48 protein-coding genes and 1 tRNA gene (1 of these 49 running past the window's edge) are annotated in these 57,671 nt (G+C 39.5%); 28 read left to right on the top strand and 21 right to left on the bottom strand.

All coding sequences use genetic code 11. From position 1 onward, the window contains the following. Both tsf and rpsB read right to left on the bottom strand, forming a co-directional pair. Positions 1–197, bottom strand: partial view of a translation elongation factor Ts gene (tsf, locus tag C9I86_RS15240; protein ID WP_080158998.1) — the beginning only. Its footprint begins 649 nt before the window's first position; the window shows 197 of its 846 coding nt (coding positions 1–197); its start codon is at positions 195–197; the stop codon falls past the left edge of the window. Positions 198–314: 117 nt separating this feature from the next. Next, positions 315–1,043, bottom strand: a complete 729-nt coding sequence (rpsB, locus tag C9I86_RS15235; protein ID WP_080158997.1) for a 30S ribosomal protein S2 — start codon at positions 1,041–1,043, stop codon at positions 315–317. Positions 1,044–1,410: 367 nt separating this feature from the next. On the opposite strand from rpsB, the gene map reads away from it, so the two are divergent. Together map and glnD are read left to right on the top strand one after the other, a co-directional pair. Continuing rightward, positions 1,411–2,250 (top strand): type I methionyl aminopeptidase, encoded by an 840-nt coding sequence (map, locus tag C9I86_RS15230; RefSeq protein ID WP_080158996.1) that lies wholly within the window; start codon positions 1,411–1,413, stop codon positions 2,248–2,250. Between the two features lie 136 nt (positions 2,251–2,386). Then, entirely contained in the window at positions 2,387–5,008 is a 2,622-nt protein-coding gene (glnD, locus tag C9I86_RS15225) for a bifunctional uridylyltransferase/uridylyl-removing protein GlnD (protein ID WP_107276843.1), read from the top strand. A 102-nt stretch (positions 5,009–5,110) separates the two neighbouring features. On the opposite strand, the gene C9I86_RS15220 is transcribed toward glnD, so the two are convergent. The 3 genes from C9I86_RS15220 to C9I86_RS15210 form a co-directional block, all read right to left on the bottom strand. Next, positions 5,111–5,572 carry a flavodoxin gene (locus C9I86_RS15220; RefSeq protein ID WP_080158994.1) on the bottom strand — a complete coding sequence of 154 codons (462 nt, stop codon included), beginning with the start codon at positions 5,570–5,572 and terminating at the stop codon, positions 5,111–5,113. Positions 5,573–5,719: 147 nt separating this feature from the next. Next, positions 5,720–6,457, bottom strand: a complete 738-nt coding sequence (truC, locus tag C9I86_RS15215; protein ID WP_107276842.1) for a tRNA pseudouridine(65) synthase TruC — start codon at positions 6,455–6,457, stop codon at positions 5,720–5,722. 9 nt (positions 6,458–6,466) lie between these two features. Next, a complete protein-coding gene (locus C9I86_RS15210; RefSeq protein WP_080158992.1) occupies positions 6,467–6,784 on the bottom strand; it encodes a YqcC family protein in 318 nt (105 codons plus the stop codon). A gap of 157 nt (positions 6,785–6,941) precedes the next feature. Here C9I86_RS15210 and C9I86_RS15205 point away from each other — a divergent pair, with 157 nt between their 5' ends. The 4 genes from C9I86_RS15205 (at position 6,942) to C9I86_RS15180 (ending at position 11,231) form a co-directional block, all read left to right on the top strand. Next, positions 6,942–7,988 carry a DUF3549 family protein gene (locus C9I86_RS15205; protein ID WP_080158991.1) on the top strand — a complete coding sequence of 349 codons (1,047 nt, stop codon included), beginning with the start codon at positions 6,942–6,944 and terminating at the stop codon, positions 7,986–7,988. A 33-nt stretch (positions 7,989–8,021) separates the two neighbouring features. After that, positions 8,022–8,336, top strand: coding sequence for a DUF3301 domain-containing protein (locus C9I86_RS15200; protein WP_080158990.1), 315 nt, complete (start codon positions 8,022–8,024; stop codon positions 8,334–8,336). A gap of 2,366 nt (positions 8,337–10,702) precedes the next feature. Then, on the top strand, positions 10,703–10,933 hold the full coding sequence (locus tag C9I86_RS15185) for a DUF2789 family protein (RefSeq protein WP_080158989.1): 231 nt from the start codon (positions 10,703–10,705) through the stop codon (positions 10,931–10,933). A 22-nt stretch (positions 10,934–10,955) separates the two neighbouring features. Next, complete coding sequence (locus C9I86_RS15180; RefSeq protein WP_369925939.1) at positions 10,956–11,231, top strand: hypothetical protein; 276 nt, start codon at positions 10,956–10,958, stop codon at positions 11,229–11,231. Positions 11,232–11,270: 39 nt separating this feature from the next. Here C9I86_RS15180 and C9I86_RS15175 read toward each other — a convergent pair whose 3' ends face one another. Further along, the gene (locus C9I86_RS15175) at positions 11,271–12,047 is read right to left on the bottom strand and encodes a Zn-ribbon-containing protein (RefSeq protein WP_080158987.1); all 777 of its coding nucleotides are present in this window, start codon (positions 12,045–12,047) and stop codon (positions 11,271–11,273) included. Positions 12,048–12,050: 3 nt separating this feature from the next. Next, complete coding sequence (gene syd / locus C9I86_RS15170) at positions 12,051–12,605, bottom strand: SecY-interacting protein (protein WP_107276840.1); 555 nt, start codon at positions 12,603–12,605, stop codon at positions 12,051–12,053. An 86-nt stretch (positions 12,606–12,691) separates the two neighbouring features. Here syd and queF point away from each other — a divergent pair, with 86 nt between their 5' ends. From queF to xni, 5 genes are all read left to right on the top strand, one after another. After that, positions 12,692–13,543, top strand: a complete 852-nt coding sequence (queF, locus tag C9I86_RS15165) for an NADPH-dependent 7-cyano-7-deazaguanine reductase QueF (RefSeq protein ID WP_080158985.1) — start codon at positions 12,692–12,694, stop codon at positions 13,541–13,543. A gap of 121 nt (positions 13,544–13,664) precedes the next feature. Then, positions 13,665–15,944: a lipopolysaccharide assembly protein LapB gene (locus C9I86_RS15160; RefSeq protein WP_107276839.1), complete on the top strand. Its 2,280-nt coding sequence runs from the start codon at positions 13,665–13,667 to the stop codon at positions 15,942–15,944. Positions 15,945–16,076: 132 nt separating this feature from the next. Next, entirely contained in the window at positions 16,077–17,633 is a 1,557-nt protein-coding gene (locus C9I86_RS15155) for a GGDEF domain-containing protein (protein WP_080158983.1), read from the top strand. Positions 17,634–17,852: 219 nt separating this feature from the next. After that, a complete protein-coding gene (gene ppnN / locus C9I86_RS15150) occupies positions 17,853–19,226 on the top strand; it encodes a nucleotide 5'-monophosphate nucleosidase PpnN (RefSeq protein ID WP_080158982.1) in 1,374 nt (457 codons plus the stop codon). Between the two features lie 77 nt (positions 19,227–19,303). Then, a complete protein-coding gene (gene xni / locus C9I86_RS15145) occupies positions 19,304–20,083 on the top strand; it encodes a flap endonuclease Xni (protein ID WP_107276838.1) in 780 nt (259 codons plus the stop codon). A gap of 81 nt (positions 20,084–20,164) precedes the next feature. Here xni and rlmM read toward each other — a convergent pair whose 3' ends face one another. From rlmM to C9I86_RS15125, 4 genes are read right to left on the bottom strand one after another with little or no spacing between them, the layout of a single operon-like run. Beyond that, the gene (gene rlmM / locus C9I86_RS15140; RefSeq protein WP_080158980.1) at positions 20,165–21,250 is read right to left on the bottom strand and encodes a 23S rRNA (cytidine(2498)-2'-O)-methyltransferase RlmM; all 1,086 of its coding nucleotides are present in this window, start codon (positions 21,248–21,250) and stop codon (positions 20,165–20,167) included. Positions 21,251–21,260: 10 nt separating this feature from the next. Beyond that, on the bottom strand, positions 21,261–21,665 hold the full coding sequence (locus C9I86_RS15135) for a DUF423 domain-containing protein (protein ID WP_080158979.1): 405 nt from the start codon (positions 21,663–21,665) through the stop codon (positions 21,261–21,263). Between the two features lie 14 nt (positions 21,666–21,679). Beyond that, complete coding sequence (locus C9I86_RS15130) at positions 21,680–22,366, bottom strand: alpha/beta family hydrolase (RefSeq protein ID WP_080158978.1); 687 nt, start codon at positions 22,364–22,366, stop codon at positions 21,680–21,682. Beyond that, entirely contained in the window at positions 22,347–23,267 is a 921-nt protein-coding gene (locus C9I86_RS15125; protein ID WP_080158977.1) for a transcriptional regulator GcvA, read from the bottom strand. The genes C9I86_RS15130 and C9I86_RS15125 overlap by 20 nt, the downstream gene beginning before the upstream one ends. 365 nt (positions 23,268–23,632) lie before the next feature. Here C9I86_RS15125 and csdA point away from each other — a divergent pair, with 365 nt between their 5' ends. Next, positions 23,633–24,853 (top strand): cysteine desulfurase CsdA, encoded by a 1,221-nt coding sequence (csdA, locus tag C9I86_RS15120; protein WP_080158976.1) that lies wholly within the window; start codon positions 23,633–23,635, stop codon positions 24,851–24,853. A gap of 20 nt (positions 24,854–24,873) precedes the next feature. Beyond that, a complete protein-coding gene (csdE, locus tag C9I86_RS15115; RefSeq protein WP_235865975.1) occupies positions 24,874–25,311 on the top strand; it encodes a cysteine desulfurase sulfur acceptor subunit CsdE in 438 nt (145 codons plus the stop codon). Between the two features lie 100 nt (positions 25,312–25,411). Here the strand turns inward: csdE and tcdA are convergent, their stop codons facing one another. Together tcdA and mltA are read right to left on the bottom strand one after the other, a co-directional pair. Next, positions 25,412–26,221 carry a tRNA cyclic N6-threonylcarbamoyladenosine(37) synthase TcdA gene (gene tcdA / locus C9I86_RS15110; protein ID WP_080158975.1) on the bottom strand — a complete coding sequence of 270 codons (810 nt, stop codon included), beginning with the start codon at positions 26,219–26,221 and terminating at the stop codon, positions 25,412–25,414. A gap of 117 nt (positions 26,222–26,338) precedes the next feature. Next, positions 26,339–27,532 (bottom strand): murein transglycosylase A, encoded by a 1,194-nt coding sequence (gene mltA, locus C9I86_RS15105; protein ID WP_199190806.1) that lies wholly within the window; start codon positions 27,530–27,532, stop codon positions 26,339–26,341. A gap of 436 nt (positions 27,533–27,968) precedes the next feature. On the opposite strand from mltA, the gene argA reads away from it, so the two are divergent. The 5 genes from argA (at position 27,969) to C9I86_RS15090 (ending at position 31,011) form a co-directional block, all read left to right on the top strand. After that, positions 27,969–29,297, top strand: coding sequence for an amino-acid N-acetyltransferase (gene argA / locus C9I86_RS15100; protein WP_107276836.1), 1,329 nt, complete (start codon positions 27,969–27,971; stop codon positions 29,295–29,297). 131 nt (positions 29,298–29,428) lie between these two features. Further along, a complete protein-coding gene (locus tag C9I86_RS20215) occupies positions 29,429–29,584 on the top strand; it encodes a DUF5993 family protein (protein ID WP_162841611.1) in 156 nt (51 codons plus the stop codon). 9 nt (positions 29,585–29,593) lie between these two features. Next, a complete protein-coding gene (locus C9I86_RS15095; protein WP_080158974.1) occupies positions 29,594–30,133 on the top strand; it encodes a disulfide bond formation protein B in 540 nt (179 codons plus the stop codon). 160 nt (positions 30,134–30,293) lie between these two features. Then, positions 30,294–30,452, top strand: coding sequence for a DUF5993 family protein (locus C9I86_RS20400; protein ID WP_369925927.1), 159 nt, complete (start codon positions 30,294–30,296; stop codon positions 30,450–30,452). Positions 30,453–30,459: 7 nt separating this feature from the next. Further along, positions 30,460–31,011 (top strand): disulfide bond formation protein B, encoded by a 552-nt coding sequence (locus tag C9I86_RS15090; protein WP_080158973.1) that lies wholly within the window; start codon positions 30,460–30,462, stop codon positions 31,009–31,011. A 67-nt stretch (positions 31,012–31,078) separates the two neighbouring features. Here the strand turns inward: C9I86_RS15090 and recD are convergent, their stop codons facing one another. The 4 genes from recD to C9I86_RS15070 all read right to left on the bottom strand — a co-directional run bounded on the left by recD (position 31,079) and on the right by C9I86_RS15070 (position 41,721). After that, a complete protein-coding gene (gene recD / locus C9I86_RS15085; protein WP_107276834.1) occupies positions 31,079–33,154 on the bottom strand; it encodes an exodeoxyribonuclease V subunit alpha in 2,076 nt (691 codons plus the stop codon). Beyond that, entirely contained in the window at positions 33,147–36,767 is a 3,621-nt protein-coding gene (recB, locus tag C9I86_RS15080) for an exodeoxyribonuclease V subunit beta (protein ID WP_241956906.1), read from the bottom strand. Before recB ends, recD begins: the two co-directional genes overlap by 8 nt. A 285-nt stretch (positions 36,768–37,052) precedes the next feature. Further along, the gene (recC, locus tag C9I86_RS15075; protein ID WP_107276833.1) at positions 37,053–40,514 is read right to left on the bottom strand and encodes an exodeoxyribonuclease V subunit gamma; all 3,462 of its coding nucleotides are present in this window, start codon (positions 40,512–40,514) and stop codon (positions 37,053–37,055) included. A 214-nt stretch (positions 40,515–40,728) separates the two neighbouring features. Further along, a complete protein-coding gene (locus tag C9I86_RS15070; RefSeq protein WP_107276831.1) occupies positions 40,729–41,721 on the bottom strand; it encodes a TDT family transporter in 993 nt (330 codons plus the stop codon). A 165-nt stretch (positions 41,722–41,886) separates the two neighbouring features. Between C9I86_RS15070 and C9I86_RS15065 the strand changes: the two genes are divergently transcribed. Next, entirely contained in the window at positions 41,887–42,774 is an 888-nt protein-coding gene (locus C9I86_RS15065; RefSeq protein WP_107276827.1) for a LysR substrate-binding domain-containing protein, read from the top strand. On the opposite strand, the gene C9I86_RS15060 is transcribed toward C9I86_RS15065, so the two are convergent. After that, positions 42,771–43,457: a DNA-3-methyladenine glycosylase I gene (locus tag C9I86_RS15060; RefSeq protein WP_080158967.1), complete on the bottom strand. Its 687-nt coding sequence runs from the start codon at positions 43,455–43,457 to the stop codon at positions 42,771–42,773. The genes C9I86_RS15065 and C9I86_RS15060 overlap by 4 nt on opposite strands. A gap of 82 nt (positions 43,458–43,539) precedes the next feature. On the opposite strand from C9I86_RS15060, the gene C9I86_RS15055 reads away from it, so the two are divergent. Beyond that, positions 43,540–43,842 carry a YebG family protein gene (locus tag C9I86_RS15055; RefSeq protein ID WP_065167310.1) on the top strand — a complete coding sequence of 101 codons (303 nt, stop codon included), beginning with the start codon at positions 43,540–43,542 and terminating at the stop codon, positions 43,840–43,842. Between the two features lie 337 nt (positions 43,843–44,179). Then, a complete protein-coding gene (dapD, locus tag C9I86_RS15050; protein WP_080158966.1) occupies positions 44,180–45,211 on the top strand; it encodes a 2,3,4,5-tetrahydropyridine-2,6-dicarboxylate N-succinyltransferase in 1,032 nt (343 codons plus the stop codon). Between the two features lie 83 nt (positions 45,212–45,294). Here dapD and C9I86_RS15045 read toward each other — a convergent pair whose 3' ends face one another. Next, a complete protein-coding gene (locus C9I86_RS15045) occupies positions 45,295–45,618 on the bottom strand; it encodes a hypothetical protein (protein ID WP_235865974.1) in 324 nt (107 codons plus the stop codon). 320 nt (positions 45,619–45,938) lie between these two features. Here C9I86_RS15045 and C9I86_RS15040 point away from each other — a divergent pair, with 320 nt between their 5' ends. The 7 genes from C9I86_RS15040 (at position 45,939) to C9I86_RS15010 (ending at position 55,569) form a co-directional block, all read left to right on the top strand. Continuing rightward, entirely contained in the window at positions 45,939–47,681 is a 1,743-nt protein-coding gene (locus C9I86_RS15040) for a pyridoxal-dependent decarboxylase (protein WP_107276825.1), read from the top strand. 70 nt (positions 47,682–47,751) lie between these two features. Further along, the gene (gene gadC / locus C9I86_RS15035; protein ID WP_107276824.1) at positions 47,752–49,197 is read left to right on the top strand and encodes a putative glutamine/gamma-aminobutyrate antiporter GadC; all 1,446 of its coding nucleotides are present in this window, start codon (positions 47,752–47,754) and stop codon (positions 49,195–49,197) included. Positions 49,198–49,254: 57 nt separating this feature from the next. Next, a complete protein-coding gene (gene gadC, locus C9I86_RS15030) occupies positions 49,255–50,688 on the top strand; it encodes a putative glutamine/gamma-aminobutyrate antiporter GadC (RefSeq protein WP_107276823.1) in 1,434 nt (477 codons plus the stop codon). 202 nt (positions 50,689–50,890) lie between these two features. After that, positions 50,891–52,411 carry a putative glutamine/gamma-aminobutyrate antiporter GadC gene (gadC, locus tag C9I86_RS15025; protein WP_107276822.1) on the top strand — a complete coding sequence of 507 codons (1,521 nt, stop codon included), beginning with the start codon at positions 50,891–50,893 and terminating at the stop codon, positions 52,409–52,411. A 16-nt stretch (positions 52,412–52,427) separates the two neighbouring features. After that, a complete protein-coding gene (gene glsA / locus C9I86_RS15020; RefSeq protein WP_107276821.1) occupies positions 52,428–53,372 on the top strand; it encodes a glutaminase A in 945 nt (314 codons plus the stop codon). A 15-nt stretch (positions 53,373–53,387) separates the two neighbouring features. Further along, complete coding sequence (locus tag C9I86_RS15015) at positions 53,388–54,788, top strand: glutamate decarboxylase (RefSeq protein ID WP_080158963.1); 1,401 nt, start codon at positions 53,388–53,390, stop codon at positions 54,786–54,788. Positions 54,789–54,954: 166 nt separating this feature from the next. After that, positions 54,955–55,569 carry a trimeric intracellular cation channel family protein gene (locus C9I86_RS15010; RefSeq protein WP_107276820.1) on the top strand — a complete coding sequence of 205 codons (615 nt, stop codon included), beginning with the start codon at positions 54,955–54,957 and terminating at the stop codon, positions 55,567–55,569. A 3-nt stretch (positions 55,570–55,572) separates the two neighbouring features. Here the strand turns inward: C9I86_RS15010 and C9I86_RS15005 are convergent, their stop codons facing one another. After that, entirely contained in the window at positions 55,573–56,811 is a 1,239-nt protein-coding gene (locus C9I86_RS15005; protein ID WP_107276819.1) for an MFS transporter, read from the bottom strand. 780 nt (positions 56,812–57,591) lie between these two features. Beyond that, positions 57,592–57,668, bottom strand: a tRNA-Asp gene (locus C9I86_RS15000). Between the last annotated feature and the right edge of the window lie 3 nt (positions 57,669–57,671).

The following is a 57,671-nucleotide window of genomic DNA, read 5'->3' as shown; positions in this document are numbered from 1 at the left end:
TCTTTGATGATGATAGTACCTTCAGCTGCTACGTTACCTGCTTTTTTAGCAGCTTTAGCAGCACCGCTCTTACGCATGTTTTCGATTGCTAGCTCAATATCAGCGTTAGCTTCTACTAGTGCTTTCTTACAATCCATCATACCTGCGCCAGTACGTTCACGCAGTTCTTTAACTAGGGCAGCTGTAACTGTTGCCATGTGATAATCCTCAGATTTGAATTCGTTGAGTAAAAATCAGGGGCCATTATCGGCCCCTGGTAACCATTCTTAGTTTACGCAAGGTAACTTAAGATGCTTATGTAAAGCAGCAGGCTATTAAGCTTCAGCTACGAAACCGTCTTCTTCTGCTTGAACAGCGATATCTTGGTTACGAGCTTCTTTAACAGTTTGAGCTACAGCACCAGTGTAAAGCTGAATCGCGCGGATTGCGTCATCGTTACCTGGGATAACGAAATCAACGCCGTCTGGATCAGAGTTAGTATCAACAACAGCAAATACTGGGATACCTAGGTTGTTAGCTTCTTTGATTGCGATGTGCTCACAGTCAGCGCCGATTACGAACATTGCGTCTGGTAGGCCGCCCATGTTCTTAATACCACCTAGTGATTTCTCAAGCTTTTCCATTTCACGAGTACGCATAAGCGCTTCTTTCTTGGTTAGCTTTTCGAAAGTACCATCAATAGATTGAGCTTCAAGATCTTTAAGACGCTTGATTGATTGACGAACAGTTTTCCAGTTAGTCAACATACCACCCAACCAACGGTTGTTTACGTAGTACTGGTCACAGCTAATTGCTGCTTCTTTGATTGATTCGCTAGCTGCGCGCTTAGTACCAACGAAAAGAACTTTACCTTTGCGTGCAGCAATTTTTTCAATTTCAGCTAGTGCTGCATTGAACATTGGTACAGTTTTTTCTAGGTTGATGATGTGTACACGGTTACGAGCGCCGAAAATGAATGGCTTCATTTTTGGGTTCCAGTAACGAGTTTGGTGACCAAAGTGTACACCAGCCTGAAGCATGTCGCGCATTGATACAGTTGCCATTGAATAATCCTCTATGGGGTTAGGCGTCCACATATCCCATCTTAAAACCGACCCGATAACAGCGTATTGCTGTTGTTACCTACAATAAGTAACTGAGCACCCCGGCAGATGTGTCGATATGTGTGAATAATAAATAAAGTATGTGTAATCCAATCAAGTTGCACCATCACACGCAATGACCTCACCACTAAGGCTAAATAATTGCTTATAACAGATACAAAATCACTGTTTACGGCGCGCTTTATACCATAGAACGACTAATAAAATCCAGTCAAAATTGGACATGAGAACTAATCTTATCTTCCCTTTAACCCCTTGCGGCTGGTAATATAGTCCTACACAGAAACATACAGATTGAGACGATTTTATGAGCATTAAGATCAAAACGGCTGAAGAAATTGAAAAAATGCGTGTTGCTGGCCGCTTGGCTGCAGACGTATTAGAAATGATCGAACCGCATGTAAAGGCAGGTGTGACGACAGAAGAGCTAGACCAAATCTGTCATGACTACATCACACAAGTTCAACAAGCTATTCCGGCACCGTTGAACTACCACGGCTTTCCTAAATCTGTGTGTACCTCTATTAACCACGTTGTTTGCCACGGCATTCCTGCATCAGCAGATGAAATTGTTGTAGAAGCTAACGGCAAATATAACAAGCCCGCAATATTGAAAGATGGCGACATCATTAATATTGACGTGACAGTGATTAAAGATGGTTACCATGGTGATACTTCAAAGATGTTTGAAGTAGGTGAAGTATCTCTTGAAGACAAACGCCTTTGTCGTGTTGCTCAAGAAAGCCTTTATCTGGCTATCAAAAAAGTAAAACCGGGTGCGAAAATTGGCGATCTAGGTACTGCCATTCAAAAATTCATCAAAGCGGGTAGCAGCCGTTTTTCTATCGTTAAAGATTACTGTGGTCATGGTATTGGTAACGAATTCCATGAAGAGCCACAAGTGGTTCACTACAAAAATAGTGATCGCACAGTAATGAAAGAAGGCATGTGTTTTACTATCGAACCGATGATCAACGCGGGTAAATTCAGCTGTGAATCAGACGAGCAAGATGGTTGGACGGTGTACACAGTTGATGGTAAAAAATCAGCACAGTGGGAACATACCTTATTAGTAACTAAAGATGGTTGTGAAATCTTAACACTACGTAAAGAAGAAACATTGCCACGTTTAATGCATAACGCATAATTCGTTATCTGCATTAGCACCGTTGCTAAAATAAAAAAAACCGACCTTCTGCGTCGGTTTTTTTATATCTAGCGATACAGTTCATGATTCGAAATGGTTATAGTAAATACAAGACATCCTTACCGCACGGACAGCAATGACAGATCTTTTAGCGACGCAACTTTCTGATTACCTCGACGATGCCATTACTCTCGACAGCTTACGTAGTGCACTCACCCATTTTGCTGAAGAGCAAAAATTGCAATTTAAACAACAAAAATCCATTGTTGATTTAGTCACAGAACGCAGTCATTTTATTGATCAATTATTAATTCGATTGTGGCGTTTTTATGGGTTTGAACAACAACCTGACTTAGCATTAATCGCTGTAGGTGGTTATGGTCGTGGAGAATTGCACCCATTATCTGATGTTGACCTATTAATATTAAGTCAACAGCCATTAGCGGAAGACGTCGCGACCAATGTCAGTGCTCTAATAACATTACTATGGGATTTACGTTTAGAAGTCGGCCAAAGTGTACGTACCGTTGAAGAATGTATTGCCGTTGGTAAAGACGATCTGACTGTCGCCACTAATTTAACTGAATCACGGTTTTTATGTGGTAACCAACAAACATTCCACCAATTAACCGTGGCAATTAATTCACCTTCCTTTTGGCCAAGTGAAACTTTTTATCAGGCCAAAGTTGAAGAACAACGCATTCGCCATGCTCGTTATCACGACACCACCTATAATCTTGAACCTGACATCAAATCAAGTCCTGGTGGCTTACGTGATATCCATACCCTTAGCTGGGTTGCACGACGTCATTTTGGAGCCACCAGCTTATTAGAAATGAGTCATCATGGTTTTTTAACCGATGCTGAATACCGAGAGCTAGTTGAATGCCAAAATGCATTGTGGCGAATTCGATTTGCCCTTCATATAGAGCTGCGTCGTTATGATAATCGTCTCACCTTTGATCACCAAACCTCAGTAGCAGAAAACCTCGATTATCATGGTGAAGGTAATCAAGCAGTCGAAATGATGATGAAAGCATTTTATCGCATTTTACGCCGTGTGGCTGAACTCAATAAAATGTTATTACAGCTGTTTGATGAAGCAATCATTAAACCAGACTCTCGCCTTGCGCCCATTGTACTCAATGATGATTTTCAATTACGAGGCAATTTAATCGAAGCCACCAAACCGGCCTTATTTCAAGCGCGACCAGAAACCATTCTCGATATGTTTCTTCATATTGCACAAAATTCTGATATTGAAGGTATTGCCGCGCCTACCCTACGTCAATTACGCACCGCTAGACGCCGACTCAACCGCTTTTTGATTGACATTCCTGCGGCTCGTGAAAAATTTATGGAGTTAGTACGCCAGCCCAATGCGCTTCAAAAAGCATTTCAATTAATGCATCGTCACGGCGTTATTGCGGCCTATTTGCCACAATGGAGTCACATTGTAGGCCAAATGCAATTTGATTTATTTCATGTGTATACCGTTGATGAACACAGCATTCGTGTTATTAAAAATCTGCATAAATTTAACGATCCTAATCAACATTCACAGCACCCGATTTGTTGTGAGGTTTATCCGCGTTTAATTAAAAAAGAAATCTTAATCTTGGCTGCGATCTTTCACGACATAGCTAAAGGACGTGGCGGTGATCACTCCGAATTAGGTGCAGTAGATGCTTATGATTTTTGTATCGAACACGGGCTGTCTCACCCTGATGCTGAAACGGTTTCATGGCTGGTGCAAAAACACTTATTAATGTCAGTCACCGCTCAACGACGTGATATTTATGATCCAGAAGTCGTGGCCGAGTTCGCTAAACAAGTGGGTGATGAAGAGCATTTAGATTACTTGGTATGCTTAACCGTTGCTGATATTTGTGCCACCAACCAAGATCTATGGAATAGTTGGAAACGCACTCTATTGGCAGAATTGTACTACTCAACCCAAAAAACATTACGCCGCGGGCTAGAAAAAACCCCAGACATGCGTGATCGTATTCGTCACAATCAACAACTCGCATCGGCAATATTACGCGGAAAAGGGTTTATGCCACGTGATATTGAAGTGCTATGGCGTCGCTTTAAAGCTGATTACTTTCTACGTCATACACATAAACAATTGGCATGGCATGCACAAGCATTATTAACACACAATGGTGATAAACCAATTATCTTGATGAGTAAAAAAGCCACCCGTGGCGGCACTGAAGTATTTATCTACAGCAAAGATAAAGCCAAACTGTTCGCAATTGTGGTCTCTGAGCTAGATAAGAAAAATTTAAGTATTCATGATGCTCAGATAATGAATAGTAAGGATGGTTATACGCTAGATACTTTTATGGTACTTGATCCTAACGGCAAAGCGATTAATGAAAACCGCCATGTGGGTATTATTCGTAATTTAACCAAAGCCCTTACCGCGATGAAATCTGAGCGTAAAATTCGCCGAGCACCACGCAAATTACTCCATTTTAATGTACCGACCAAAGTTGAATTTTTATCAACCAAAACTGGACGCAAAACTATGATGGAGTTAGTCGCATTAGATATGCCTGGATTATTAGCAAAGATCGGCGCTGTATTTGCAGATCTTAATGTGAGTTTACAAGCCGCTAAAATCACCACTATCGGTGAGCGAGCAGAAGACTTTTTTATTATTGTTAATGAAACGGGTGGACGCTTAACCAAACAACAACAGCAGTTATTACGTGAAACATTAATTACGACTATCAATAAACATGCGTAAATCACACGACCATGTTGAGATATAAGATTAATACCCCGTTAATGACTAACGGGGTAACTCTCGATCGCAATGTCAACAATCATTTTTATTTCAATGATATAGTTACGCCGCAGCTTGATCTGCACTCGCTACAAATTGTGTAAACCATGCATCTGCAACGTCTAACGGCTCAAAATGCACCCCAGCATCAATATCTAATCGAGGTTGAACTGATGTCGAATTGAGCTCAGTTAATAACGTATCAAATTGACGTCCTGCCCCACAAAAACGATCTTCCCCATAACTAGAATCACCTAAAGCAATGACACCATAACGTTGCTTGGGCAGTAGAGGGAATTGATCCTTCAGCGCGACATATAACGGTAATAGATTTTCTGGAATCTCACCTTGACCGGTGGTCGACGTTATCACTAACACAGTATCAGCATCATAGGCCATGAAATCATCGAGTGTTGAGTCAAAGAAAATCTCAACGGGCACCGAGGTTAATTTTGCGGCTAATGCTTCTGCTAACTCTTCTGCTCCGCCATATACAGAGCCTACAAATATGCCTAACTTATTCATTGTCCGCTCTCCTTTGCTGTCAGACGTCCTCAATAAGGGACTATTACCAATCTGGCAATTACACTAAAGAAAAGCAAGTGCTGACGTAAATTTAAGCTGATAAGTTTGCGCTATCGCCCATTCACCACCATTGAACGCTATTTTATATTATGCATTTAACAGTAATGACGGTGACCAATTAAATGTCGTCATAACACGTTGCCAAACATCATCAACATCAGCGCGAATATCTAGTGCAGCACCTGTTAATGGATGAAGAAATTGTAATCGTGATGCGTGCAGCATCAAACGATGACAATCAAGATTTTCACGGAACATACGATTGTGCTTACCATCGCCATAGTTAACATCACCAATCATATGATGGTCTAAGTGATGCATATGACGGCGTAATTGGTGTTTACGTCCGGTTTCTGGTTGCAGTTCAATTAAGCTATAACGACTGGTCGCATAACGCCCTACTGCAATATCAGTTTCGACTGTCGCTAATGGCGCATAAGCGGTAACGGCCGCTTGAGGCTCTTTGTCTTCGGTCGCTTTTTTATCTGCAATTTTATCTAGCATCACTTTAAGCGGATAATCCAGCACTGCCGCTTCTTTTACCCAGCCTCTCACTACCGCATGATAAGTTTTATGCATTTCTCGACCAGCAAAGACTGGCATCATCAATGCTGCAACCTCACTGGATAAGCCAAATAAAAGTACCCCAGATGTTGGCCTATCTAAACGATGCAATGGAAACACATGCTGCCCAATTTGATCGCGCAATGTTTGCACCACAAATACAGTTTCGTGGCTATCTAACCAAGAACGATGTACCAACATACCTGCAGGTTTATTTACTGCAATTAACGCATCATCTTGATATAAAATTTCCAGTTCCATTATGCTCACTTAATGTTTAAATAATTGATCAATTTCACGTGTTGTTGCCACAATATCTAGTACACCGACTTGGTTTTTCATTGCTTCTTCTACATAAGGTGAAATAGCAAATTGGGTCGGCAATGGTAAGCGTTGCACGATTAAATAACGTAATTTAGGAATAAAAATCCATTGAAGCCACTGATGACAATCTAAAGTATCAATCGCAAAAGGTTCTGTACTCGCTAATGCTTGTGGCTCAGGAGCAACCTCTTGCCAATATTGGTGCTGTTGTAGAATATTTTCTAATTGAGTGAGTAATTGCTGACTTTGATGATATTTATCCATCATAACTCCTCTTTTATTGATAATAAAAACGGCGCAGGATAGCATTTTGGCCCAACAGCCCCAACTATATTATGGTGATTAGCGATCTATTCACAGGTATGCTGACTTAATACGATTACTTAAACTAACAAGCTAAATTGAAGGAGCTTTATTTATTATGTCCATGGAAACCTTTCATACTTTAACCCAATTGCTTGATAACGCAGGTTGTCGTTATAATATTTTTGATTTAGGTCGTCGAGTGAATGAAATTGATAACGACCAATTTAAAGCAGTTGAAGAGAATCGTCAGCCTTATCCATGGCCACTTCAGCAGCATGCCCATATTGCCATTTCATTTTGGCAACATCAGCAACCACCTTGGGTGTGGTTTTTACGCTTACCATTGGATGAACGTGGGCTACTAAAACAAGCGGCTGTTGGTGATTTTATTAAATATGTCATTGAAGCTATGGGCGCAAGTTTAAACAGTACCCCTACCGAAGATGAACAACAAAAGCTTGCCAACAACCCTTATACGTTTAAGCCCAATGATGACAAGATGGCGATATTTAATGCGCAATTACGAGTATTACTTAACCTACCGCCTAGCCAATACTATGCCGATGCACAAGCTTACTTATCAGGCCAACAAGATTGGTTACAATGGCAACATGTAGGTCTACAAGGCTTAGCTGATATCTGTGCTCGTATGTCACAACACAATAACGCAACCTCGTTACGTAAAGCGTTAAACCATCTTCCAATGACGCCACTGTATGCATTACTAGGTTGCCTTGAGCATTGCCCTATTCCTGCACCATTAGCACAACGTATAACGGAACGCTTAACGCTAGAATGCCAACAACAGCAACCCGATTTATTTTTGATATCAGCGTTAGTACGTGCCCTTGCAGGTAGTGCACCACAACAATTACAGCAAACCCTAACGACTATTTTGCATCAACCATCGTTATGTCACCGCGAGGTACTTATTGCTATCGCTGGTCGTTGTTGGAGTGGTTTTACTGATATAAATATCGCCTCATTATTTTTATTACGTTTAGCTGAAACCCAAGATCAAACATTGTTTAATCAACTATTTACTGATTTAGTCATGCAACCATTATTACGTGGAATCATGTTGCAGATACTTCATGGTCAAGCGGATCCAGCACTGATCAATGCTATTCAAAAATTACAACAGCATGCTAAAAATCACTAATCGCATTCACCGTTTATAAAGGCTTTTTACTCTATGAATAACCTGTTCGGTATTTTAATTATTGCTATTATCGGCGTCTTATTTTGGCAACAACGACGCCAAACTGAATTAGCGCAGTATTACATTGAGCAGCGTTGTAAAAATATGGGCTTGCAGATGATCAGCTTTGCGAGAGGTGAGCAAAAGCTCAAAGATCATCATGGAGAATGGGGCTGGCGAACAGTATTTGTGTTTGAGTTTTCAACTGATGGTATGGATATCTATCAAGGTTATATTGAAATGAAACGTTTACGTGCGAGTTATTTTTATGTGCCGCCGCACCGTATTCCTGAAGGCTGCGATTATTAACTTTTTCTCGCTCCAAAAAGAATGGGCGCGACAATAAATATTGTCACGCCCTTAGATATTACTTTTGTAGCAATCCAGCTACTGTCGTGCTCCCTGCTATCAATCCTTGATATACAAATCCCCAGGTAAATCTTAACTTCATCCTAGAAGTCATTCTTCGGTAATCCCTGACCCATCAGTATATCCGCTACTGACTCTCTCTCCGTGAAGGAGGTGTCCTTTACTCCACAAGAAGTCATCCTAACTTCATCATGAAATTTGTCCCAATTCCATCCTAGAATATTGTCATCCTGACAAATAGATATCCTATCTATAGCCCTCTATCCCAGAGAAGCCTATGCATCCTCGCTAGATGATAGTCCGCATCATCTATATGCTCATCCTGAGCGGCCAATTCCGTGGCTATTCCTAAATCCTTGTCAGCTCCAGCTGATGACAATATCTTACCTCACCAGAAAAATGACGCAATATTAAATATTCCATTAATTATTTAATACTAATCTTAACAAATAAACATATCAATTTAAGGTAATGATATCATTGGATTTTATAAATAATCAGTCATCATAAGTGAGACTTAATAACGAAGTTATCCCACAAGCTTGTAAGAGATCTCTTACAAAATAAGTAGAAAAACGCTCATTTATTATAATGCGAGGTGCGAGGTGCGAGGTGCGAGGTGCGAGGTGCGAGGTGCGAGGTGCGAGGTGCGAATAAAAGCAAGTCATCCTCAAAGAATCAAATTTAACACGTTGTCATTTGATACATTACTTTGGGAATAGCACAAAAAAGAACGGGCGCGACTTTCGTCGCGCCCTGAGGTCTTACTTGCAGCAATCCAGCTACTATGTTGCTCCCTGCATCCATCCTTTGATTGCTGTATTCCGTCAGCATTGTCCTTTATACTTCTTCCTGAAGTTGTTCCTTTGGCCATCCTAACCCGTCATCACATCCTGTTCTGACTCTCATCTCCTTCCTGGAGGTGTCCTTTACTTCATCCTGAAGTGATCCCTTATGCCTCAATCCTAGAGGTGTTCCTTACTTCGTCCTGAAGTTATCCTAGCCTTCCTGACAGATAAACATCCTGTTTACCTTAATACCGTATCCTACAGTGTTCCTTTCACATTCCATGTTTGATAAACCATCCTAGCTTACCAATATCTCATCCTGAGACTGCCTGTGTCCGTGGCGCTTTCCTGTTCCGTTCCGTCGTATCCTTTCGACACCATTAATACTATGTGAATTACCGACTAAATCCTATATAGAACAAAATATCTTTTTTACCACCTTCTAATCAATCAAATAAAAATGAAAAATAAAATCCATTATAACAACAACTTAAATTAAACCAGTGATTATGTATGCATTAATAGCATGCTTATCTCCCACATATTTGTAAGAGATCTCGCACACAGCCAATAGATAAAAACCATTCATTATTTATCATACTTTTTTACATGAAGTAATATATTGTTATTATACAAATAGATAGAGGTGCGAGGTGCGAGGTGCGAGGTGCGAGGTGCGAGGTGCGAGGTGCGAGGTGCGAGGTGCGAGGTGCGAGGTGCGAGGTGCGAATAAAAACAAGTCGGTCTTAAATAATCAAAACAAATCTATCACGATAACTGATTAGATTATTTTTCTTCCCAAAAAAAAGAGAGGGCACGACTTTCGTCGCGCCCTTAGGTCTTACTTGCAGCAATCCAGCTACTGTGTTGCTCCTTGCATCCATCCCTTGACTGCTGTGTTCCATCAGCATTGTCCTTTATACTTCTTCCTGAAGTTGTTCCTTTGGCCATCCTAACCCGTCAGCACATCCTGTTCTGACTCTCATCTCCTTCCTGGAGGTGTCCTTTACTTCATCCTGAAGTGATCCTTTATGCCTCAATCCTAGAGGTGTTCCTTACTTCGTCCTGAAGTTATCCTAGTCTTCCTGACAGATAAACGTCCTGCTTATCTTGATACCGCATCCTACGGTGTTCCCTTCACATTCCATGTTTGATAAACCATCCTAGTTTACCAATATCTCATCCTGAGACAGCCTGTATCCGTGGCGCTTTCCTGTTCCGTGGTGTCAGTTCCTTTCGACACCATTAAGATTACGCTTTTCTTTATTATTCACAATCAGTGCTTAAAAACTTTTTGATATTTATTTTCATCCAACACTAACTAAAAATAAAATAACAACTAAATATCAATAACATAATTATTAACACACAGTAATATATGCTAATAACACACTCAATATCTCACGGCTTTGTGAGAGATCTCTTACAACAGCGTTAGCTCTTTGACTAAGGTGACTATTTACACAGATATCCACTATACTCACACAGAGAGAATACCTTGCTAAATAAGGAATAGAGATGGAAGCATTCAACCATAATTTGGCTAATTTATTCAGTCAATTAGGCTTAGATAACTCAACCGAATTTATTGAGCATTTTTTATGCACACATTCATTAGCGCCCTCACAAAAATTAGCTGATGCCGCCTTTTTTACTCTCGCTCAACAACAATTTATTAATGAAGCTCAACAACAAGATGCCGATTGGAGTGAAGTGATTGACCAACTAGATACGTTACTTCGAAAATAAGCGCAATATTTATCAAGGAACCATGATGTCAACCATCACTCAAGAAATAGAACAGGTGATAGCAAGCTTAGTCGCTGAAAATAAACAACCATCGACAGCATTAATTAAAGCTCGTCTCACCACACCATTACCAATTCCAATCATCATAAAGGCGTTACAAGCTTGGCAAAAAAATGCCAAAGTGCCGCATATAGAAAAGCAACAGCAGGTATTAACAACCGAGCAACGCCTTGAACAACTTGAACAGCAAGTACTGACACTTTCAACACGTTTAGCGCGCTTAGAAGCTGATCGCTAATAATAAAAAAGCACCTAATTAAAGGTGCTTTTTTAATTATTACTGAAAATTCCACGACATATTAGACACAATTCGGCACCGGTCACATTTAAAGTGGAACAAGCCATGCAATGCTTCTGGAACTCGCCATTCACCACCACAACTTGGACATCGACGTGTTAATTCAGCCGCTTTGCTTTCACCGCCAACACGGTACTGATAATAATACGTTGGTACCTCGGTGGTCGCTTCAATATGACGACATAAATCACGCCCACGCACAAACAATTCACTGTCTACATCACCAATTTCAGCCAATGCCATTGCCACCGCCGTTGGGCTTTTAATGGCCATTTGAATTTCATCAAAAGCTTGCCATTCAGTCTGCCATTTAATGATCGCTTTATAATCATCATCCGTCGTTGCCCCTGTTTGATATAACGGAATCGGCAATAACGTATCGCCACTACGTAGCGGCGAACAACTATGAACATAAGTGGTATAAAGCACTTGCCATGATGGAGAAAAGCTTTCAGCGACTGAATCTGAATTAAGATCAACCCCTAGTATTTTTATTTTAGGCGCGAGCAAACACGCATTTGTTAATTGCTCATAACATTGATTGACTTGCGGGCTATTAAATCGAGAATGAAGACTTTCTTTCTCCGGGCACACAACGCGAACGCGAAAGATGCCATCATCAATAACAACAGGAAATTCACGTCCAAGTACTTGACCGTTATAGCGTAATGCATCCATTAAGCCATTAATAGCGACATCTACTTGCGATAACGTTGTGTTATCAAAACATTCAAATTGTAACTCAACAACAAACACGTGTTACACCTCGACGACTAATGGCTGCAATTGCTGTAAGAACATCACTACATCATTTGCTAACACTTGACGAGTATCTTTACCCAATGTTTCTAACACCACTTGGCCGGTCATATTACAAATAGAAATGACTTGTGATTCATCATCTACAACCGCAATAAATACCGTGGGTTTCAGCTTCATTCGACGTTGAGTCACCAAATGTCCAAGAATATTTTGTTGTAAACGTTCAATATCATCGTCATTAAATGCTTGTAATAAATCTAACGATAAATCACCAAACATTGCGCCCATATCACCACTAAATTGCGATCCATAAAAAGCATTGATATCGCTATGGAGTAATAAATCCATGCCTTTTTCAACACCATCTAAACCAATAATAGGCTGACGTGGAATGGGTTTCCAAGTTACATTTTGGCCATCATCTGCAATAACACAGGGTGAGATAAGACCCACTAAATGTTCACTTTCGGGAAAACCGCGATCTGCATCACACCATGCTTGTAAATAACGAGCAGAAAAATCAGATAAAGCGCAGGTAACAGGATGATTCATTCGCAACCTCATAAAAGATTCAGTAAACTTTAGGTTTAAACCGTTTCGACGGACATCTATTCTAATCCAAGAGTGTCATAGACAGTATGAGTAAATATAAAGACGCTAAAGAATTAGCAGGTTTAACCCTTGGCAAAAAGACTGAGTATAAAGATCAATATGATCCATCATTACTGCAACCTGTGCCAAGAAGCTTAAACCGTACCGATATTAATATCAGCGATGATGCACTGCCATTTACTGGCTATGATATTTGGACATTATACGAATTATCTTGGCTCAATAATAAAGGCTTACCACAAGTTGCGATTGGTGAAGTACGTTTACCTGCATCAAGCCCTAATCTTATCGAATCAAAATCCTTCAAACTATACCTTAACAGTTTTAATCAAACTCGTTTTGATAGCTGGCAAGATATTGCAGATACTCTGCAAATTGATTTATCGCGTTGTGCTGGCGAAGATGTTGATGTCACCATTCAGCCCCTCACTGATTTTAATGAGCAACCTATTGTTAATTTCTTTGGTGAGTGTATTGACGATCAAGACATTGAAATTAACGACTATGCTTTTAAGCCAGAATATCTTGAAGGTGCCGCTAATAACAACGATGTTGTAGAAGAAATTGTTCATAGTCACCTACTAAAATCAAACTGCTTAATCACTAATCAACCTGATTGGGGTAGTGTACGTATTGCTTATAAAGGCAACCGTATCGACCGTGAAAAATTACTGCGTTACATTGTGTCATTCCGTAATCATAATGAATTCCACGAACAATGTGTTGAGCGTATTTTTAACGATATTATGCGTTTCTGTCAGCCTGAATTATTAACTGTTTATGCACGTTATACCCGTCGTGGTGGTTTAGATATTAATCCATACCGTACTAACATGGGCAAAACGCCAAGTGATAATTTCCGTCTCGCACGTCAGTAATTAGATCCTAACGACGAATTCAACATTAAGTCCGGCAAAAACCTTTACTTTGCTGGACTTGATATATTAACCCAGTAAAATCAATACCATCTTGTGTGTTATTCTGCTGCTTTGAGATTATATGAATTTTCGTGGCCTATTTCTTTCTGGGTTAGTATTACTAACATTGTCATTTGATCTTCAAGCAAAACTATACAGCTCACCAATCCTTACTGAAGCACACAATTTATTAGTTAATCAACCTGAGCGAACGCTCACTATCACCCAAAACTATCTTGAGACACGACGTCTTAGCCAACCTCAAGATCCATCACGGGTTCATCTTAACGGTGAAGCGGATCATTCAACACGCACCCCTCTTAACACCATTAATGCACTACAACTCCAGGCGCAGGCGTTATCTCTGCTACAACGACCAGAACAAGCCATTAGCGTTATTAAAAAAGCTGAAAAAAAAGCCCTTAACAATAAATTTATGTTCAGTGTCTTTGAAAGTCGTATTTTATTGGCTCAATTTTACTGGGTTAATTTAAGTAACAGTGCAACAGCACTAAAAATACTGAATACGCTCAGTGTTGAGATCAAGCACTCACCGCCAATAAAACTCACCAGCCAAGTGCACGAGTTAAAGTATCAATCACTGATATTGCGTGCTCGAATTGAATCCAGCTTAGGCAATGATGAAGCGGCAGAAAAACTATTTATCAAAGCAAAAGGATATCTAGCCGCATTTGACGATAAAGACGAAACCATTAATTATCAACTTACATTAGGTCAGCATTACTTACGCCATCATCACTATGATATGGCACTTGATCGCTTATTAAGTGGTTATTGGCTCGCCGTAGAACATGAAGATCAACCCCAAATCGCACGCGCCAATTACGAATTAGCACAACTGTTTGAAGAACGCCACGTGTTTGATAAAGCATTAGAACATGCCACACAAGCGGGTGAGTTTTTTGAACGCTATAAACAAACCCAACAATTGGCTAAAACACTCACCTTAATTGCTTCTATCTATGAGCAACAAGGGCGCTATAACCTTGCTTTAGTACATTATTTTAATGCCCTCGACCAAGAGAATCAGCTTAAACACGATGTCCGTTCTGCCAGTTTACGCTTGAACATTGCGCGGGTTTATTTGCATTTATATAACTACTCTAAAACAGAGCAATATATTGTTCAGGCGCGTAACCTTGCTCTTCAAGGTGGTAATGAAAATATTGTGGCCGAAAGCCAAATTCTACAAGGGCAATTAGAACTCGAAAAAGGCGCCCTCGACGATGCCATTACTTCATTGCAAGCTGGATTAATTTCAGCCAGTCGTATTGGTGCAACAAATTTGCAATTAATGGGTGAATCAATATTGTCAAAAGCGTTTGAAAAACAAAATGACTATTACAACGCTTTACTCAGTCAACGCCGTTACGAACAACTGTATGTAGGCAAACAAAAAAACGCGACCAAAAGTAATACTGAAGTCTTTAAGCAACAACAAAAAATGATGGAGCGTTCACTAAAACTTGAAGAAATGGAACGTGAGCAATTCATTAATAAAAACGCACTCTATAAACAACAGCAGATATCTTTAGCCCTTATGGGAGGGTTAGTGATTATGTTATTGCTACTGTGGCGTCGCCAACATATTAATAAACAATTAAAACAGCAACTCACCAAATTAACCACCGATTACTATACTCACCCTCGTAGTGGTTTACGTAATCTACGCATGCTTAACGCACGACTCGCTAACTCGCTTCAACAAAGTAGTGCTAACTTTGAACAATGGCACCTTGGTGAGATTATTAATGAGCCGTTAAGCGATCGACTACGGTTTGCCTTATTTGAAGTTTCATTTTTAAAACATATTTCGTTAGAGAAAGGCTATCAGCAAGGACTTGCAGCAGAAAAAGAATTTGGTAATTATTTACAACTGCAAGTATTAGAGCCTGCGCGTATTTATCATTTTTCTGACGCGATGTTCTTATATATCGAGCCCAATGCACGCTTGAGCTGTGATCCGAGACAACTTGCCGACTCAATCCAACAGTTAATTGATAATTATACGCAGCCATTAAATATCGAAAATTCGTTACAAATTGGCATGGCAGAATACCCATTTTTACCACGCTCATATACCGCGATTAATGACCAAGAATTAATTGATATTTTACTGATGGCTGTTGATGCCGGCATTAGCCTCAATCATAAACAACCAGGGAGTCACTGGGTTCACTTATCTGCCATTGATGCAGCGCCAGCGGCCAGTTTTGTGAGCGATAATATTCGTCGTTCTTGCGTTGAAGGAATAGAAAAAGGATTAGTAAAAGTCCGCAGTTCAACCAATAGTGACGTAATCTGGAACTACGATCACAATCCTAACAAAGATATCAATTAAATATATAAATGACTCATAACTTTGTAAAATATCACTAACTATTGTATTTTATTTTTGATAGCATATTTTTAAAATGATAGTAACATCATGAATTAAATAACTTTTAAGTGTATTAACACAGATGCATAACCAATGACAGATATCAGTGAAATTGTTGCTGAAGTTAACATTCTAAAACAACAATTAGACCACGCTCAACTTTCTTACCGTGATTCTAACCTAAAATCGCGGCGTGAAATTGTGATATTAAAACGTCTGATTACTCGTTTAACTATTGCTTGTCGAGGTCTTGATAATGAACTCGACCACACATTGCAATCCATAACCCATGATCTTGAACAGCCTTTAGAGATTAGTCGTCTTATCCCTCGATTAGCGATTGTTGAACGACTTGTTATTCAACAAGCCGATATGATCCAACATCAAAATAACCATTTACAACAACAGATTAATCAACGCGGTCATACCCTATTACAACACCCTAATTTACCCGCATCATTACAGCAAGATTTAGATCATCTGTTCAACCAACAACCATCAACATTATTAGATAATCATCAACGTATAGTTCGCTTACTTGAACTCTATGAACGCACTATCAAATTAATAACAGCGAATAATAAGTCTTCGTTATCTAAAGATAATCTGCACCATTTTAGTGTTGAGTTGGTAGCAGAATTACAACAACTTATCACCGAAATAGACTTTACTAATGAGCAAGGACAGCAGCTATTTGCTATTCGTAATCAATTGGTACAAGGCGTCGATCAATCTGCACTCTTGGCTTTATTAGTCCAAGTTTTACGTCTTATTGTTTCAGGTACCCATAACGAGCGTTACGCATCACAACGATTTCTAAACACCCTAAATAGTGATTTAGCCTCACTCCAAAAAAATACCGCCCAAACAGCTAGTTCTTTTTCTGTGCTACATCAACATCGACGTGATTTTAATAGCGGCATATCAACGATTGTCTCAAATATTAATCAAGAGCTTAAGATTAACAACTCACCAGCAATCAACTCTTCATCATGGGCAAATATTACCCATGAATTACAACAATTAGCACTACGTAATAGCCAACTAGAACAGCGAGAACAAGCGTTAATTGAACAGTTAAACCATAACGATAATAAAGTGCAGCAATTACAACAACAAACGTATAGTTATCACCAACGATTAAGCCAACAAGAACAAAATATTTTTCGAGATAAATTAACCTTAACTTACAATCGTAGTGCGTTTAATGATCGTATTGAACATGAATATCAACGTTGGTTGCGCTATCAAAATCCATTACTTTTAGTGCTGATTGATATCGATAACTTTACCCAGTTAAATAATGATTATGGCCATCATGCGGGTGATAAAGCGCTTAAAATTATCGCGCAAACTATTAGCCAACAATTAAATTCGACAGATTTTATTGCGCGCTTTAATGAAGATGCCTTCGTTTTACTAATGACCGATATTGATCAACAACAGTGTCAGCAATTAATGAATGATATTCGAACCGCTATTACTCAATTACCACTGCATTTTAAAAGTCAGAGTATTACGATGTCAGTGTCTATGTGCTCTTCGTTTTTCAACAATCATGACACGCCTAAAAATGTCATTCAGCGTATTGAAACCGCCCTTCGTCACAGCCAAGTTCAGCGCAGCAATAGCATTATTCATCAAGATTAACCCTCCCCAATTATCGTATCCATTTCATTACTGGGTACTTATATTATTACTATCATTTACTGGTCAAAGATAAAATCACTGTGTATGGTAATAATATAAAATAATTTATCTTACTGTTCTTTATTTGATTTTTGCACCAGTCCTGTAGTGAATACACCTTGCCTTCTGCCTTGTCTTAATAAATGAACATGCTGTTTCATCATTACCAGGGAGGTTATTATGATTACGCATATCAGCCCTATCGGCGCTATGAATCTATTATCACAAATAGAAGCCGACAGTCTAAAAGCAACAGCATCCAGTGATTTATATCGCTTATATCGTAACTGCTCACTCGCGGTTTTAAACTCGGGCAGTCATACTGATAATTCCAAAGAATTGCTTGAGAAACACCTCGATTTTGCGATTAATTTATTACGTCGTGAACGTGGGATTAAAATCGAACTTGTGAACCCACCAGAACATGCTTTTGTTGATGGTCGTATTATTCGTGGCATTCAAGAACACATGTTTTCAGTGTTACGCGATATCATTTATGTCGATATGCACATCGCACGTCGAAATGATATTGATCTTGCTAGCGCGCCCCATATTACCGATTTCGTATTTAGTCTGTTACGCAATGCTCGTACCCTACATGCTGGTGAAGATCCCAATATTATCGTGTGCTGGGGCGGCCACTCAATTAACCCAATTGAATACCAATACACTCGTGAAGTCGGCAATGAACTAGGCTTGCGTGAACTTAATGTTTGTACTGGTTGTGGACCGGGCGCAATGGAAGGACCAATGAAAGGTGCTGCTATTGGTCACGCTAAACAACGTTACTCTGGCAGCCGTTTTATTGGTTTAACTGAACCGTCAATTATTGCCGCAGAGCCACCAAACCCAATTGTCAACGAACTGGTTATTTTACCCGACATAGAAAAACGTTTAGAAGCCTTTGTTCGCGTGGGCCATGGCATCATTATTTTCCCAGGAGGAGCTGGTACTGCAGAAGAATTGCTCTATATTTTAGGGATTTTGATGCATCCCGATAATGCAGAACAACCGCTACCATTGATTCTTACAGGTCCCAAAGAAAGTGAAGCTTATTTCCGTACCCTAGATGATTTTATTCGTGACACGTTAGGCGAAGCTGCAACCCGACATTATCAAATTATTATTGGTGATCCTGCTGAAGTTGCACAAGTAATGAAAGCGTCAATGGCACGCGTAAAAGAACACCGTTTAGCCACTGGTGATGCTTATTGCTTTAACTGGTCACTGACGATCCCTGAAGATTTCCAAATGCCATTTGCACCAACACATAAAGCCATGGCTAGTTTAGATTTACACATGGATCAACCGAAAGAAAAACTGGCGGCTAATTTACGTCGAGCATTCTCAGGTATCGTGGCGGGAAATGTCAAAGAAGAAGGCATTCATGAAATCGAACGTTATGGTCGCTTTAAAATTGACGGCGATAAAGTCCTAATGCAACGCATGGATAAACTCCTCAAAAATTTTGTGGAACAACAACGCATGAAATTGCCCGGCAGTAAATATGAGCCGTGTTATGAAATCGTTAATAGCCACGAACAGTCAAAATAATATCGTTATTTGATTACAGTTTTGCGTACAATAAGGAGCCTTAGTGCTCCTTTTATTCATCTACATAGAATTTATTTATGGCTATTCACCTTGTTATTATTGATGCATTAAACCTTATTCGCCGTGTTCATGCCGCGCAACCGGGGCAACCCGATGTCGACAACACCGCAAGAGTATGTTGTCAGGCATTACAGAAAATAATTAATAGCACGGAACCGAGCCATATTGTGGCAGTGTTTGACCATAATAGTGATGACCGAGGTTGGCGAGCAGAATTACTGCCACACTACAAAGAAGGTCGTAAACCGATGCCACCAGAATTATTAGCGGGTATGGATAGCATTCAAGATGCATTTATGACAATGGGCATTGATTCACTATTATCTGATGGTGATGAAGCCGATGATTTAGTGGCAACCTTGGCATTAAAAGTCGCCTCTCGCAGTGAACAGGTCACTATTGTTTCAACTGACAAAGGCTATTGTCAGTTACTACAACCGACGTTACGTATTCGTGATTATTTTCAACAACGCTGGCTTGATAGCCCTTTTATTGAAAAAGAATATGGTGTTAAGCCACAGTTATTAACTGACTATTGGGGATTAGCAGGCATTAGTTCCAGTAAAATCCCGGGTGTTGCCGGTATTGGTCCTAAAGCGGCAGTGGAGTTATTAAGCCTCTACCCTAATCTTGACGCGATTCTCACTGCTATTGATCTTGCCCCTAAATGGCAAAAAAAAATCACCGGTAATGAAGAGACAGCTCGTGCATCCAAAGCAGTGGCAAGCCTAAAGACTGATTTAGAACTTGGCTTTAATTTACAAGATATTCGTTATCACGATGCCACTCAGAATTAATAATGTATAAATACTAGTGCAAAAAAAAACGCCACCCTCAAAAGGATGGCGTTAATAATCATTCGCTACACTACCTGCAAATTAATATGCAGAGCGATTATCTAAGCGTTGAATATGCACCGTAATTTCTTCACGGTCATGATACAAATGTTTCGCTTGCAGCTTAAACTTCACGCCGTTTTTAATCAGCAGTACTTTTAGATTTTCAATATCTTGTAGCACTTCGTCATAACGACCTTTCATTGGCAGCTTAAGGTTAAAAATAGCTTCTTTGGCCCATGCTTTGATTAACCATTCACCAATAAGGTGCGCTACACGAGCGGGTTTTTCAATCATGTCACATACAATCCACGTAATATTCTTACGTGCAGGCTCATATTTAAAACCATCAACTGCATGATATTTAACTTGACCGGTATCCATTAAGCTTTGCGCCATAGTACCGTTATCAATCGCATGAACAAACATCGAACGCTTCACTAATTGATACGTCCAACCACCAGGACAGGCACCTAAGTCAACACTCCACATACCCGGCGCTAAACGCTCATCCCACTCCTCACGAGGAATAAACACGTGAAATGCTTCTTCTAATTTCAACGTTGAACGGCTTGGCGCATCTGCAGGGAATTTCAGACGTGGAATACCCATAAAGAACTGTGAGTTATTTTGTGGGTAAGAATAACCAACAAAACAACAACCAGGGGCAATAAAGCACACGTGTAATACTGGCTTTTTGTGGTTATCTTTAACGTATAAAATATTACGCTTACGCATTGCTTGACGTAGTGGCACCGTAAATTTACGGCAGAACTTCAACAGTTCTTTCGCTTCATTAGTATCAGGGGTTTCAATACGTAAATCACCACAAATAGGGAAGTCTTCACTAATGGCATCTAAAATAGGTGAAATACGATCTTCTGTTGGTAAACCCGTTAGCATTGCTGATGTTGCAAACATTTGACGAGCAAAAATCAATTGCGAAAATGGCTGCAATTGAATGAATTTATTTGCATCACCTGCTTGGTAAAACTCAAATAACACATAGCCTGAATTGTTTTTCACCCGAGGGAAACCAAACAATTCCAGCGTATTTGCTTTGTCTTGAACCTCTCCGGCACATTCTTTTTCAAAGCCAGGACGACAGTACAATAAAACTTGATTCACGTTGGAACCCTCAAGCTGAACGCCAGGTGGCTATTGCAAGCATCACCCAGCCAATAATAAAACATATTCCGCCCATCGGGGTGATGGGACCAAACCATTTAATGCCAGTTAAAGCCAAGGCATATAAACTGCCGCTAAAGCAAATTATACCGATGACAAAAAACAGCGCCGCGTATGATAACGCTTTTGATGGCAAAAAGCGTGACAATATTCCACAACCTAATAATGCTAAGGTATGCCACGCTTGATATTGAACCCCAACTTTAAACACATCGAGTAAGTGCGGTGCTAAGCGGTGGCTTAATCCATGAGCAGCAAAGGCTCCTAAAGCCACCATTACTACACCACTGCAAGCAGCAAACATCAGCATTAATCGTGATTGTTGACGCTGTTTCGCGGTTAATTCAACCGTCATGAGTACACCTCTAACTATGCTACTTCACTATCAACACAATTTTTAATAAAGGCCGCTAAGGCTTCGATTGCAATAGTAATATTTTCAGCTTCAGTATGACCTGATGCTTTACGTGGTTTAAAGCCGTGATCACCATCAGCTAAAAATTGATAATGCACTTGAGCGGAAAAAGGCCACTGCTCGACTTCACTACGCACCCCAAAGGTATCGCGTTCACCTTGTAAAATAAGAGTAGGGATCGTGGTGGTTGCAAGATGATCACCGCGATAATTTTCAGGCTTTGCAGGCGGATGGAAAGGAAATCCAAGACAAGCAACACCGCGAACTTTTGCCGCACAGTTATTAACTAGAGGTGTTTGGGCTGCAATATCCGTCACCATCAAACTCGCCATTCGTCCTCCCATTGATTTACCACCAATGACTAACTTGCCATTATCAAACTGTTCGATATGGGTTTGAAAATCGAGTAATAATTTAGGTTGGCGATCTGGCGGACGCTTTTTACCATCCTCTGCACGTTTGATCATATAAGGAAAATTAAACCGCACTACTTGAATATTATGTGCCGCTAACCCCTGTGCAACCGTTGTCATGAAGGCATGATCCATTCCAGCACCTGCACCATGAGCAAATAAAAATGTCGCTATAGCATGTTCAGCATCAGGGCCATCAAGTAGATATTCACACTTCTTCAATGACATCAGGCATATCCTCTTGCTCTTTGCGGGCTTTATTTAAAATCCAATCGCGGAAAATTTGAATACGACCAGTGTCTGCTTGTTTTTCCTGACACACAAAATAAAATGCATTTTTACTCACCAGAATTTCATCAAACGGACACACTAATCGTCCTGCTTCTAATTCCGGTTGCGCCAATACATTATTTCCTAATGCAATACCTTGGCCGTGAGCTGCTGCTTGCAATACCATGGTCGAATGACTAAATATCGGCCCTTGGTTAACATTAACGTCTTTCACATCATAATGACGCACATAGTTCTTCCACTCTTTACGAGAAGTATCATGTAAAAGTGTGTGTAGTTTTAAATCATCGATAGTACGTAATGGTTTGCTACCAACTAATAACATCGGTGAGCATACTGGCATCATAAATTCTTGATACAGTTTATCCGCACGTAACCCCGACCAATTACCTCTACCGTAATAAATTGCTACATCAACATCATCAGTTAATGAACCTTCGTCAAGATCAACCGCTTTTATACGGACGTCTATTTCAGGGTGTTGCTCATTAAAATCGGTTAATCTTGGCACTAGCCATTGAATAGCAAAACTAGGAGGTAAACTAATGGTTAATGCACCTTTAGAGCCTCTTTCTAAGACCTTATCAGTCGCATCTGAAATGGATGAAAAGATATCTTTAATATCAAGAAAATAGCTTTGCCCTTCTTCAGTTAGCAGCAATGAACGATTGCGACGACGGAATAACTTTAACCCTAAAAATTCCTCTAAGGCTTTAATTTGATGGCTAACTGCGGCTTGAGTAACAAACAGTTCTTCAGCTGCACGTGTGAAACTTAAATGCCTTGCGGCAGCTTCAAATACCTTCAATGAATTAAGTGGCGGTAAACGTCTTGACATACTTTTCGAGGCTCTCTAATGCATTAGTTTTTTTCATCTCAAACATTATAAATTGTCCATTGTTTAAGTGCTATATAAACCCTATCATTCGTTCCGTAGTGTCAATGAACATTTTGTGTTTTGCCCTCTGGCTAACCGCTGAATTGACATTACGATGTTGTGTTTGCATATTGTCCGGATCCTGCCGGATCGGTAGTTATCTACCTCTTTACTTCCTGTATTTTGACTTATGCGTCAAAGTAATTGTTAGCACTGCGCCCCAACGCAGTGCTATTTTTTTATTGGTTTAAAATCACCGCAACACTTGCTCTTCCACGCATTTATTAGCATCATCGATAATTCAAATTTCTGTAATGTGACTAGCTATGACCATACCATTCGATATCAAACAAATTCAAACCCAATTTCCAGCCTTGCAACATTCAGATGTCGCACCGCGAGCGGTTTATTTAGACAGCGCAGCCACGGCTCAAAAACCTGCGATTGTTATCGATACGCTAACTCATTATTACCGTGGTTATAATGCCAATGTCCATCGTGGTAGCCATAGCTTAACCGCCAATGCAACCTTCGCTTTTGAACAAGCACGTGCCACAGTGCAACACTTTATTGGTGCAGCCAGCCCAAAAGAAATCATCTGGACGCGTGGTGCAACTGAAGCTTTAAATCTTATTGCACAAACCTACGCTCGCACTCATTTACAAGCAGGAGATGAGATTTTAGTCAGTGAACTTGAACACCATGCCAATATCGTGCCTTGGCAAATGGTCGCAGAACAAACCGGCGCTAACGTCATTAAAATTCCAATGCGTCAGGATTGCACATTAGATATTGATGCTTATCTGCGTTTATTGTCGAATAAAACCAAAATTGTTGCTGTTGCTCATATCACGAATGTTACCGGTACTCGCAATCCAATTGAATCAATGATAGCAGCAGCTCACCAGTATGGTGCAGTAGTCGTTGTTGATGGAGCGCAAGGGATTGCACATGAACCTGTGGATGTGCAAGCACTTGATGCCGATTTCTATGTCTTCTCAGGGCACAAAATTTATGCGCCAGCAGGTATTGGAGCACTTTATGGTAAACAAGCACTACTTGAAGCGATGCCACCCTGGCATGGCGGTGGAAAAATGGTCGATAAAGTCTCATTTAATGGCACTAGCTATGCGGGTTTACCGGGGAAATTTGAAGCGGGTACCCCCAATGTTGCTGGTAGCTTAGCGCTTGCAGCAGCCATTGACTGGTTACAAAGTATTGACCGTCAAGGCGCAGAACAACACATTGCCGATTTACGTCAACAAGCCTTAGACGGTATTCAGGATATTGACGGGCTACGTATTATTGGCCTTCAGCCTCACGCAAGCTTATTTTCTTTTATTGTCGATGGGGTTCATCATCAAGATATAGCCACATTACTTGACCAACAGCATATTGCCCTGCGTGCTGGCCACCATTGTGCTCATCCAATGTTAGATGCGCTAGGCTTAACAGGAACATTACGAGTATCATTAGCCCTTTATAATGATCAACAAGATGTCGCGCGATTTATTGCAGCGCTACATAAAGCCTGTGATTTATTATAGTTACAGCCAAGGAAAACAACATGACCACCACTATGACGCTTCCTCAGCACCCTTTTGGCTCTGAGATCACCACCACTGATATTATTGCCCAAATGCAAATCGCAACGGGATGGGAAGATCGCTACCGTAACGTTATTCAACTTGGTAAGAAACTGCCACAACTGGATGACAGCTATAAGCAAGATCAACTTAAAATCAGCGGTTGTGAATCACAAGTGTGGTTACATCATCAAGTTGTTGATGAACACTATTACTTTATCGCTGATTCAGATGCACGTATTGTACGAGGCTTAATTACTTTAGTATTAGCCGCTTATGATGGTAAAACAGCGGCAGAAATTAACGCTTTTGATATCGATACCTACTTTGATAACTTAGGTCTAATTACCCACCTAAGCCCTTCACGCGGCAATGGTTTAAAAGCGATTGTCGAACAAATAAAACAACTTGCGCACTAATATTCCACCGGCTTAACGCCTCTTCTTGCCAGTTAGATACAAAAAAGCGGATTCCAATGATGATCCGCTTTTTTGTCTTTATTATCGTAGAGACGACATATTATTGACGATGTTTTTCAATCAATTTCTTAATAATATGCGCCACAGCAACAAAACCAAAACTTGCCGTTACAACAGTTGCAGCACCAAAACCACTGGCACAATCCATACGTTTAGGCCCTTCAGCCGTCGCTTTTATCGCACACACAGAACCATCAGCTTGGGGATATTTCAAATGCTCAGTGGAATAAACACAATCAATCCCAAATTTACGCTTAGCATTTTTAGTGAAGTTATGGTGGTGACGCAATGTTTCACGTAATTTTCTAGCCAATGGATCTTGAATCGTTTTAGTTAAATCAGTGACTTGAATTTGAGTAGGATCTGTTTGTCCACCAGCGCCACCAATGGTAATAACTTTAATTTTATTACTTTTACAATATGCCAATAATGCGGCTTTTGCTTTAAGGCTATCAATCGCATCCAATACATAATCAAATTCTTTTGATAAATACTGCGCTTGGTTTTCAGGACTAATAAAATCATCAATTAAATTAACTTTACAGTCTGGGTTAATTAATTGAATACGCGCGGCCATTACTTCAATTTTACTTTGACCAATAGTGCCAGTCAGCGCATGAATTTGACGATTGATATTAGTTACACAGACATCGTCCATATCAATTAAAGTTAGCTCACCAACACCAGATCGCGCTAACGCTTCTGCAGCCCATGAGCCAACACCACCAATACCAACCACACACACATGTGCAGCACGAAGGATTTCAACTTCACTGTTGCCATATAAACGACGAGTGCCGCCAAAACGTTGGTTATAACTATCGGATGCTGGGGTATCTAATTCACGCATACTGGTTCTACACTGCTTGAGGTGGATAAACAAAGAGTGCGTTTTTATACGCACTCTCAAAACAATTGTCCAGTCAGAGCAAAGAGATCACCGTGGCGATCTCTTTAACTATCGCTCTTATCTTGGCATTAACCACGGATCTTGAGTTGCTGTTCCTTTCAGACCTAAACGCCAAACACGACCAAAATGCTTATAGTGACCAGCATCAGTACCCGCTTTTGCCCCCATTCCATGATATAAATCCAAGTGATTTTTCTTCACAGCACCGCCAGTATCAAGTGCTAATAATAAGCGTAATACATGCTTACCTGTCCAGTTACCTTTTGCGTCTAGCTGTGGTACTTCTGCTAATAATACTGATCCCATAGGAATGTATTTACGATCAGCCGCAACAGCTGCATTGGCTAATAACGGAATACCTGCACTGCCTTTAACATCTAATGTTTTACGTGGGGAGAAAAAAACATAAGATGGATTTTGCTCTAATAGTTCACGTACTTCACTTTCACTATGGTTAGCGACCCAGTTTTGAATCGCTTGCAGTGACATCTTTGATTTAGGCACTTCACCACGGTCAATTAACACACGGCCAATACTGACGTAACGGTGGCCATTTTTACCTGCATAACCAAAATATTGCAGCTGGTTATTATCTTCAAAATGAACAAAACCGCTGCCTTGTACTTCCATCATAAATACATCAAGCATGGATTTACTGTAGCCCAGCACTAACCCTTTACCGGCTAGTGCACCATCATAGATTTGTTCACGTGAAGGACAGCGGCCTTTACACGTTGGCATTGCATAAATTGGGTAACGGAAAACACTGGTTGGTTTATGGCGTAATTCAATCACTGGCGAATAATAGCCCGTAAACATCACATTGCCTTCACCATTAGCACCACCCATTTGTGCGGCCTGAATGCCATATTTAGCTAATGTGCTTGGGTTACCACTATGCTTAGCCCAATTTTCTACTTGGTTATACAGTGGCTCAAATTTACGCGCCATTGACGATGAACGCGAAGTTACCATTTTAGCTTGTGGAGCAAACGTACTGTAATCATGTGCTTTAGTTGATTCAACCTGTGAAACTTTATTTAACACATGATCAAAATGCTGACCTAAATATTGATGTGCTAACGGATTACCAGCTGTCGCTAAGCTCGGTTTTTCCGTTGTTGTACTCTCTGGAGATGAACACCCCACCAAGCTAAAAAGAATCATTGCAACTGTTGCTTTACGTAACACGATAGATAAGCCTATAAAAGTTTTATAAAAATGTAAAAGTGATAACTCGCTTACTTTCATAAAAGCAGTAAACGGATGCCAATACTAACAAACACCATCTAAAAATAAGTAATTATTTAAAAGAATCTACAGACAAATGACATAACGCTATCAAAAGATCTAAGACTAAGAGTGGCGAACAAAAGTTCCATTGAAAGAATGAAATATACTGTAAGCGTTAAACTCCCGTCCAATAACATCGTAATTATCATCTAATAAATGCTTGTTCTTCATATAAATAAAATAGTGACTACGCTTTTAAAAATGCCCTTCACAACCAAACTACAACTCACATAATAAGCGATTACACATAAATCCCCGTAATAGCTGATATGAATATTTAAGCACAGAGAATGATTATTACTAATTTCGGAAAAATCACATTTAAATGCTGCGCAAACCACATAATTGATTTAATTTATTGGTTATAAATTAAACATTGATATGGATATCGCTTGTGAATACACGTAAGACCCCTTTAGTGAAAGGATTTCGTCAGTCAGCCCCTTACTTAAATGCCCACGTAGGAAAAACCATGGTGATCATGGTTGGGGGTGAAGCCATTGCTGATCCCAACTTTGCCAACATAGTTAACGATATAGCATTACTACACAGTTTAGGTATTCATATTGTAATGGTGTATGGCGCTCGACCACAAATAACCACCCTCTTAGAGCAGCAACATTATGATAGTCCTTATCACAAAGGGATCAGAATCACTGATGCACACAGTCTAGAGATAGCGAAACAGGCCGCTGGGCAACTTCAACTGGATATCACCGCTCGCTTTTCAATGGGTCTCAATAATACCCCGATGGCGGGATCTCAAATCAATGTTATCAGTGGTAACTTCATTATTGCGCAACCACTGGGAATCGATGACGGCATTGATTTTTGTCATAGTGGTAAAATACGCCGAATCAATAACAACGCCATAACCAGCCAATTAGAACAAGGATCGATTGTATTACTTGGCCCTATCGCCAGTTCGGTCACCGGTGAATGTTTTAACCTCACCTCAGAAGAAATTGCCACTCAGGTAGCGATTCGATTACGGGCTGATAAATTAATTGGCTTTTGTTCAGAGCAAGGGGTTATTGATAACAACAATGACATTATTTCAGAGTTATTACCGCATGACGCAGAACAGGTATTACAACAACTGATCGATCATGATGAACAACAATCAGGTACAGGTCGCTTTCTTCGAGGTGCAATTACTGCTTGTCATGCTGGCGTACCTCGCAGCCACTTATTGAGCTATAAACAAGATGGGGCACTCATTCAGGAACTGTTTTCACTTGACGGAATTGGCACTCAGATTGTGATGTCAAACGCAGAGAAAATACGTCGCGCTAACATTAATGATATTGGTGGAATTCTAGATTTGATTCAACCATTAGAAGCTGAAGGCATTTTAGTTCGCCGTTCTCGTGAACAACTAGAACGTGAAATTACCCTTTTTACCGTCATTGAACTTGATAATCTTATTATTGGTTGTGCCGCTCTTTACCCTTATCCTGATGAAAAAATGGCCGAAATGGCTTGTGTTGCGATTCATCCTGATTTTAGAGACGGTGACCGAGGCGTGTTATTACTCAATAAATTATGTCAACAAGCTCGCGATACTGGCATTGATAAAATATTTGTCCTTACCACCCGCAGTGTACATTGGTTTCGTGAACAAGGATTTTATGAATGCGACATCGAACAATTACCTGTAATAAAAAAAGATCTCTATAATTATCAACGTCGATCTAAAATACTCATAACAAATATAAATTAATAAACCTCAAATTTGTAACAAAGTGTTAATTCACTATTCAGTAATGTGTGGTAGTTTTAAAGTTGGTCACCTAAATGTAACAACAATAATTACTATACATAACATACAAAAGAAAGGTTAAATAATTTCTTATGATGAGTTTATTATTTCTACTTGTACTCGTTGCAATGCTCTGCGCGTTTACAGGAAAAAAAAGTGCCAGTTATATTATTTTCGCTATCACTGTTGTTTTGGGACTGTATTGGTTCCATCACCATGCAACAGATCCCTTGTCTATTTTACTTTAAGGGGGATGCATGAATAATAAAAATGTTGCACTACTCAATACGTTAGGCCTATTAGGAATCACCTTCGTTTTATTAATGGGATCTGTACTTCAAGTTGTACTCAATGAATTACCGTGTCCCCTATGTTTATTACAACGCTTAGGCTTCATGATGGTGATGTTTGGTTTTATGCTTAACGTCATTTATGGGCCCCAACAACGCCACTATGGCGTATTAATCATCGGCGCACTCTTTGGTGCTGCGACAGCATTACGTCAAGTGTCATTACACGTCATTCCAGGCACACCAGGATTTGGTAGTCCGATATTTGGTATTCATTATTATACTTGGGCATTTATTATCTTTTGTCTTACCATCGTAGGTGTTGCTGTATTACAGCTATTATGGAATAAAAGCTGGAATAACACTGATTATAAAATGAGTAGGTTTGGTAAGTTTGTATGCTTACTGGCTATTTTTGCTGTTGTCGTTAACGTGGCATCGACATTTATTGAATGTGGTCCTTACCAATGTCCAGATAACCCTGTTAGCTATTGGTTATTTAATTAACTAATATAAAAACACACTTACCAACGCCAGCTTATGTCTCAATATGCTGGCGTTTTTTATTATTTTATTTTTACTTTAAATATAAGTCTGTTACCAACAAATACGCATAAGGTATACTACAATAACTGTATTTTTATTCAAAAAAGGGCTATTAATATTCATGCTGTGTATTTTTGTGTTCTGTCTCATATTAATAACAATGTTAACTGCACTTAAAGGCAAAAGAAAACTGAGTTATGCCATGTTTGCACTAACATTCATTGCTGGCTCTATTTTGCTAAAGCATCACATTGTATACACTCTGCCGATCTCAATTTAAGTATTCTATGAACAATCAACTTATTAATCGACTCAATATTTTAGGTTTACTTGGGATCACCGCTATTCTTGCAATGGGCTCAATTATTCAATTAGTCTTTCATGAATTACCGTGCCCTTTATGTCTGTTACAACGCATAGGGTTTATGATGGTGATGTTTGGCTTTATGCTGAATATTCGTTTTGGTCCTCAACAGCCCCATTACGGTATTATTTTATTGGGTGCATTATTTGGTGCAATAGCAGCACTACGTCAAGTGTCACTCCACTTATTGCCAAATGATCCTGGCTATGGAAGCCCCTTACTCGGTATGCATTATTACACATGGGCTTTTGTTATTTTTGTTATGACAATTGTCGGGGTAGCCGTATTGTTATGTCTTTGGCGACAAGAAAAAAACACCGCCAATCACCGTATTAAGAATATCGGTAAATTAGCCTGTTATCTCGCAGTCATTGTCGTATTAATTAATATTGTCTCAACCTTCATTATGACCGGACCACATGTTACCCCAGCCGATCCTCATAGTTATTGGTTGTTGGATCAATTCAAAAAATAATGTCACGCTAAAAAATACAATGCCAGCATTAATACTGGCATTGTTCGCTCAAAGATAACCAATAACATTACACTAATAATTGTGCTAACCCACTGGCACGTTCAGTTCGAACTTGGACACTTTTAGTAATAATGTCCATTGGTGCGTACAGGTACAAACGCGACTTGGCACGGGTAATACCGGTATAAATTAATTCACGGGTTAAAATAGGTGTGTACTCCGCAGGTAACACCATTAACGTATCATCAAATTCCGATCCTTGTGATTTATGGATCGTCATCGCATACACCACTTCATGTTCAGGAATACGACTCGGTAAAATACCTCGAATAGTACCGTCAGGCATTTCAAAATAAACCCGTAATCGACGTCGTCCACTATCAGGATCTATTTCTGGCTCTAGCATCGTCATGCCAATGTCACCGTTGAATAATCCTAATGCGTGATCATTACGGGTGATCATAATCGGACGACCGACATACCATGTTTCATCATTAGGTGAAATTCGACCTCGATGGGTCAATTCTTTTTCAATCCGTTGATTTAAACCGACCACACCAAAGTCACCTTCACGTAAGGCACATAACAATCTGACATTCGCAAAGGCTTTTAATACTTCAGCGGGTGTTTTATCGCTTTTTATTGCATCAAGATAATCAAGATAAAACGTCACTACTTGATTAATCATAGCAACGTACGTTTCACCACCTAATGGATAATGGTGAATATCTTTAAACCCTTGTTGCCAAACTTTATTTACTAGTGCTGGTTTACCTTGATTTATCGCTTTAGCTAACTGACCAATACCAGATAATGCATGGAAACGGTAACTCTTTTGTAGCATGCACAAACAGTCTGTCACCACACTTAAACCAATATTATTTGAGTGTAGATCAAATCCTGTTAGCTGACTTAATAGCAATCCTTGCTGGGCACTGTAGCCTTGGGTTGAAAAAGAACAGATATCGCCTAACACTGCTCCCGCTTCAACAGAGGCTAATTGATCTCGGTCACCCAATAAAATTAATTTAGCCCCTTGTGGCATCGCGTCTAATAATCGCGCCATCATCGGTAAATCGACCATAGAAGCTTCATCAACAACCAGCACATCAAGGTGCAACGGGTTATCTTTATGATGCCTAAACTCAACCCGATTTGGGATCGAACCCAGTAAACGGTGTAATGTACTTGATTGAGTTGGGATTAAATCTTTAATCGCCTGTGGTACAGCCAATGATTTGATGGCCGAACCAATCGATTCCGTTAATCGGGCTGCGGCTTTACCTGTCGGTGCCACCAACATAATATTCGGTTTATGTTCACCATTAGCTTGCATCACTAACGCCGCCAATAATTTAGCTACAGTGGTAGTTTTACCTGTACCCGGCCCGCCAGAGATCACTGCAAACTGACGCGTTAATGCCATTGCTGCAGCCACTTTTTGCCAATTTAAGCAGCTCGTCGTTGGCACTAAACTGTCTAATGGCTGTAAATCTGTTATTTGCTGCGCTTGTTGTAATACGCTATCAATCGCCATCCAATCAAGCTGCAGTGGCTTGACAATATTCAAAAAATCACAGGTTAGTTGTTGGCGTTGCTGGCTATCAGTGACACCTTGCAAAGCGTGATATAAATGACCATAACTTGGCTGAAATAAATCATTTAACGCTTGATGCATCAGGCTCAGTTGTTGGCCTTGCCACTGCGTATCATCGCTTACTTGACCTTGATTAGTCGCCATTTCCACTATCCGTGTTGCAACCGTTTGTTCAAATTGCCAATAACGATTAAGGTATAAACGACCATGATCAAACACCAAAGGACTCGCTTGTAAGCCTTGTGATTGAACATTCGCTACCACATCAAATTGCGCTAATAATGACGCCCATTGGGTTAATTCAGGTAAGCCATCAACTAACGCTACCGATAATCGGCTGGATAAACCAAATAAGTGCTGCTCGCGCAATTGATCTAATTGAATACACACATGGCCTTTACCTAATTCATAACTCACTAACGCAGCCATTAGTGCCGCCAAATCCTGTTGCGATTGCGGACTGTGTAACGCCACAAATTTAGCAAACTGATAATCAAGCTGCCGTAATCCACCCTGTTGAGTGAGCTTTTGTAAACGCTTAAGCATGCGGTAGCGCTCCTTTCATCAATAAATCCAAATCATCAAGTAATTGTTCACTTGGGCGCGCATAAAAAACACCACTGTCACTCCCCGCCTGAATACCGCGTAAAAACAAGTAATACACCCCACCAAAATGGGTCTCATAGCTGTAATTAGGTATACGACTGCGCAGAAAACGTTGCAATGCCAACGCATAGATTTGATATTGCAAATCATAACGGTGTTCACGCATCGCGGTTTTCAATTGCTCACCTCGATACACTTGTGGATCATCACCTAAATAATTTGATTTCCAGTCTAAAACGTAATATTTACCTTGATGCTCAAACACTAAATCGATAAAACCTTTTAGCATCCCACTCACGGTTGCAAAGCCTAACTCTCCGGCTTTAGCTGATAGCGGATCATGTTTTGCAATGATCTTATTAAGTGCCACTGCTTGTAGAATCTCAATCGGCAATAAAAATTCCATTTCCGTTAATCGTTGCGACGCTGTTTTATCCGCCAACCGCAACGTATCACCATCAAGCGCACAAGTTAATACATCCTGAATTAACTGCTGCAACACAGGTAACCACGCTAATTCATAATTTTCTAGTTGCAGTAATTCGGTTAGTTTCGCGACCGTTTCAGGACAATCAACCGCAGCAGTAAAGTCAATTTCTTCAAACACAGTATGTAAAAAAGTACCGGGGCGCGCACCACGTGGAAAAGTATAAATAGAATATTGCGGCTCTAATTCTAACTCGCCATCATCACTCTCTTCGGTGACATTTTGCACCGAATCAATATCAAATCCAGGCAAATCTAAGCTACTATCATGGGCGGTTTGATGGCCTTGTTTGACTAAATTAGAATAACTGGTCATCCACCAATTACGTTCCAATGAGGTTGAAAATGGGCGTTTAATCAAGGCCTCAGTTACTTCATCTTGAGGTTGCCATTGAACATCAGCAAGCTGTGGCGGCTCAGCGACCGTAATTGCAATTTGGGCTTCACAGAGCTTAGCTAAGGCTAATTCAAGTGCTGCCACACCACCAGCTTGGCCATTCTGCACTAAATGCCCCATTGCCGAGCGATGCAACCCCGTTGGTTCTTTGGTGCTACGACCATTACGAATTGGTGCCATACCGACATAACACCCATAAACTGCACGGGTTAATGCCACATAAATTAGGCGTAGATCTTCAGCTAATCGTTCTTGATCAGCTTTTTCTATTGCTGGCGCTTGTTTCGCAATATCGAGTACCGTGATGTTATCCACTTCATCGTGATATTTAACTTCGCCTTTGCTATCAACTTCACGGTAACTGCACACAAACGGCATAAAGACTAAGTCGTATTCCAAACCTTTTGATTTGTGAATGGTAACAATCTGCACCAAATTACGTTCTGATTCTAACCGCATCACTTGATCATCAGCATTACCGTTTGGTTCTGCTACATGTTCAGCTAGCCAGCGCAATAGAGCATAATCACTGTCTAGCGTCTGACTTGCCTGTTGCAATAACTCACCAATATGCAGCAAATCAGTCAATTTACGTTCACCGCCATCTTCGGCTAATAAGCGCTCCGCAATTTGATTTTTCGCCATCACACTGCGCAACATTGGCATTACACCGCGTTTTTGCCACTGCTGACGATATTGCTTAAAACTATTAACCGCAATTTCCCATTCATTCTCATCATTATTGAGTTGATCGAGTTCAATCGCAGTACGTGCAAATAATCCTGAAGCCAATGCTGCACGTAATATACGATCATCTTCAGGGGTTAATACCGCTTGCAATAACCGTTGAATATCGGCTGCTTCTGAGGTTGAAAAAACACTATCACGGTTAGACAAATAAACACTGGCAATGCCTTGTTTGGATAATGCTTCACGCACTAAGTGCCCTTCAGTACCAGTACGTACTAATACCGCAATATTACCCGCAGCAATCGCATGTTGCTGTTCACCATCTAAAAAGTACGCTTGGTGCTGTTGTGATTGAGTCAGAATATGTTGAATTTGTGCCGCTGTAGCTGCGGCCATTGTCGCTTGATAATTACCTTTAGTTATTGGCTTACCGTCAGGGCTATCTTGTAACCAAAACGTCAATGCATGTTGTGCTTCACCATTTAACCACCAGCTACGTTGAGCCGCTTTAGGACTATGATCAACCGCTAAGAATTCAATATCTTGATCATAAATAAACGGACTATCTGGCTGTTGAAACACGCTATTAACCGCAGCAATCATATTGGCTGTCGAGCGCCAGTTAGTCGCTAATGTATAGTGATCAGTAACTTGGCGACGGGCTTGAATATACGTGAAAATATCGGCGCCACGAAAGGCATAAATTGCCTGCTTAGGATCACCGATCATAAACAAACCACATTCAGGATGATGGCGGTAAACATCACTAAAAATACCGTATTGCAATGGATCGGTATCTTGGAATTCATCAATCATCGCCACCGGATATTGGGCTCGAATTTTACTCGCGAGTAGATCATCAACATCATTATCAATTGCAGCGCCTAACTGCGTCAGCAAGTCATCAAATGATAACCACCCTTTACGCGCTTTAGCGTCAGCCAATAATTGACGACAATGCTCAATTGCATGGGCTAATAGTGGCTCACGCAAGTTAGCTGGATTATCTAACAGTTCAGCAATAACATTAAAAACCGCATGCTCAGGCGCATCACCTTTGGCCGTTTTTTCAATTAATGTCTGCTGATGGAAGCGAATCAAATTATCAGGCAGTTCATAACCAACAGTAGATTGCGCAGCCCATGCACTGACTTGCTCAATCCAATTGGGTAAACTTTTTTTGGTATAACTGCGTTTATTGATACCAGAATTAGCAATTAAAGCTTCAATATCTGCTTGATGCTGACGCCACAACGCTTTTACTTCATCAATCCGCACAATATTTTGCTGGTGTAATTGTTCTAACGATTCAGTCATCGCCACCACGGATAATCGCACTGGCGCACCAGTTAAACTATTGCCAATTTCTTTTAATAATTTAGTTGGTGCAGACCAAATTTCACGAACCTCATGCGCCAGAGGTGGCGGCAAGTGATAAAAATTACTACGCCAATAATCTGCAACCACCAACTTTTTTAATTGGCTTTCATCAGTCACAAATTCATTATTAAATCGACTGCCTGATTCAAACGCATTTTGAGTCAGCATTCGTTGACAAAAACCATGGATAGTATAAATCGCGGCTTCATCCATCTGCCGTTCGGCTTGTAAGAGTAGGGTTGCGGCTAATTTATGATCTGGATATTCATTTAATAACGGCGCAATAACAGGATCGTGGCTAACACCACGACTAAACGCTAACCGCGCATCATGAATACGGGCACGAATACGATCACGTAATTCTGCCGTCGCCGCTTCTGTGAAAGTTACCACCAAAATTTGATCTACGGTCAATTGCTGTTGATGACGCGTCGCCTCACTACCATGCGCTAACAATAACCGTAAATACAAACTTGCGATGGTAAAGGTCTTACCGGTGCCTGCTGATGCTTCGATCAAACGCGTACCATGCAATGGAAACGTCATTGGTTGCAGAATATTCGTTAGTACGTCATCCGTTGTTAGTACTTCAGTCGCCATTATGTTACTCATCCCATGGTTGCTATATGTAACAACAGCACTAGCCTGATAGTTTTCAATTTCAGTAATTTGGCTCGTTATTATGTGACCCAACACTTATAAGTAAATATTGGCACCTAATATTCTGTTGTGTTCCTATATTGTGAGAACTTACTCACGGTTTATACGACGGTGGTTAGTTAGTATCAGCGCCAGAAACTTGGTCACCTCTGGACCTGTGGCCGCACAGCGAACACCCTACAACTAACAATGATTTGCTGGCGGCCACACTACTTCACTACCGCATTATTCTGGCTTAATTTCTTTACTGTTCACCACCACAGCTTGTAACACCAATGCCGCTAATTGATTCGCTTCTTGTGCCACATCATCATTCCACTGCGGCCATACTCGCTGAATATAATCATCACTACCTTCCCCTGCAAACAAGTAACCATCGTTAAAACATTCAGCCATTTTTGTCAGGGCTTTTTGTTCGGTTTCTTCATCACTCTTCCAACTACCATCACGGCCAATATGGGCTTGTATGGCTACCATCGCAGTTTTAGGAAAATAGGCTAACGGTTGATTTAAACCTTGGTAATACAGTTCAATCAACTGCTGTAAATAAGCTAGCGCTTGTTGCGGTTCAATAATTTGTAATTCAAACTGCTTATCAGTACCAATGATATGGGTAACCTGTTGAGTTTCAGGCACCGATATAGCCAAACATAAATGATCAAGCCAAGCCGTTAGCAGATCTTGTGGGCGAATTTTGCCAGTACGGTAACGTAAAAGACCTGACTGATAACGCTGCTTGAGCCAGCCTTGTAAAACAACATTATGCTGAGCTACCGGCACCGTGATCGCCACTTCTTGATCCGCTAATGGTGCATGAATTAATGGCTCAATCACATCAGTTAAATTCGCCACCGCTTGGCGACTAGCCGCTAAATCAAGATCACCAAATGCCGCCACTGGTAAAGTACCCGCAGCCCGTTGTTCAGCGGCAAACTGATGATAAATGACATCAAGATCATCATTTTTTAACTTGGCATCTAATAATAATTCCAATAACTGATCGCGAATTAAATAGCTTTCCAACCCGTTAAGAACAAACGGCTCATCATCTTCTAATAACCCCATTGGCGCTTCAAAATACACTTTAAGACGACGGTTAAAGAAATAACGTACTGGTAAACGCCAAAAACGTTGTAATTCTGCTAACTCTAGAACTAAAACCTGATCATCAGCCATCGGTTCAGCAACTAACGCATCAAGTTGAAATGGCGCACTTGCTTGCCCATCACGGTTAGCCGCAGGTAACCATTCAATCGCAAAACTGGCGTGATCGCCAATAAACGCACTGGGGCTAAACGGCACTAACGGGTGATGTTGAATTAACTGTTGTTTGATATTGTTTGCAGAGACATCTACCGCTAACGGTTGATCGCCCGCGCAGCAATAGCCTTGCTGACAATACTCCACCAGCTCACTGACTAACACTGATGGTACTTTTGGGGCATTGTCTTGAATCGAACGTCCAACATAGCTGATATATAATGTTTGTTGAGCGGATAACAAGGCTTCTAAAAATAAGTAACGGTCATCATCTCGACGAGAACGATCTCCAGCCTTAGTGCGGCCATTCATAAGATCAAACCCTTCAGGAGCTATATTACGCGGGTAAGCCCCATCGTTCATTCCTAATAAACACACCACATTAAAAGGAATTGAGCGCATTGGCATCAGGGTACAGAAATTAACTTGTCCAGCTAAGAAACGTTGACTAACGCGCTCACCAGAGAGCTTATCTTGCAAGTATTGTGTCAATACCGCTGGCGTGATTTGCCCTTGATAACCCGCATCTTGCAATTGCTGATGCAACCGCTGCAAGTTATCGCGAATCGATTTTAAAATTAACTCACCTTCCAGCTCAACTACAAAAAAATCATCCAGTAGCTGATGTAATAACTCCGCCCATTGATTAACGGTTTGTGCTTGTGCCAACGCGTAACGATATTCAATTAAGCTATCGATGAATCCCGCTAATTGTCCTGCTAATTCAGCATCTAACCCTTGTACTTGTTCATAAGCAGAGATCCCTGCAAACAGCCCAGTATCATGTGGCATTGCATAACCTAACAGCATTCGCTGAATACCAAATAGCCATGTATTTTGCAGCTGTTCAGGTAAATCAAATTGACTGGCTGTGTGTTGATCAAGCCCCCATCGAATACCTGCTTCTTCAATCCATTGTTTGATTTTTTCAAAGCTAATACTATCAAAACCAAACTTTTCCATCACCGCTGGTACTTCTAACAGTTCTAATAATTCAGAGGCATGACAGCGGCTATCAGGTAAGGTAAGTAAACGTAAAAATGCCAATAAAATAGGATTTTCTTGCTCTGCCGTACGGTCAGAAATAGAGAAAGGAATGTAACGATTACCCGGCGCATTACCAAATACCGATTGAATTGCGGCACTGTAAGCATTGATATCAGCCACCATCACAATCACATCACGCGGCTTTAGGGTTGGATTGGCTTCAAACATCGCTAGCAATTTATCATGCAGTACTTCCACTTCACGCATTGGGCTATGACAAGCGTGAATGGTAATAGACTGATCATCAGTAGCAATCGGGAATTTGTGCTCGCTGGAATCGAGTTGGGTATCGTCTTGACGATCTTGAAGGTTTAAAATATCTGCTTGAATAGCATGTAACAACGTATTTGCTTCAATATCAACAAAACCTGCGTCGACTTCATTGACTTCCATTGCCGATAACAAATAAATATTATCTCGCCCAAGTTTCCCCATAGATGCTAATAAGCTATTACCAACAACATCATTGTGCATGTCATCGTCATAATTATTTTGATCGTTGTCTTTAAGCACTGACAATAACGCCTCAACATCATCAGCAGTGGCGAGGTTTTGTAGCTGTACTCGTTGTCTCGCAGCTAAACGTGCCAGATGTTTACGATCGCGAATATCACCCCAATAATATTTACACGGGTTAGTAAACATTAAATGAACATCAATATGTTCACCAATAGCAGCTAACGCATCGAGATAACGTGGTGGTAAGGAAGAAATACCAAACACAAACAATCGTTGCGGTAATCCCGCCGCCAGTAATGCCGCCTTACCTTCATTACCAGAATAATTGTTCAGCGTTTCAATAAAGTGATCGTACAAATTAGCACGATGATACGGTGATTGTTCTAAGGCTAAGGTTTGATCGTAAAGCGCTTGCCATAAGATCGGTTGCCACGGGTGCTCATCATTAAGCTCTGTGACGGTTTCGCCCGCTTCCCATTGCTGGATCCATTCGGGGCGATACACTAAATATTGGTCAAAAATATCAGCTATTTTTTCAGACAGTTGGTAACACTTTAGCGAGTCATTATCGTTTTCTAAATAACGCTGTAATGGTTCAAATTCAGGTTGATCAAATTGTTGTGGCAATACCTGCATTAATTTCCATGTCATCGCTTCTTTATTAAATGCACTTCGCTCGGGCACATCAGCCAAAACTTGAGTAAACATTTTCCAAATAAAAGTCGCAGGTAATGGAAATTCTATATTTGCCGCCACCCCAAACGAGGTCGCTAATTCCATTTTTAACCATTGTGACATACCTGGACTTTGTACCAGAATTTGCTCTTTTTCAAACGGATTCGCTAACGGCTGTAAGCGGATCAATTCAACGAGTAATGATTTAAGCAGATCAAGCTGATTTGAATGATAGACAGTGAACACGCAGATATTCCACAGCAGAAAAATAGATAACCAAATTGTCTACCATCACTGAGATACTGTAAATAAATACAGCTTAAAAACGCCAAAAAGCACCACAATTAATATCAATACGTTGTATAAACACCAATAAAAAAGCCCAGCCAAATTGACTGGGCAACACACTCAACATTTATGGGTACAACAACACATTCGTGAAATTACTGCACCATTGCTATCAAATGTTGTGTGGACAGATTTCACTGCGTTGGAATAATCGACTCACTGGTCGATAAAAAGCTAAATAGCGAATGGCTACATAACCAATAATGATACTTGCAACATATAATTCAATTGTAGCTAAACCATGAACTTGAGCTACATAGTGAGCATCAAAGCCATAACTCTTCATCCAAGCAGCGGTTTTAAATAAGGCCGTCGCACCAATCGCCATAGGGAAAGTAAAGGCGGCATAACCTGGGCTAAAGTCTAAGCGTAATAATCGGAAAAAGGCTAAGTAGATCACCGCAGTCATTAGCACCGCAATACCACCTAACATCGCCACGATCACTGGTGACGGTGTAGCGGTAATTGTTAGGTAACCCGCCAAAGATAGACTTGCAGGCGCTGCCATAATCGCAATGGTTGGTTTAGCGCCATCAGGCACTTCATCACGGAACATAAATCGGTAGATCATCATTGGTAACATCACAGCATAAGCAAGCATACCAAACATCAATAATACATAGGCAAGTGGGTGTAATGCTGCCACACCAGGAAATGACACATCAGCAACAATAATACCAATCGGCGGCACGAACCAACTCGGTACCATATGGTGTAAATGGAAATCACGCGCACGGTGAAAAAGGAATAATGCTAAGAAAATAACATGTAATCCAACCGCAAATAGCCAAATATATACACCAACAGTGATCGAGCCATAAACACTGACGGCTTTTGATACCACCATTAATGCCATCGCAAATGTGGGTACGACACTACCAACAACGTGATGAGATAAATCACCCCACAATAGTTTTGGATGCACTAAAAATTTAGCCATTAAAATGAGTAGCATCCCTGCGGCAATCACCGCGCCGGTAATCTGTCCATAACCATGAAGTTGGGCACCATTTTCCCAACACCATAAAATACTGCCAATACCTAATGCTAACCCAGCCATTGGTGTTGGCGCACCAGCGAGTTTTCGTTTTGTTGCTGCAATCATATTTTTACTCCGCTTGAATGATAGCAATAGCGAATTATTGTTTTGTTGCTTGCAGTATACCCGTTTACCAATGTTTATAATAATTGAATATATTTAAAACAGTGTTAAGATTGATTTAACAATAAGACGGGCATGATTCGCCTTACGTCTTTTAATGAGGTAATGATGAATATAGCGTTAAAACAACTCAAAGTTTTTGTGACTGTAGCGCAAGAAAAAACAATTACCGCCGCTGCAGAAAAATTATTTTTATCAAAGCCTGCTGTTAGTATGGCGCTCTCTGAATTGGAAAAACAGTTAGATCATAAACTGTTTGATCGCAACAACAATCGTTTAATAATCAATGAACAAGGAAAACGACTATTACCTCTTGCTGATGAACTTTTAGCTCGTTCAAATGCGATTGAAAATTTATTTGATCAAGCGGGTCCATTAACTGGTCAATTAAAAGTAGGATCAAGTGATACCGTAGGTAATCAAGTAACCCCCTTTTTATTACGCGATTTTAGACTTGAAACCCAACATCGAGATCAAACATTATTTATCTCAAACACCGCTCAAATCTGTCATAAGCTGACAGAATTTGAATTAGATGTGGGTTTAGTTGAAGGCAAAGTACAACACTCAGATCTTGTTGTTCAACCGTGGCTCAGTGATCAAATGGTGATTGCCTGTCACCCACAACATCCATTAACACAGATTGAAAATTTACAGCTATCAGATCTCGAAAATTCAGAATGGGTATTAAGAGAGATAGGATCAGGCACGCGTGAATTTTTTCTAAATCGTATTTCACCACGACTAGATAAATGGACCACGTCATTTGAATTAAATACTACTGAAGCTATCATCAATTGCGTCAGTGCCGATTTAGGTATTACCTGTATCTCTCAACGAGCAATAATACATGCGGTTGAAGAACAACGCGTCGCCATACTAACGATCCCCCTTGATATGAGCCGTCAATATTGGATGCTGTATCATCAAGAAAAATATCAAAGCCCATTATTAAAGCTATTTTTGACATTTTGCCAACAGTGGCAATTTGATTAAACGCGATTATCACCCACACTAAAAGCAATAATTTGGCTGATCTGCGTTAATGATCGGCCTGATTGTTGTTGCCAATGATTAAATGCATTCTGCGCTGCGCGTAATGATTTTAACGTATCACGGCCGCCATCAATAATATCAGTATGACGTAAATAAGCTTCCACATCTTGGGTAAATAAAAAACTATCTTTACCCAAACCACGCAAACTATACGCCCCAGTCTTACCGCCTAAACGACAACCATTTTTCTTTAAATATAGCCATAATCCAACAATGTCCTGCTCAGGCCAATCGGCAACCATGGTAGAAAATGAACCATATTCCAATGCCGCCCGATGGATCATATTGGCATTTTCAGGGATCGTCATGACCTTTTTTAAATCTCGAATAATAGAAGCATCTTGGGCTTTTCGCTCCCACATTTCAGTTGGCATCAAGCCCATTTTTTCAATATCAAACTCAAAAAATGCTTGCTCAAAGGCAGGCCACTTATTACGCACAACTTGCCAACGAATACCACACTGAAACACTTTTTGCGTAAATTCAGCTAACCAACGGTGATCAGGAATTAATTTTAATTGCTCATTATTCAATGGGGTTGTTAATAATTGTTCTAAATTTAATTCACCGCCCTTTCTTTCAGCAGCACGATGATAAATCTGGTTAAATTTTTCTCGAGTCATCACATTCACACGCTTAGCACTAGACTCACTCACCATACTACTGTATAAGCGACCAGTAAATAAATTTTAGGAGAGGATGACCATGGCAGTTATCGTCAAATATGTAGTAGAGCGCAACGGGGAAGAAAAGATGACTTTTACCTCTAAATCCGAAGCCGACGCATATGACAAAATGCTTGATATGGCAGATGATATGTTTGCTTTATTAAGTGAAAGTGACTTATTTGAAGATGAAGCAAAACAAGAAGAACTATCTATGTTCTTAGCGCAAAAGCGTGAACAAGTCTTGGTTGCTTTAGGCGCAAAAAAAGCCAAACCAGCACCAAAAGCAAAAGCTGTAAAACCTGAAGTTGTTGCCGATGAGCAGCAGCAAGACGCCGCATAATTTTTCGATTATTCAGTTTGTCGTCGAAAGCCTCCTAATGGAGGTTTTTTTTATTCTTTATATTCTCCCCCCCACTTGTCACTTTTCTCTGCGTCATTGTGAACAAATAAAAGTTTCAAAATGAATTGTATTATGTCCGTTTTTCGTCAATAAACTATCATTTTGCTCTGATTATCAGTTCAGCTCTTCTTTATTTTTGTAACTGTCTTTATGATAGATAAATTAGCGGTAAATCATCGATTAACTCAATAGGCAATCACTGACTTTAGTTATTGATGATCGCATTATTTTAATTACCGCATCGTATTATTTTATTTGAAATGGAGAACAGGTAATCATGTCTAGCTTTTCACTTGCCCTAGGTACTGCAACTAAAAACCGAGATGGAAAAATTATAGAAGCGTTTTTCCCTACCCCAACGCTACATCCATCTGAACAACTTGTAAAAGACATTGCAGCTATCGTAGATTATCACGGTGGTAACCAAGCGATTGAGGTTACACCTGAGCAATGTGCTGCAATTGCATCTGCCTTTGAAGATGCTAATGATGAAGTAAGCGCACAATTTGCAGCTAAAGCAACATTGTCTTCACAGCCACTGGTTATGGTTATGCTTAAAACAGACATCTCACCAGTATCTGTTGCTGAAGGTTTCTTAAAACTACAACTTATTTCTCACCGTTTAGTGAAACCACACGGTTTAGTTCTTGATGGCATCTTTGGTTTATTACACAACATTGCATGGACAAACCAAGGTCCTATCGACTTACCAGAACTTGCTGAGCGCCAAATGGATGCGCGTCTTAATGGCGAAACTATCACTGTTGATTGCGTAGATAAGTTTCCTAAAATGGTGGACTACATCGTACCAACAGGCGTACGTATTGCTGATACATCCCGTGTTCGCTTAGGTGCACATGTGGGTGAAGGCACCACTGTTATGCATGAAGGCTTCATTAACTTCAATGCTGGTACAACAGGCGTAAGCATGGTTGAAGGGCGTATTTCTGCAGGTGTTATGGTGGGTAATGGCTCTGACATCGGTGGTGGCGCTTCAATTATGGGTACACTATCAGGCGGCGGTAAAGTCGTGGTATCCATTGGTGAAAATAGCCTTTTAGGTGCCAACGCTGGCCTTGGTTTCCCTCTGGGTGATCGTTGCACTATTGAATCAGGCTTATATGTTACTGCAGGTTCAAAAGTACAAATGCTTGATGCTGACGGTAAAGCTGTTGAAACAGCCAAAGCACGCGATCTTGCAGGTAAAGCAGATCTCTTGTTCCGTCGTAACTCAATGACTGGCCAAATTGAATGTTTAACCAATAAAACAGCAATTGAACTAAACAGCGAACTGCACAGCAATAACTAATTAATGTCTGCTACTCAATGATCGCCAACGGCCGCAATGCTGCTATATATTGGTATAACAAATAGCATCGCGGCCGTTTTTAATTATGCTTCAGTCTCGAGTTGTGGCTTTTTCTTAATAATATAAATAAAGGGATTCGCAAATGAGAATTTACTTCCCTGAGTAGTTAAGCGCTTATCTCGCATCGCCACTAATACTTCTTTTTGCACTTTAACCAAAGCAAAGAAGCGCAACATCATAAAACCAATTAAAATCGGTAAAAATACTGAACCCGCCTCATTTGACTGCAAAATAAAACTGATCGCCATCCAACCCACAATCATCGCGACTAATAAATAAAACGACGCGGTTTTCAATTCAATTCTAACTTCTGAGTCCGTTTCATTACGCTGGAAAAAAAATTTCACTGGTTGTCTCATCTAATATTAAATATACATTTGATTATTATGTAATTAGCAAAGAATAACATCACAATTTAAATCTTTATTTGCTAGTTCTATCACAAAATAACAACGCATCGGCATCAAAAAAATAAGATGTCACATTTCAATTTTACACAGTGACAACAACTTATAAAGTAGTAATTTATAAATCGATGATAACCATTGAACTGCATAACTAGTTATCATGTGAGCATAATCACTGAGTCATAGCCTACGATTTTAATTTTAACCATAGACTTCTCTACAGTGTTCTGTTTGTAATAATACATTCAAGGATATTTAAGATGAAAACTTATGAAAGTAATTGGAACTCAGATAATCAAATAAAAGATGATGCAAGTAATTGGGCAAAATATCGTAAAGAAATGATCAGTGCTTTTCCAGCCTATCAAAAAGAAACACCTGATCCATTAGCGGCTGCAATTGATAAAGCGGTTAAAGCGATTGATCAACTCCGTCCAGAAGCAGAAGGTCCAGCTTATTTAGGCAAAAATCCTGAATTAACCATTGATTTTGATCATGTTAAACATATCAGCATGCCAGCCAAAATGAGTTCTGCTGATAAGGTTATTGATGATACTGTTGAATTATTTGAGGGTTTACCAAACTGGGGTCATCCTCTAACAATGTGCAATGTTATACCTCAAGCTAATACAGCTTCTATCATTGCAGCTGTTTTATCTGAAATATACTCACCTAACATTCTTGAAGGCGAATATTCATGGAATGTACACCGTGCAGAATTAGAAAGTGCAGGTATGTTAGGTAATTTATTTGGATGGAATCCTGATACAACAGGTTGTTTATATACTTACGGTGGTTCAGGTTGTTGGACTTATCATGTGAAATACGCATTAAGCCGTGTATTACATGATTCGCGCACTAAAGGTGTACGTACAGACGCTAAAGTTATTTGTTCACAACAAGCTCACTATACCATGCTTAATAGCACTGATTGGATGGGTTTAGGGACTGACAACATTATTAAAGTCCGTACTAATATCAATACAAATGCAATGGATCTTCAACATTTAGAAGAAATTCTAAAAGACTGTAAAGAGAAAAACATTCCAGTTGCGTCTGTTGTCTGTACCATGGGTACAACTGATGCAAATGCCTTTGATCCTATAGCTCAAGTTCGTGAGTTAATGGATAAATATCCAAATGACAGCACTCAGTATGGTAAAGCATTACTTTATGCTGATGCTGTTGTATGTTGGGCATGGCTAGCCTTCCGTGAATACGATTTTGAAAAAAATCCACTTGAATTTTCTGCAGATGTACTTCCATTAATTAAAGCTAACTGCGAAGCACTTGAAGGTGTGAAATTTGCTGATGCTATTGGTGTCGACTTCCATAAAGCAGGTTGGTCTCCATATGCTAGTAGCTGTTTTGTTTATCAAAACTGTGATGAGTTTGAAAATCTACTTAAACGTCCAGGCTCTGCATATCTACAGCCTCGTTCACCATATAATCCTTTAGACTACACACTTGAAGTATCTCGTGCAGCAACTGGTTCATTGGCTGGATGGGCAACAATGAAATACTTCGGTTATGAAGGTTTCCAAGCAATTCTTGGTGGTATCTTAGAAAATCAAAACTTCTTACGTAATATTATTGCAGCTCATACAGAAACTGTATGTGTAAACCCTGAAGATCATGGTCTGGTAACATTATTCCGCGCTTATCCTGAGGGTGTTATTGCGGAAGAAGAATACCGTAAAGAATTAACCGATCCTGCTTATAAAGAACAATTAGTTAAAAATAATATTTTAACTAAAGCTATTGGTGATAAATTATACCATTGGTTCCGTAATGGTAAAAAAGTCAACGGTCGTTGCACTCCATATTTAAGTTTCAGTACCGGCTTCCGTGTTGCTGAATATAATCGTGATGCATCAGATCCAGAAGCTTGTATTTTTGCATTAAAAGCTTTCCCTATGAATGTTCATGTCACTCCAGATATTATGCGTCATGTTATTGATTGCGTTTTAGCTGCAAGAGACGAAGTTATTTCTGAACAGTAATTTAAGATGAACAAAAACACCGACAGTAATGTCGGTGTTTTTTCCATAACTTATTTTTATGGGGTGAGATATGTCAACGGATATATCAACAAATAAAGCATCAACTAAAGCAAAAATAACAGTTGCGACATTAGCAATAATGAATATAACAACTGTTGTAAGTTTACGTGGATTTTCAGCAGAAGCTGAATATGGTATTACAGCCGTTTTTTATTATATTTTTGCAGCTATCGTATTCCTTATTCCCGTTGCCTTATGTGCAGCAGAATTAGCAACCGGTTGGCCACAAAAAGGTGGGATATTTAATTGGGTAAGTAAAGCATTTGGTCACCGTTTTGGATTTTTAGCCATTTATTTACAATGGTTAGCAACCACGATTTGGTTTCCAACTGTTCTTATTTTTGCAGGGGTTGCTTTAGCTTTTATTGGTCCAGATCAAACATTTGATCAGGCATTAGCAGCAAACCGTTTTTACAGTGGGTTAGTTGTTTTAGTTGTTTATTGGTTTGCAACGTTCATCAGTTTAAAAGGTTTAAAAACAGCAGCAAAAATAAGTTCTCTTGCCGGATTAGTCGGTACCATTATTCCTGGTATTATTTTAGTTACTCTTGCTGGTATTTATGTTGCAAATGGTAACCCGATTCATTTTAATCCATCTATGCATGGGTTTATACCAGACTTTAGTAATTTTAATAACCTTGTATTAGCTGCTAGTATCTTCCTTTTCTTTGCTGGTATGGAAATAAATGCTGTACACGTTACTGAAGTAGATAATCCATCAAGAAATTATCCTATAGCTATTATTTGCGCTACAATTTTCACTGTTATTATCTTTATTTTTGGTACACTTTCAATCGCAACAATTATTCCTAAAGATCAAATAAATTTGGTCCAAAGCCTATTAGTAGCATACGATAAATTATTTGCACACTTCGGTTTAGGCTGGCTAGGAAATGTGACAGCCATTGCTCTTGCTTTAGGTGTTCTTGGTCAAATAATTGCCATTATCTCTGGGCCTTCAGCAGGTATATTACAAGTTGGCCGTGAAGGATATTTACCGTTATCACTACAAAAAGTAAATAAAAATGGCGTTCAAAAAAATATTCTAATGTGCCAAGGTGGAATAGTAACAGCACTTGTTATTATCATGATGATATTACCGTCAGTACAAGCAGCTTATCAAATGATTAGTCAACTAGCGGTTATATTATATCTTGCTATGTATATTATGTTATTTTTATCTGTTATTTATTTACGTTATAAAGAGCCAAATACTCCACGCCCATACAAACTACCTGGTGGTATGGTTGGTTTATGGATAATTGCAGGGGTTGGTCTATTAGGTTCTATTCTAGCCTTTGTTTTAAGCTTTATTCCACCATCACAAATATCAGTTGGCTCACCTTCAACTTATATTGGAATTCTTGTTATAGGAACAGTCGGTTTTATAATAATACCATTTATTATTTATGCCTATCGTAAAAAAGATTGGTTAACTACTTCTGATAATAATTAACTAAATAACATGCTGCAGATGTTTAATAAAACATCTGCAGCATGTCTGTGAGTCATCATGGATATTAACTCTAAAAGTAATATAAAAAAAAATATAAAGCTTGGTATTTTAACGTTTATTGTTATGAATACAATTACCGTATTAAGTCCAAGAGGGTTTGCACCTGAAGCAATGTATGGATTAACCTCTGTATTTTATTATATCTTTGCAGCAATATGTTTTTTAATCCCCGTATCACTCGTTTCTGCAGAACTAGCTACAGGTTGGCCTCAAAAAGGGGGGGTATTTAATTGGGTTAGTGCCGCTTTTGGAAAACAAGTGGGTTTTATCGCTATTTATTTACAATGGCTAGCAACAACTATTTGTTTTCCGACAATGTTAATATTTATTGCTGTTTCTATTGCTTTTATTGATGTAAAACATGCAAATTTATTATCAACTAATAAGTATTATACTTTATCTATTATTCTATTTTTCTATTGGTTTTCCGTATTTACCACATCTAAAGGTGTTAAATCCGCCGCTAAAATAGGATCTATTGCAGGCATTATAGGTACAATAATACCACTGGCAATTCTATTTATTAGTGGTATTGCTTACGTTTATTTAAAAGGTACTATTGATTTTACCATCTCTAGCCAAAAATTATTTCCTAATATTTTACATTTTCACAACCTGGTATTAGCCGCCAGTGTTTTTCTATTCTATTCTGGTATGGAAATAAATGCAGTTCATGTTCAAAGCATGAATAATCCTTTAAAAAACTATCCCATTTCAGTAGGTATAGCTGCAAGCCTTGTCGTTATTTGTCATATTATAGGTACATTATTGATAAGTGCGATTATCCCTCACAATCAAATTAATATTGTTAATAGTCTATTTACTACTTATGATACAATATTTAAATACTTCCATATATCATGGATGGGTGAAATTATTACTGCAGCAATAGCTGTTGGTGCATTTGCTCAGATTACCGTAATTATTGCAGGGCCATCTACAGGTTTATTTCAAGTTGGGAAAAAAGGTTATTTACCACCCAAGCTACAAAAAAGTAATCAACATGGTGTACAAATGCCTCTCCTTTATCTTCAAGGTGCAATTGTTACTACTTTATCGTTCTTACTTATTATTTTGCCATCAGTACAATCAACTTTTCAAATATTAGGGCAACTAGCTTCTATCTTATATTTAATAATGTATTTATTATTATTCTCTAGCGCTATTTATCTCCGTTATAAAGAACCTAACATTAACCGACCATATAAAGTACCATTTGGTAACGTAGGCATGTGGATTATTGGATCTCTTGGATTTATATCTAGCCTTTTAGCATTATGCTTAAGTTTTATTCCACCAGGCCAATTTAACACTGGTAGTACTTTATTATATATAGCCATATTAATAACATTAACAATACTATTTTTATTAGTACCTATTCTTATTTATAAAAATAAAAAATCATCTTGGTTAATAGAAAAAGCAAATTAACGCATCTATATTAGATAATAATATTTCATTAATGAAAAACAATTAAAGGCACATATTTATGCTTTTACTACAATCTACATAAATGAAACATAAACAATTGCTTTTACAATTTTACCAAAATCACTACGCAATGCTATTTTAATAACTTAAACAATAAGAAAATAGATATTTATATCTATTCATTTTTTAATATAGGTTAATTATGGCTAGTGTGGAAAAAATCAAAAAAGGGGGGATCAGCATATTCGCGTTAGCAATGTTAAATATCGTTGCTGTTGTGAGTTTGCGTGGTCTTCCAGCAGAAGCTGAATACGGACTGAGCTCCATTTTTTATTATATTTTTGCCGCCGTAGTATTTCTGATTCCTGTTTCACTCGTCGCCGCTGAACTTGCTACAGGTTGGTCGGAAAAAGGCGGGGTATTTCGTTGGGTGGGCGAAGCATTTGGTCCACGTTTAGCGTTAGTTGCTATTTTCATGTTATGGATTGAAGTTACTGTATGGTTCCCAACCGCGCTGACTTTTGGTTCAGTATCACTTGCGTTCATGGGCCCAGATCAGTCATGGGACCAAGCATTATCCCAGAATAAATTCTTCGTATTGGGAATAGTGTTAGCGATTTACTGGTTAGCTACTTTTATCGCTTTACGTGGTACCGCAGCGTTTTCTAAAGTCGCTAAATGGGGTGGTTTAATTGGTACGGTTATTCCTGGTATCGTGTTAATTATTTTAGGTTTCTCTTACCTATTCTTCTCAGGTCGTCCACCACAAGTGCAATTATCTTGGCATGATGTGATTCCTGACTTTTCTAACTTTAATAATGTTGTTTTAGCTGCCAGTATTTTCTTGTTCTATGCCGGTATGGAAATGAACGCTATTCACGTTAAAGAAGTTGATGACGCACCACGTAACTACCCTATTGCGATTGCGATTGCTGCGATTGGTACTGTGTGTGTATTTGTACTAGGTACACTGGCTATCGCTTTTGTTATCCCTCAAAAAGATATCAACTTAACTCAAAGTTTATTAGTCGCTTACGATGATATGTTTGCTTGGGCGGGTATCAGCTGGGCTGCGCCAATTATGGCTGCATGTTTAGCACTTGGTGTACTTGCAGGGGTTGTCGGTTGGGTTGCGGGTCCTTCATCTGCATTGCTTGTTGTTGCTAAAGGCGGTTATTTACCTCGCTTTTTCCAATATACCAATAAACACGGTATGGCAACGCACATCATGATGGTGCAAGCTTTCTTGGTGACCATTATTTCCGTTGTATTTGTAGTATTACCTTCTGTTCAAGCTGCTTATCAAATTCTAAGCCAATTAACAGTCGTACTTTACCTTATCATGTACTTGTTAATGTTCGCTGCCGCTATTCACTTACGTTACAGCCAACCTAACCGTCCACGTCCATACAAAATCCCTGGTGGTGATATGGGCATGTGGATCATCGCTGGTGTCGGTTTCTCTGGTTCACTATTAGCGTTCATCTTCTCTTTTATTCCACCAAGTCAAATTGCGGTGGGCAGCCCTGAAGAATACGTTGGCTTCTTAGTCGTCTTAACGGTGATCTTCGTATTAATTCCATTGTTTATATACAAAGCTCGTCAACCTCACTGGAAAGATCCAGCAGTGACTGACTTTGCACCCTTTACTTGGGAAATTGAAAACGTTCACCCTGGTGTTATTAACCCATCAGACAAAATTACTCATACCTTGAATCAATAGCGTTAAGGATGCGTCAATGTCACAACTAAATGAAAAGCTTGCTGTCGTTATGCAGCAAGCGCTAGACGAAGCAAAAACAAATATGGCAGGCGACAATGCCTCCTATATTCCTTTTTTAGCTTCCGTACCATCAGAATTAACAGGACTGGCTTTCGTTTCTGTTACTGGTGAAGTGATTCAATTACAAGATGCTGATTATAAATTTGCGATTGAGTCTATTTCAAAAATCATGACGCTCGGGTTAGTGCTTGAGCAATCTGGAGCAGATGCATTACACAGTAAAGTCGGTGCAGAACCTACTGGCATGCCATTTAATTCAGTGCTTGCCCTTGAACTACACCAAGGTAAGCCCTTAACCCCCCTCGTCAATGCAGGCGCTATGGCGACAGTGAGTTTAGTTAAGGCGACAGATAAAGAACAACGCTGGCAGCAGATTTTACATTTCCAATCACTGCTCGCAAACAGTGCGATTACGCTCTCTGATGAAGTCAATCAATCTGAGCAAACCACTAATACTCATAACCGTGCTATTGCATTGTTATTAGAGTCATCTGGTCGTATGTACTCAGAGCCACTTGAAGCTTGTGATGTTTATACTCGCCAATGTTCCACCCTATTTAATGCGGTAGAACTAGCAACAGTAGGGGCAACACTGGCTAATGGCGGTAAAAATCCATGTTCAGGTGAACAGTTAATTCAACCTCAAAATATTCCCCATATTCTTGCAGAAATGGCGATGGAAGGTCTTTACGATACCTCTGGCGACTGGGCATATGATGTTGGTCTACCCGGTAAAAGTGGTGTTGGTGGTGGTTTATTAACAGTGATACCCAACATTGGCGCACTCGCAGCATTTTCACCACGACTAGACCCATTTGGCAATAGTATTCGTGGTCAGCAAATGATTAAACATGTTACTCAAGCAATGGCTTGGAACTTATTTAGCAGTAAGCAACATTAAGGTAGGAAGAAAATTATGGCTCTTCATGAAGTAAACCGTCAATCAGGTAATGATCCAATCTTTGGTTCAGAAGCGATTAATAACGTTGCGGCAACTACCAAGCTACCTCAGCAAGAACAAGCACCCAATGTGATCTATCAAATGATTCGCGATGAACTTTATCTCGATGGTAATTCACGTCAAAACCTAGCCACGTTTTGCCAAACATGGGAAGAAGACGAAGTTCATAAATTAATGGATCTATCTATTGATAAGAACATGATAGATAAAGATGAATACCCTCAATCAGCAGAAATAGAAGGACGTTGTGTCCATATTTTAGCGGATTTATGGAATTCACCTGAATCAGTAACAACCGTTGGTACTTCAACAACAGGTTCGAGTGAAGCCTGTATGCTTGGTGGTTTAGCAGCACTTTGGCGTTGGCGTGAAAAGCGTCGTGCGCTAGGTCAACCAACAGATAAACCCAATATGGTTTGTGGTCCTGTTCAAGTATGTTGGGAAAAATTTGCCCGCTACTGGGACGTAGAAATGCGTGAAACTAAAATGGACGAAGGGCATTATTTCATGACCCCTGAAGACATGTTAGAACTTGTTGATGCTAACACCATTATGGTTGTGCCTACTTTTGGCCAAACCTTTACAGGGCTATACGAAACCGTAAAACCATTATCAGATGCACTAGATACTTATGAGCATGATACTGGTAACTCAATTGATATTCACGTTGATGGTGCAAGCGGCGCAATGTTAGCACCTTTCTGTGCACCAAATATTGAACCTTGGGACTTCCGCCTTGAACGCGTGAAATCAATCAGTACTTCTGGCCATAAATTTGGTTTATCACCACTAGGTGTGGGCTGGGTTGTATGGCGCAATAAAGAAGATTTACCTGAAGGCTTAATCTTCCATGTTAACTACCTTGGTGGTGACATGCCTACTTTTGCACTAAACTTCTCTCGCCCTGCGGGTCAAATTATATCTCAATACTATAATTTCCTTCGCTTAGGCTTTGAAGGTTACCAACGTATTCATAATGCAAGCTACGATGTGTGTGAATATTTAGTTAAAGAGCTTAATAAGTTTAATCTATTTGAGTTCTTATTTGATGGTAATCGAGAAAAAGGGATCCCTGCAATTTCATGGCGCTTAAAAGCTGATGTGAATGTACCGTTTACTCTTTATGATGTTGCTGATCGTTTACGTACTCGTGGCTGGTTAGTACCTGCTTATAGCCTGCCTGCAAATGCTCAGGAAATTGTGGTGCAACGTATATTAGTTAAACAAGGTCTAACCGTTGATCTTGCTAATCTATTAATCGCTGACTTTACCCGCTCTATTGAATTTCTTACTTCACATGCAGCTTCTCAATGTACTGCTGAAGATGTAAAAACATTTGATCATAGCGGTCGATAATATTTTCTAATCTCACATATAAACATCATAAAAAAGGTCGGATTTCCGGCCTTTTTTTATTTTTGAAAACACTATCACCATTTTTACTCTCTGGTATGAACACCACTGCATGTTAGTATCAAGTTTAAATTTATTCCCGTGATATTAATATGTTATAGGCTTATTTATGCTAATTCACACCATTGAAATTATCTGTATCGTTGCCTTTGCATTAAGTGCTGTAATAAGTGAAGCTAACATAGGTAAAGATATCGTTAGTGTCATGGTATTAGGTTGGATAACAGCACTTGGTGGCGGTACTGTACGAGATATTATTCTTTCAACAGGACAAGTATTTTGGATTAGGGATCCCTCTTATTTTTGGACGGCACTGATTACTTCTTTTGTCGGCTTTTTCCTCGCGCCCCACCTTCGTAAAATAAAAGCCGAACGTTTGATCGTTGTACTCGATGCCATTGGAATTGCAATGTTTTCCGTACTCGTCACTAAGAATATGGTTGCTGAGCATTATGCAGGTTATGTTGCAGTTACTATGGGAATGATCACCGCAGTCTTTGGTGGTGTATTACGTGATGTTATTCTGGCTCGGCCAACAATGTTCAATAATACTGAATTTTATGCCAGCCCAGTCATTATTGGTTGCTACCTTTATATTCTTCAAATTAAATTTTCAATCAGTCCTAATATTGCCACTCTAACCAGTATTAGCTTTATTATTATTGTAAGAATGTACATTGTGATCAAAAAAATCACCTTCCCTAAATGGTTACTCTTAAAATAATTTTTAATCTGTAGTATTTAACATCGCATAAGCCTGACTATACTTACCTATTATCGCTAATATCAATCCAATTAATGCTGTTAATATAATCAATATCGCTAATGATAAAATATGATCAAAACCTGCATATATAAAAAACAATATAAATAAAGCAGCTGAAATCATTTGCCCACAGCCAGATAATGCACTAACTGTTCCAAATTTATTACTATACGGTACAAGTAGTAATGATTGAGAACAAGGGTAAATAAAAGCTTGCGCAACAGCTATACCAATAAAACCGCAAGTAATAATGAAAAGATTTGAAGGATAAAGAAAAAACAATAGACCAACAACAAATTGGATAAAAGGTGCAATAAATACAATATGATGAGTACCATAAGATTTACGAAAGATAAAACATAAAAAGCTAGATAATAGAAAAGCAACTGCCGGTATAATAGTCCAGTAAGCATAAGCTTCTGAACTTAAACCGAATTGACGTTCAAAAATAAATGGCGATAATGCACCACAAAAAATAACTAAAGCCCAATTAATCCATCCCATAATAGCATAAGATAAAAAATATCTATCCGTTAATAAGTCTCGATAATATAAAACAATTGGAATAAAAGATATTTTATCTCTAGATGTTTTTAATGTCTCCGGTAAATAAAAAACCAATACTAGATACCCTAAAATAATATAAATTAATAAAACATTAAAAACAGCCACCCATCCAAAATTATGATTAACTAATCCACCGACAATAGGTGAAAAAATAGGAATAAAAGCCGAAATTATAGATAATCCAGTTACAGCTGTTAAAAAAAACTTATTTTTATAACTATCATGTAGAATCGAACGGGAAATTACAGATTCACAACCACTCCCAACGCCTTGAATAAAACGACCAATCACTAAATAATAAAACTCATTTGAAAATAAAAATATTATCACTAACCCTAATATAGAAATAAATAGCCCTACAAATAAAGTAAGTCGCCTACCATAAATATAAGATAATGGTCCATATATTAATTGAGAAGGCCCATAACCCAATAAATATCCTATAATCACCCATTCAACAACACGCTGATTAATATCAAAACTATCACTAATCCAAGGAAGAAGAGGAAATATCAGACCTAAACTTAGTTGGCCCATACTTATAATTAATATAGTTAAAAAGAAAATATCCCATTTATCTTTAATCACCTCTTTTACCTGAGTAACTAAAGGTGCTTCTGGTGAAATTCCCATACCAAAATAGTTTAACCTTCAATAAAATGATAAACATGGTTAATTTTATGCTTCATTTATTAAAAGTTTCAGGTTAGTTGCTCAATATAAGTTTACTTATATTTTATTAAATAATATTTTAACTAACAAAACCACTGCCCAGCTATCTCGATTCAGGTTTCTTTAATAAATAGCGGAGTGGACGGGACTTGCTATAGCTAACATAACAACCAAGGCATCAGCGCGTCCATTTCCCATAAAATAAGAGTCGTGACTAGCCGCTAAGGTTCCCAATAGAAAGTTAATCAACCGAACTACCACTTCGCAGTATCTATTCAGCATCATCTTTCTTTTATACTGGCGAAAAAAAAACCTGAATCTTTCGAATCAGGTTTCTTAAATGAATGTGAAGTGGACGGGACTTGCCATAGCTAACTTTACAACCAAGGCATCAGCGCGTCCATTTCCCATAAAATAAGAGTCGTGACTAGCCGCTAAGCTTACCAATAAAAAGTTAATCAACTGAACTACCACTCCGTAGTGTCTATTCAGCTTCATTTTACTTTTAGACAGACGAAAAAAAACCTGAATCTTTCGATTCAGGTTTCTTAAATGAATGTGAAGTGGACGGGACTTGCTATACCGAACATCAGCGCGCGCCCCCCTGCGTGTAAGGCCGCTAAGCTTACCAATAAAAAGTTAACCAACTGAACTACCACTCCGCAGTGTCTATTCAGCTTCATTTTACTTTTAGACAGACGAAAAAAAACCTGAATCTTTCGATTCAGGTTTCTTCAATAATGGCGGAGTGGACGGGACTCGAACCCGCGACCCCCGGCGTGACAGGCCGGTATTCTAACCAACTGAACTACCACTCCGCA

Source organism: Photobacterium sp. NCIMB 13483 (assembly GCF_003025475.1).
GTDB lineage: Bacteria > Pseudomonadota > Gammaproteobacteria > Enterobacterales > Vibrionaceae > Photobacterium > Photobacterium piscicola.
This window is presented reverse-complemented; position numbering and strand designations above follow the sequence as displayed.

Bases quoted from the DNA above. Each gene is read 5' to 3' on its own strand.
- C9I86_RS20400 (WP_369925927.1), top strand. From the start codon at position 30,294: ATGCTGTGTATTTTTGTGTTCTGTCTCATATTAATAACAATGTTAACT.
- C9I86_RS15130 (WP_080158978.1), bottom strand. From the start codon at position 22,366: ATGTCATTGAAGAAGTGTGAATATCTACTTGATGGCCCTGATGCTGAA.
- glsA (WP_107276821.1), top strand. From the start codon at position 52,428: ATGTCACAACTAAATGAAAAGCTTGCTGTCGTTATGCAGCAAGCGCTA.
- C9I86_RS15135 (WP_080158979.1), bottom strand. From the start codon at position 21,665: ATGACGGTTGAATTAACCGCGAAACAGCGTCAACAATCACGATTAATG.
- gadC (WP_107276822.1), top strand. From the start codon at position 50,891: ATGGCTAGTGTGGAAAAAATCAAAAAAGGGGGGATCAGCATATTCGCG.
- csdA (WP_080158976.1), top strand. From the start codon at position 23,633: ATGACCATACCATTCGATATCAAACAAATTCAAACCCAATTTCCAGCC.
- C9I86_RS15090 (WP_080158973.1), top strand. From the start codon at position 30,460: ATGAACAATCAACTTATTAATCGACTCAATATTTTAGGTTTACTTGGG.
- C9I86_RS15180 (WP_369925939.1), top strand. From the start codon at position 10,956: ATGATGTCAACCATCACTCAAGAAATAGAACAGGTGATAGCAAGCTTA.
- mltA (WP_199190806.1), bottom strand. From the start codon at position 27,532: ATGAAAGTAAGCGAGTTATCACTTTTACATTTTTATAAAACTTTTATA.
- C9I86_RS15185 (WP_080158989.1), top strand. From the start codon at position 10,703: ATGGAAGCATTCAACCATAATTTGGCTAATTTATTCAGTCAATTAGGC.
- recD (WP_107276834.1), bottom strand. From the start codon at position 33,154: ATGCTTAAGCGTTTACAAAAGCTCACTCAACAGGGTGGATTACGGCAG.
- syd (WP_107276840.1), bottom strand. From the start codon at position 12,605: ATGAATCATCCTGTTACCTGCGCTTTATCTGATTTTTCTGCTCGTTAT.
- C9I86_RS15210 (WP_080158992.1), bottom strand. From the start codon at position 6,784: ATGGATAAATATCATCAAAGTCAGCAATTACTCACTCAATTAGAAAAT.
- C9I86_RS15065 (WP_107276827.1), top strand. From the start codon at position 41,887: ATGAATATAGCGTTAAAACAACTCAAAGTTTTTGTGACTGTAGCGCAA.
- C9I86_RS15015 (WP_080158963.1), top strand. From the start codon at position 53,388: ATGGCTCTTCATGAAGTAAACCGTCAATCAGGTAATGATCCAATCTTT.
- C9I86_RS15155 (WP_080158983.1), top strand. From the start codon at position 16,077: ATGACAGATATCAGTGAAATTGTTGCTGAAGTTAACATTCTAAAACAA.
- C9I86_RS15040 (WP_107276825.1), top strand. From the start codon at position 45,939: ATGAAAACTTATGAAAGTAATTGGAACTCAGATAATCAAATAAAAGAT.
- C9I86_RS15060 (WP_080158967.1), bottom strand. From the start codon at position 43,457: ATGACTCGAGAAAAATTTAACCAGATTTATCATCGTGCTGCTGAAAGA.
- C9I86_RS15160 (WP_107276839.1), top strand. From the start codon at position 13,665: ATGAATTTTCGTGGCCTATTTCTTTCTGGGTTAGTATTACTAACATTG.
- rpsB (WP_080158997.1), bottom strand. From the start codon at position 1,043: ATGGCAACTGTATCAATGCGCGACATGCTTCAGGCTGGTGTACACTTT.
- C9I86_RS15205 (WP_080158991.1), top strand. From the start codon at position 6,942: ATGTCCATGGAAACCTTTCATACTTTAACCCAATTGCTTGATAACGCA.
- gadC (WP_107276823.1), top strand. From the start codon at position 49,255: ATGGATATTAACTCTAAAAGTAATATAAAAAAAAATATAAAGCTTGGT.
- ppnN (WP_080158982.1), top strand. From the start codon at position 17,853: ATGATTACGCATATCAGCCCTATCGGCGCTATGAATCTATTATCACAA.
- C9I86_RS15095 (WP_080158974.1), top strand. From the start codon at position 29,594: ATGAATAATAAAAATGTTGCACTACTCAATACGTTAGGCCTATTAGGA.
- C9I86_RS15200 (WP_080158990.1), top strand. From the start codon at position 8,022: ATGAATAACCTGTTCGGTATTTTAATTATTGCTATTATCGGCGTCTTA.
- C9I86_RS15070 (WP_107276831.1), bottom strand. From the start codon at position 41,721: ATGATTGCAGCAACAAAACGAAAACTCGCTGGTGCGCCAACACCAATG.
- map (WP_080158996.1), top strand. From the start codon at position 1,411: ATGAGCATTAAGATCAAAACGGCTGAAGAAATTGAAAAAATGCGTGTT.
- csdE (WP_235865975.1), top strand. From the start codon at position 24,874: ATGACCACCACTATGACGCTTCCTCAGCACCCTTTTGGCTCTGAGATC.
- recB (WP_241956906.1), bottom strand. From the start codon at position 36,767: ATGGCGACTGAAGTACTAACAACGGATGACGTACTAACGAATATTCTG.
- C9I86_RS15055 (WP_065167310.1), top strand. From the start codon at position 43,540: ATGGCAGTTATCGTCAAATATGTAGTAGAGCGCAACGGGGAAGAAAAG.
- C9I86_RS20215 (WP_162841611.1), top strand. From the start codon at position 29,429: ATGATGAGTTTATTATTTCTACTTGTACTCGTTGCAATGCTCTGCGCG.
- C9I86_RS15005 (WP_107276819.1), bottom strand. From the start codon at position 56,811: ATGGGAATTTCACCAGAAGCACCTTTAGTTACTCAGGTAAAAGAGGTG.
- xni (WP_107276838.1), top strand. From the start codon at position 19,304: ATGGCTATTCACCTTGTTATTATTGATGCATTAAACCTTATTCGCCGT.
- gadC (WP_107276824.1), top strand. From the start codon at position 47,752: ATGTCAACGGATATATCAACAAATAAAGCATCAACTAAAGCAAAAATA.
- C9I86_RS15220 (WP_080158994.1), bottom strand. From the start codon at position 5,572: ATGAATAAGTTAGGCATATTTGTAGGCTCTGTATATGGCGGAGCAGAA.
- dapD (WP_080158966.1), top strand. From the start codon at position 44,180: ATGTCTAGCTTTTCACTTGCCCTAGGTACTGCAACTAAAAACCGAGAT.
- queF (WP_080158985.1), top strand. From the start codon at position 12,692: ATGAGTAAATATAAAGACGCTAAAGAATTAGCAGGTTTAACCCTTGGC.
- glnD (WP_107276843.1), top strand. From the start codon at position 2,387: ATGACAGATCTTTTAGCGACGCAACTTTCTGATTACCTCGACGATGCC.
- truC (WP_107276842.1), bottom strand. From the start codon at position 6,457: ATGGAACTGGAAATTTTATATCAAGATGATGCGTTAATTGCAGTAAAT.
- tcdA (WP_080158975.1), bottom strand. From the start codon at position 26,221: ATGCGTGAATTAGATACCCCAGCATCCGATAGTTATAACCAACGTTTT.
- C9I86_RS15010 (WP_107276820.1), top strand. From the start codon at position 54,955: ATGCTAATTCACACCATTGAAATTATCTGTATCGTTGCCTTTGCATTA.
- C9I86_RS15125 (WP_080158977.1), bottom strand. From the start codon at position 23,267: ATGTCAAGACGTTTACCGCCACTTAATTCATTGAAGGTATTTGAAGCT.